Below are 57,671 nucleotides of genomic sequence, written 5' to 3' on the forward strand. Positions count from 1 at the left end.
ATGGTGCAGCCGGCGGCGAGCGCCGGCGCGACTTTCCACGATGCCATGAGAAGCGGATAGTTCCAGGGAACGATAGCCACGGTGACGCCGAGCGGCTCGCGCACGGCCTTCGAGACGAAGCGCGCATCTGCAAGCTTCAGATCCTCGACTTCGCCGTCCAGTTCCTCGGCAAGATCGGCATAGAAGTCGAAGCAGCCAGCGGCATCCGCCAGATCCCATTCCGACTCAGGCAAGGGCTTGCCGTTGTCACGGGTTTCCAGATGCGCCAGCTCAGCCAAACGGTCATGGATTCCTTTGGCCATGGCACGGAGATAGGTTGCGCGTTCCTTGCCGGAGAGGCGCGGCCAGGGCCCATTGTCGAACGCGTCACGAGCCGCCTTCACGGCCGCGTCCGCGTCCGCCGGTCCTGCTGCAGCGATGTGGTGAAAGACCTCTTCGGTTGCAGGGTCGATCACCGGAAGCACGGCTCCGTCGGCGGGGGCGACCCAACGGCCATCGATAAAGAGCTGGTTCTGCATGGTGTCCTCACATGGGATAATTTTGAGCGGTCGCCCCTCAGAAGCGGTCGACGCGGTAGGGGCGTATGTCGATGGGTGGCGGCGCGCCCGTGATCAGATCAGCCATCAGGCGCGCGGTGGTTGCCGCATAGGTGACGCCAAGATGTCCATGGCCAGTCGCGTAAAAGACGCCCGGAACCTTTGCCGAGGCGGACATGACGGGAACCGTATCGGGCAAAGCCGGGCGGTGCCCCATCCACTCGGAAAAGTTCTCGCAGCGCAGATTGGGCAAGGCCGTCTGGGCCCTTTTCACCGTAATCCTGGAGCGCCGGTAATCGGGGCTAGCGTCAAGGCCGGCCATTTCGACCGTGCCGCCGACACGGATGCCGCCGGCCGTCGGCGTGACCATGAAGGCGCGCGCCGGCCAGATGATGGAATGGCGCATGGCGATGCCGGGCGACATGATCTGCGTGTGATAACCCCGCTCGGTCTCGAGCGGTATCGGTTCGTCCAGCATTTTCGACAGCAGCCCGCTATAGGCGCCAGCACAGATGACCACCTCATCGGCGGAAACATGACCGCCCCCTGCGAGCTGGACGGCGGTGATGCGACCGGCCCTGCTGAAGCCGACCACATCGCCACGCCGGATTTCGCCGCCGAGCGCGGTGAATCGTTTTGCCAGGCTGCTCACCAGGCGGAACGGGTCGCGCAGGCTCCGGTTCTGTGGAAAGAGCACGGCGATGCCGATGCCATCAGACAGTTCCGGTTCCAGTTCCCGCACTTGGGCGCCCGTCAAGCGCTGGTGGGGGAAGTCGAAGCGCTCCAGGATCTCGATATGTTCGCGGTCGGCACGGAACTCTGCCTCGTCCTTGTAGAGCGAGAGACAGCCCTCTTCCGTCAGTTCATTTTCGAGGCCCGTCTCACGCAAGAGCGGCAGAAGGTCGTCGTAGACGCGCTTGCACAAAGCGGCCCCCTCAGCCTCGAGCTGGCGCAGCTTGCTTGGCCGCGATGCCGCGATAAATCGGGCGAACCAGGGTAGAAGCTTCGGCATATAGCCCGGCCGAACGCGCACCGGTCCCTCGGGATCGAGCATCCAGCCGGGGATCTGCTTCCAGATCGAGGGGCGGGAGGCCGGCATGAACTCCGTCACCGCAATCGACGCCATGTTGCCGTAGGACGCGCCGCGCCCGACTTCGCCCTTGTCGAGCAGGACGACCTGCCGCCCGCGCTTCTGCAGCTCGTAGGCGATGGTCGTGCCGATGATCCCTGCCCCGACAACCACGGTGGTCATGCTGGTCTTTCTCCCGTTCGCTCCGGATTTGGCTGGGCGGCGCTTCCGCCCGGCCATGGTCGGTTTACCAGTTCAGGATCGGCTGCATGGCCGAGCGGAACTCGGCCTTTTCGTCATCCGTGAGGGGGCCGAGCGGCGCACGGCATTCGCCGACCGGCAGGCCCTGCAGTTCACATCCATATTTGATCTTCTGGACGAACTTGCCGGATTCGAGGATGTTCATCGCCCGGTACAGGGTTTTCATCATCTCGCGGGCTTTCCCCAGATCCCCAGACCTGTAGGTGCGGTCGAGATCGCAGCAGGCCTTGGCCATGCAGTTCGACGGACCGCAGATCCAGCTATCGGCACCCCAGAACATGAAGTCGAGCGCGATGTCGTCCGAACCGCTGACAAGCTGGATATTGCCCTCATAGCGGCTGGCGATATCGATTGCCCGCTGGAGCACGCCGGAGCTTTCCTTGATCCCGATGACGCGCGTGTTATCGGCAAAATGATCGAGGAGATCGAAGCTGATGTCCGATCCATCCTTGGCGGGATAGCTGTAGAGGACCAGATTGACATCCACGGCGGCAAGCACGGCTTCGTAGTGTCTGATCAGTTCCGGCTGGGTGGGACGGGTATAGAAGGGCGGAGCCAGAAGAACGGTATCATAGCCGATTTCCTTGGCCATGGCGGTTTGTTCAATGACCTCGCGCGTGGCCGGCGCGTTGGTGCCGGCGATCAGGATTTCGCCGGGATTGGCAAAATCCTTGACGAACTGGAGAACCGCGCGGCGCTCCTCCGTCGACTGGCTGAAATATTCGCCCGTCGAGCCATTCGGCACCCAGCCGGTAACGCCTGCGTCGCGCAGATGGACAAGCAGCTTTTCGAATGCCTGGAAATCGACCCGGCCATTGGCATCGAAAGGGGTGACGAGGGCGGGCATGACGCCTGAGAGTTTCATTGGATATCTCCATTCGAGTGTTCGTGAAGGGGTGGCGCGTCAGACGGCCAGCCGCTTGAGGATGCGGTGTTCGATGACCGTGACGGCACGCGTCAGCGGAAAGGCGATAACGAAGTAGATGAGGGCAACGACGGTCAGCACTTCCACGGGCCGCGCCGTATTGTTCGAGATATTCTGACCGACGAACATCAGGTCGGCCATGCCGACGGCCGAAACCAGCGCGCTCTCCTTGAAGAGGCTGACGCAGTTGGACAGGAGGGTGGGCGCTGCACGCAGCACCGCCTGTGGCAGAACCACATTCATGGTGCGCGCCCATGGCGAAAGCCCGAGTGCGACGCAGGCGTCCAGTTGTTCTTGCCCGACAGATTTCAATGACGCGCGGAACGTCTCGCTGGTGATAGCGCCCATGTAGAGCGTCAGCGCGATGACGCCCGATGCCAGGTTGGAGAGTTCGACACCGAGAACCAGCGGCAGGCAGAAGAAGACCCAGAACAACTGGACGAGAACCGGCGTGCCTCTGAAGAATTCCACATAGATGCTGGAAACGCCCCGCAGGATGGCACTCTTCGACGTTCGCGCAAGCGCCAGAAAAAAGCCGAGGGCGCAACCGAGCACGATGCAGATCAGGGTGAGTTTAAGCGTCGTCAGGAGGCCCAGCAGCAGCGCGTCCTGGAACTTGAATACCACGGCGAAATTGAAGGTCATCGCTGGTTCTCCTCAACTGGCCAGGACTTCACGACGACGTTCCAGATAGCCGACGATCTGGGACACCGGAAACGAGACGGCGAAATACACGAGTGCGACGATGGTGAATGTCTCGATCGGCCGATAGGTCAGGGTGGCCAGCGTCTTGCCCTGGTACATCAGGTCCTGGACCGCAACGATCGCAACCAGGGCGCTCTGCTGAAAGGTGCCGATGCCGTTGGTCAGCAGGACAGGAACCGAATTTCGAACCGCAGTCGGGAGGATGATGTAAAGCACCCTCTGGAACGGCGTGAGCCCGAGCGCCACGCCGGCATCGAGCTGTTCGCGTGGAACGGCTTGTATCGAGGCACGATAGGCTTCCGCATTGAAGGCTGCCAGATTGAGGCCAAGCGCCATGATGCCCATTGTCACCGATCCGAGGAAGACGTTGAACAGCATCGGCACGCAATAGAAGAACCAGACGATCTGGATGATCGCCGGCGTGCAGCGAAAGAACTCGATGAACAGCGTAACCGGGAGCCTGATCGCCCTCCAGCGGCTCATAACCAGAAGCGCGAGAACAAATCCGAGGGTAAGACCAATGACATTGGCTGCAATGGTGAGCTGGATCGTGACGAGCAGGCCATCCCAAAGCGGTGCCATATTGCGAAACACCGAGGCGAAGTCGAATGTGTAGCTCATGGTCGCCGCCTCAGTGTTTGATGTGGAACACGCGTTCGATGAATTCCCGGGTACGTTCTTCCTTGGGTGAACCCAGCACTTGCTCCGGTGGACCGTCTTCAACCACGACGCCGCCTGCGCAGAAGATCACGCGGGACGCGATATTCCTGGCGAACCACATGTCATGGGTCACGATGACCATCGGCATCTGCTGGTGGGCGAGTTGCAGGATCACCTGCTCCACTTCGGCGACGAGTTCCGGATCAAGGGCAGAGGTCACTTCGTCGAACAGCATGAGTTTCGGATCGAGCATCAGCGCGCGTGCAATCGCTACGCGCTGCTTCTGCCCACCCGAAAGCTGGGCGGGATAGGCATTCGCCTTCTGTGCCAGGCCGAACCGCGTCAGCAACGCCATCGCTCTTTCCCGTGCATCGGCCTTTTTCTCCCCTCTTACCTTGGTCGGCGCAAGGATGAGGTTCCCAATGACATCGAGGTGCGGAAAGAGAGTATAATGCTGGAAGACCATTCCGATCGAACGCCGGACTTTGGCATCGATGGCCGTCTTGCCGCTCTTTGCGCTAATGTAGGGATTGCCGCCGAAGGTAATAGAACCGCGATCGATTTGCTCAAGCCCCATCAACACCCGCAAGAGCGTGGATTTGCCACCACCGGACGGACCTATGATGACGACCCGGTCGCCGGCCGTCATTTCGATGTCCAGACCCTGGAGCACCTGCACGACGCCGCCATAGCTCTTGTGAAGGCCTTCGATTTTGATCAGTGGAGCTGTATCTGACATGATCGTTGCTCTCCTTCGCGAGGCAAGGAAGCGGAGCCACGCCAAGTGGCCCCGCTATGGCTTATTGGCTGGCCTTGAGAACCTGATCGACAGCCTTGCTGATCAGCTCCTCGACATGACCTGTCGCAACGCGCTCTTCGAGGAAGATGTCGACCACCTCGACATCGGAGGCCGAAAGCTGGTGCGGCAGGCCGAAGGCAACGCCCTGCTTCGCAAGTGCCGGCGTCGGGTTAAGCGCGACAGCCCAATCCGGATTCGACTGGGTAAAGAGCTGGTTGGTATCGGAGGCATCGACGAGGATGTCTGCCCGACGCGACACGACCGCGAGACGCGTCTCGTCATTGGTTGGCAGACGCAGGATCGTCGCTTTTTTGACGGCGCCCGAGATTGCCTTGTCCTGTGCCGAGCCGGACATGACGGCGAGCGTGACATCGGCTTTATCGATATCTGCAACAGACGCGGCGCCTGCCAGGATCTTCGGGTTGTCCTTGTTGTAGGCGAGAGAGATCTGGTACTCCATGGCAGGGATCGAGAACTGAACAGCCATGGCACGTGCCGGCGTTCGGTTCAGCGCCAATGAAACGTCCCATTTGCCGGCCTGCAAGCCTGCAACGATATTGTCCCAGGTCGTATCTACGAACACGGGCTTCACCTGCAGAACTTCGGCTAATTCGCGGCATAGATCAGCGAAGAAACCGGAATATTCACCGGTTGCCGGGTCCCGCATGACGTAGGGAGGAGCGACGGCGGCTCCGCAACGCAGCGCACCATTTTTCTGGACGCCCTGCCAGTATCCTTCCGCCGTCTGCGCCATCGCAGTGGTCGCTAGACCCGCCACCAGGGCAAGCGCCGCCGTTGTCCGCAAAGCGGACGTAATCACATTAGAAATCATCTGCATTCCCCGTTTTTAAGCGCTTTGATTGCGCGGTTCCACCCGTCGGCTTTGACCGTTCTTGATGTCTTTTTTTGTCGGCTCCGTGTCGACTAAGAAAATTATGTCGTCTGCGTGTCGACAAAGTCAAGCGGAAATTTTACGATTGCTGCGGACCCGAATTTCTGGCCCAATGCCCTCGAATGACGGAAAGGGACCTGAGTGTCTGACGAAATTGAAATCAAACGAGTGCGCGGTACAGGCTGGAAGAACGTCTACGATACGCTGCGAAACGAAATTCTGGCGCTGACGCTGCCGCCAGGACAATTGCTCGATGAAATGACATTAGCGGAACGTTTCGACATGTCGCGTTCACCCGTGCGCGAAGCCCTGATCCGGCTGGCCGGCGAAGACCTCGTCGTTACGCTGTCCAACCGCAGCACGATCGTCGCCCCCATCGAAGTGGCGAGCTTTCCGAAATACGTCGAAGCGCTTGATGTAGCCCAACGGATGAACACGCGACTTGCGGCAGCACTACGGACCGATGCAGACCTGAAGATCATTGCCAAGCGGCAAAAAGAATTTGAAGCGGCTGTCAAAACCGGAATGCATTTGAAGATGTCTGAAGCGAACAAGCAGTTCCACGTGGCCGTCGCCTATGCCGGCAAGAATCCCTATCTCGCCTCCTTTTACGAACGCCTATTGAATCAGGGCCAGCGCATGCTGCACCTGCACTTCGAGTATCTTGAGCGCACAGGAGAAGGCTATCTTTTGACCGACGAGCATGATCTCATGCTGGAAGCAATCCGGGCCAAGAATGTGGAGCGGGCAGACGAGCTGGCGCACGCCCACACCCGGCAGTTCCAGAACAACTTCATCGAATTCCTGCGCGAGAACTACACGACCGACGTCTCTTTCAACCCCTTGGCCGCGGCTGAATAATCATGTCTCTTCCGCAGAAAATCGGGTTCATCGGAACCGGTGCCATCACAGATGCCATGGTGCGTGGCCTTCTTGCGGAGCCGGCAGTCGTGCCTGACGTCATGGTATCGGCGCGAAGCGCGGATGTGTCGGCAAAGCTTGCGATCGACTTCCCGAAAATCATCGTCTCGCATAGCAACCAAGCCATCATCGACGACTGCGACACGGTGATGCTGGCGATCCGTCCTCAGATCGCGAAAGAGGTCATCCGCCCGTTGCGGTTCCGCGACGGCCAGAAGGTGATCAGCGTCATCGCAGCGACGACCCGACCGAACCTTCTGGAATGGATTGGCGCAGAGGTGCGCCTTACGCAGGCTATTCCACTGCCTTTCGTCGCTCGCCGCAAGGGTGTCACTGCCGTGTATCCGCCGGATGCGGATACAGCCGCCGTCTTCAATGCACTCGGCAAAGCCGTAGAATGCGAAACGAAAGCGGAATACGATCTTCTCGCCTCGGCAAGCGCTCTGATGGCCACCTACTTCGGCATCATGCACTGCACGACCAAATGGCTCGCTGAAAACGGCCTTCCGGAAGAGAAGGGCCGTGCCTATCTTGCGCCCCTCTTTGCCGAGCTTTCGGAAACGGCGCTCCTTGCCGATCGGGAAACCAACTTCCTTGAACTCAGCCGCAAATTCGCGACCAAGGGCGGTCTAAATGAGCAAGCTTTCTTGGATTTCGACGGCAAAGGAGGTTCAGAAGCCCTGAAACAGGCTTTGGACAGAGTGCTGGAACGTGTTTCAACGTGAGCTTCTTAAGGCCCGTTATCGGATCCAAATCGACGATCGGCTCCCCATTAAAGCGAACGCCTTGAAGGGATCCTAACCGAGAGCTCACATCTCATTTTCTCAAGGCATTGAGAGAACAGGTCTTACGGCGAGAGCTAAATCCTGACTGCGCCACTAAAATTCTTGCTATTGTGCGTTCCGGAATGCTTTGCGTTGTGCAAGCTATCCGTAAAGCGAGTGGCTTAGGAGGCTACCGCGCTTCTACGTCGCACGCACCCACCGGAATTTACAGTGTTACATCTTCGACACACCTTTTGAGTTCCGAAAAACGGGGTTGGCCGCTTAGCACTCTGATAAGTCACCCAGTTTATCTCGTTCAACGCTGCCTTGCTGTTTGAACGTCACGACGCGGAGGCGCGCCAAACATACGAGAATATTCCCGGCTGAACTGTGGCACACTTTCGTATCCCACCCTGACTGCAGCGGTATTGGCATCGACCCGCTCTGTCAGCATGAGATTTCGGGCTGCATAGAGACGCAGGCTCTTTTGGTATTGAAGCGGACTGGTACCGGTAAGACGCCGAAAATTATGGTGAAAAGTCGAGCTTGCCATTGAGGCTAGCGCCGCAAGCTGTTCTATCCGCAGCGGCTTCATGTAGTGACTTTTCAACCATTCGAGAGCTCGAATGACACCCGTGGTCCTGTATCCTTCGCTCGCCATACCCGTGAGCCAGTTTCCGGCCTCGCTTTGCAGCAGGCGCACGTAGATCTCGGACTGGATTATTTCTGCGAGTAATGGAATATCGTCGGGCTTAAGGGTCAGATCGACAAGGCGAGAGAATGCATTGAGTAATTCCTCGGACGCTCGGCCTCTTGCGATGCCGACAGGCTCGACCAAAGCATCAGGCTCCGACAGCCCTGCCTTTTTTGATAGTTCGTGAAGCCTCTGCAGATCGATCCGCATGACAAGAGAAACATAGGGCTTGGCTGCTGAAGCTTCGATCACATGCGCTGAGGTCGGAACATCGATGGAGGTGACGAAGAAGTCACCAGGATGAAAAAGCATGTCATCCTGATCGAACATAATGCGCTTCGCACCGCTGAGAATGACCGCGATGCAAGGTTCGTAAAAACATCTGCTTGGTTCGTCCGGCTTTGAAAGCTTGAAAAACTTCAATCCGGAAAGTTCGCTTTGATTTAAGTTCTCACTGGTGCAAAAGCGCTGTACCACCGAAGCCAATCCAAGGAGTGCAGTCTGCGATAACGTCCAGCGTTCATCGACCGCTTGAAACTGATTCATTTTTCTACCTCTCGTTCCGCTCCGTAAAAAGTGATCCTGGAAGGCGATCCGCTGATCGGTCATCGGCAGGATTATGCAAAAAATCCATCGAATCAAGATCACGCCGGATGAAACCAGCTCCTATTCTTCTTTCCGGTGGTCCGCTTTCGCATCTCTGATCAAGACGCTGAGGCGTGGCCCGAAGTCGATCAAGAGACGGTCAATTCGTCACGGAGAAAAGATTGAGAAACATTATCCTCGCAGCGGCTTTCTCGTTGGCTGCCACAGCTCCCTTCACAGCACGCGCTCAGGAAGCCGTGGCCGTCTCGGAGAATCCGGAAGTGCTGTTTACCAGCCCTGACCCTCATCTGAACGCCAACAAGCAGGTCGTTTACAAGATTATTCTCGAGCTTCTGGAAGCTGGCCATTGGGATAAGGCCAGCCAGTACATCGCCGACAACTATATCCAGCACAACCCGAATGCTCAAAGCGGACTGAAGCCTGTCGTTCATTACTTCACCGAAGTGCTCAAGGTGCAACCCAAATCCATCCCCGCGAAAATCAGCATGAAGGTTGCCGACGTGGTTGCCGAGGGCGATCTGGTGGTCGTGACATATGCGCGGACCGACAAGGATCCGAAAAATCTTTCCAAGACCTACAGTACGACATGGTTCGACATGTGGCGCATCAAGGATGGCAAGGCGACCGAGCATTGGGACCCAGCCTTGCTCAACGAAGCGCCGGACTTGCGCTGATCACGCTAGGCCCGGGATTCGGCCGGGACCATTTGGATCGCTAACACAGACTGTGCCGCCAGCCGCGCGGCGCAACGCCTATCCCTTCAGATAATCACCAGGACACTTTCATGGAACGTCGAAAATTTCTCACCCTTGCGGCCAGTAGCGCTGTTGCCACCATCGTTGCACCTCATCTGGCAAGCGCACAGCCCCCATTATTTGAAGCGCAAACAGTACAGGGTACCGTCATGGCGACCCGCGGCCCGATTTCGGGTGCGATGCTCCCGCTGAACGGGCCGGCTGTCGATGGAATACGATACCGCCCCCGGTTCCGCTTCGGAATGGGCGGAACCCAGATCGGCAACATATTTGCTCCCATCAGCGACGCTCAGGCTCGGGCAACCCTGCAGGCAGCTTGGGACGGTGGCGTACGCTATTTCGACACATCCCCCTTCTACGGCCACGGCCTCTCGGAACATCGACTGGGCGCATTTCTGCGGGATAAGCCGCGCGATGCGTTTTTGGTTTCGACCAAAGTCGGCCGTATTTTCCACCCGAGTCGACAGCCACTCGCGCCAACTCTCTGGGCTGAGAAGCTGAACTTCTCCTATGAATATGCCTACACGGCCGAGGGCGCTCGGCGGTCTGTCGAAGATAGTCTGCAACGGCTCGGCCTCGCCAGCATCGACATCGTCTATATTCATGATCTGGGTCCGGAGAATACCGAACTGCCACAGCCATGGACCCGCGCCTATGAGATCGCCCGCACCGGCGCGATGGTCGAACTGGAGCGGATGCGCGATGAGGGTTTGATCAAGGCATGGGGGTTCGGCATCAATCGTCCAGACGCTGCAGTAAAGGCGGCAACCGATGACGCCCCAACGCCTGATATCGTCCTGCTTGCCTGCCAGTACAGCATCATTGACCATGAAGAGGCTCTGAAAAACACCCTTCCGGCACTTGCCGCGAAGGGTATTACCGTAACTGTGGGCACACCGCTGAACGACGGTTTCCTTGGCGGACGAAACCGATACCATTTCAGTGACAAACTGCCGGCCGGCGTTGTCGAAAAGAGAGCTCGTCTGGCCGCAGTCGCCGATCGTCACGGCATCGATATACGCACCGCGGCACTCCAGTTTGCGGCTGCCCCTTCGGTCGTTTCGGCGATCGTGCCCGGCGCACGCATTCCTGGACAGGTCGAGGCCAATATCCAGTCGATGAAGGTCGGCATACCGAAGGCTTTTTGGGACGAACTACGTGCAGAGCAAGTCATTTTGCCGGACGCGCCCGTCCCCGTCTGATTTCGCTTCGTACAAAATCCCCACCGCGCTTAATGTTCTGCGCGCGGTGGGAAATAAGCCTAGGTATGTCTACCTGTAGTCACTACTGTGCTGACATACGACGAAGTGGAGGGCTCACAACCAACGATTTCTGCGACTGTTTGAAAAGCCCATCCCGAAGCTAGCGGCTTAGGCTTCCGACATATGTCAGTTCTAATAGCTTCTCGCCCGCCGACAATTTTACGATGTGGCACGATAACTTTACGATGTCTTCCCGTATCAGGAGGCCGAACAGAGGATCATGACGCCATTGCATAATGGGTCCGTTCTGTTGTGCGCCCGTTTTTCGTCTTAAACCCTTGGAGTAGTTCCACGAGTCTTTCTGTCTCCTGCGTCAAGCTCTGAGCGGCGGCTGTTGTTTCTTCAACCATCGCGGCGTTTTGTTGCGTTACCTTGTCCATCTGGTCGCCAGCAGCCGACACCTCGCGCAGGCTGGTTGCCTGATCGCGCGAGGCCAAGGCGATTTCGGTGATGGTCGCATTCATGGCGCTGACCTGGCTGACGATCTCCTCCAATGAGCCCCCCGATTCCCCGACCAGTTTAACGCCGGTGTCGACTTGCGTTGCAGACGTGGAAATCAGAGCCTTGATTTCCCTCGCTGCCTGAGCAGAGCGCTGGGCGAGCTCCCGTACTTCCTGAGCGACGACGGCAAACCCCCGGCCAGCCTCACCGGCGCGTGCCGCCTCTACGCCGGCATTGAGCGCCAGCAGGTTGGTCTGAAAAGCAATTTCATCGATGACGTTGATAATGTTGCCAATCTTTGCGGACGAGCCCTGAATTTCAGTCATTGCCGCAATGGCGCGCCCGACAATCTCCCCACCCTTTTCTGCGGTTGCACGCGCTGTTGCGACCACGTTTTGAGCGCGGCCTGCGCCATCCGCAGTCCCGTTGACGCCCCGGGTGACTTCACCGAGAGCCGCAACAGTTTCTTCCAAAGAGGCAGCTTGTTGTTCGGTACGACGCGCCAGATCGTTGGAGGCCGTCGAAATCTCTGCCAGACCAGACCGGATCGTTCCGACCGCGTGGATAACCGAGTCGATGACATCCTGAAGGCTTTCGACCGAGCTGTTGAAGTGATCGCGGATCTTGATGTAGCGGTGATCGACATCACCGACCCGGATGGTAAGGTCTCCCTTCGAAAGCGCGTCAAGACCCAGCGAAATCTGATGGAATGCGTGCTCCATCACATGCGCATCGCTCAAACGCTCGGCTTCCTGGCGAAGACGCTCCTCTTCTACGGACAGACGCGCGCGTTCAGCATTGGATTCCGCAATAAGCTTGGCGCGTCCCGTTTCCTGGAAGACCTTCAAAGAGCGCGCCATAGCGCCCAGTTCATTGTTGTGATCGATGCCGGTGATTGCGAAAGCATCATCACCACGAGCCAGCCGTTCCATGGATAGCGCCATTCTGCGAACCGCGGAGGAAATGACCAGGCCAAGGAAGTAGGAAAGAACGAGACCGATGACGATCAGCAGCCCGCTGATGATGAGCATCGTGTTGGTTGCCGATACGATCGTGTCATCGACCGAGCCATCGAGCGTCTTCTGCGCTCCGACGATGCCAGCCTGCAGAACTCTGAACTCAGCCAATATCTTTGGAGCGAGAACGCTCAGTTGCGTCTCGCGAATGGTACCACTCGCTTGCAGAACGTTCTTCATATCGCCGAGACGCGCCGTGTAGTTCTGCATGAGTTGCTCGGCGCCCATCAGACGCTTTTTCTGTAGCTCGATCTTTGCCGTTTTTGCGGCAGCGCCATTTAAAGTCAGGGCTTCGGCGAGGGCTGCCTGGGCTGTTGCGTAGGCAGCAAAATCTTCGGAATGCACGAAGCGCTCCGAGAAGTAGAGACTGCGATTGACGGCGTCCAACGTCGCTGCGGTCGATTGAACGAGGGGGAGATCTCCTTGTCGCCCGGCACTCTGCATGACGTCGTTCAAGGCGATGCTGGTCCACGGCCCAAATTCCGTAACTTTCGAGATCAAAGCATCACGTTTGGCGTGGAGCGATACGATCTGTTCGAAAGCCTTGCTGTAGGCAGCAACGTCTTCCCGGATCTTTGTCAGGCCGGACTGCAGCTCAGTGTTGCCGGCAAAGCGCGGGTCGTCACCGTCGAAGGCTTTTACGCCTGCACGAAAACGGTCGACGACGGCCTGCGTCGGGGTTGAGCGGAAAGCTTCCGCCGACATCTGGATCTCATTCAACTGTTCGCTGTAATCCGATATCGCCAGGCTTTGTCCTGCTGTTGCGCGATAGGACGTGAAGATGGACGCAAGTCCATCCATCCCGGAAATGGCACTGACCGTCAGCAAGCTCATCAACAGGATCAGTGGTACGAAGCCAGCAGTGATCTGCGCGCGAATGCCCAGTTTATTCCACAAAGAAAACATCATAGACCTCTTATGTTCACTGGCTCTTCGGCAGATACTTTGCCATCGTCTGCGGCGTGACGAGTTCGAAGGGAATGTTATTTTCCCTTGGTACGGTCTGCTTTTGAATGAGCTTCACGGCTGCATCCACGGCGCCGCCACCTTGTCCGATGGCGCTTTGCAGAACGGTTACATCGAGATCGCCAGCCGCCATCGCAGCCAAGGCATCGTCGGTCGCATCGATGCCGGCGACGACGACGTCTTTCATGGGCACGTTGTTCTTCTTCAAGGCCCGGAGCGCACCGAGTGCCATTTCATCGTTGTTGGCAATCACGGCATCGAATTTGACGCCGGCTGTCAGCCATTCCTGCATCTGTTGGTCCGCATAGTCACGAGACCAATAGGCCGCTTGACGTTCGACGATCTGCAGACCCTTACATTCCGCGGTACCCAAAACGTTGACAACGTCTTGAGTACGGGTGCGGGCTGCGGGGCTGACCAATTCGCCCATCAACACGACGACACGGCCTTTGCCATTCAGGAGAGAGCAGACCTGCTTTGTCTGCATCGTTCCGGACTCTTTCTCGTCAGAGGCGACCACCACCTGATTGGGAGGCAAATCATCGAAATTGGACGGCACGTTATTGAGGTAGATCAGGGGAATGCCAGCATCCGCTGCGATTTTCGTCATCGCGGGCCCAAGGTCACCGTCTGCAACCACCACGATGATTGCGTCCACCTTGTCGGCAACGAGCTTCTGAACTTGCTTCTTCTGAAGCTCATTGTCGCCCTTTGCATTTTCGGTGACGAGTTTGAGACCAGATATGGTTTTCGCATGCGACGTGACCCCATCCAGAAGCGCAGTCCTGAATTTATCCAGATCAGATAGTGAGACGCCGATTGTTTGCGCTTGAGCAGACGCGAGAGAAATTGCTAGAGCGACGGATGCGATCGCAATTGTTTTCATGGTGGCCCCAACTGAGCTGAAAGAAGCAATCAATTTTACATAATAATCTTAATTAGTACTTACAGAGAACCTTCGCGACCAGTGCCCTTGATGAGACTTGAAGGAACTGTGACGCTTGCGCAGGTGGCCGCCGGCAGTGCAGATTTGCTGATGCGCTAGCACAGCCGGAAACCACCCGCTCGCGAAGGCTTGCCAGATCGCTGGTAAGATCGAACATCCGTTGCGCCACCAGATGCACGCCGCCTCCTTCCTGTTGGATCTTGCCGTTGATCGCCATCCTTGCGGATCCGAGCACGACGCGGCGCCGCTTTTTCAAAGCAGGCTCGGCCAGACGACGATATAGGCGACCCCCGTTTCATCCTCGATGGTCATGAACACGCCGCCCTTGGCACTTCCCGGTTTATGACGGACAAGAACGAAAGTTCGATGCACCCCTCCTGTCAGTCCAACCCGTAGATCTCGCGCGCCACTTTGTCGGAAATCCGCCCTTCTTGGAGATCGCGACGTACTAACTCACGGTCGCGCTCTTTCGGATTGCCGAAACCACCGCCGCCAGACGTGACGGCCGCCGCCATCTGTCCAGCGGCCAGAATGCCATTTCGGCCGGAGAGAGGACGCACGCCTTCGCCGAGCTCGATACGGGCAAGCCCGCCGGGAAGGCCGCCGTCGAGACCCCAGGCTGGTACCCGGTTGAGGGGGCCGCCGAGATTGACCGTCGCCTCGTGACCGACTGGCGAGAGGCGCCGGCGAATGGCCATGCCGCCGCGGAATTTTCCGGCACCACCGGAATCCTGGATAAGTTCGTAGGCGTCGACGGTCAGCGGGTGCTCGCTCTCCAGCGCCTCCACCGGGATATTGGCGGAATTGGTGCCGTGGACGTGGATGCCGTCGACGCCGTCGAGCGTCAGGCGAGCGCCCATGCCGCCGCCCATGCTTTCGTTATAGACGTTGAAACGGCCGGTGCCCGGGTGAACGCCGCTCATGGTCATGACCGTCACGCCGGTCGAACCTGCCGGAACGCGATCCGGAATGGCCTGCGAAAAGGCCGCCAGCATCATGTCGATCAGCCGCTGGCCGACATCGTGACGGCTGTAGACGGCGGCCGGCGCGACGGAATTGACGATCGAGCCCAGCGGCGCGCTGATATGAATCGGCCGATGGAAGCCGGCATTGGCGGGCGTATCGGCATCGATCAGCGTCTTGACTACATAGTAGACGCAGGCCTGCAGCATGGTGAAAACCATGTTGAGGCCGGAGCGGGTCTGCGGCGGGCAGCCCTCGAAATCGAACCACAGCTCGTCGTCCCTGACCTCGACGGCGACCGCCAGAGACAGGATATCCGGCCAGAGGCTGGTGTCGAAATCGTGCTGGAAACTGTAGCGCCCATCGGGGATCCGGCGGATGCCGGCGCGTGCCTTGCGCTCGGAATAGTCCATCAGCATGTCGCTCGCCGTGGCGATCGTGTCGATGCCATATCGGACGCAGAGGGCCTGGTAACGCTGCACGCCGAGACGGTTGGCAGCCATCTGGGCACGGAAATCGTTGATGCGCTCATGCGGGACCTGGCAGTTGAGCAGAACCAGATCCATCACGTCCTGCTGCAGCTCACCGCTGCGATAAAGACGCACCGGAGGGATGCGCAGGCCTTCCTGGAAGATATGCGCATGGCCACGGTCGACGAAATCCGAATGGTGGGCGATATTCGCCACCCAGGCGACGATCCGGCCGCCCTGGAAGACCGGCTCCAGGAAAACGATGTCGTTGAGATGGGTGCTGCCGCCGTTATAGGCGTCGTTGCCGATGAAAACGTCGCCTTCGCGAAGCGTCGAGATATCTACGCGACGCAGCGTTTCTTTGGTGATGTCGAGCAGCGAACCGAGGTGGAACGGGATCTGCTGCGCCTGCGCGATTATATAACCTTCGGTATCGAAGATCGCCGCGGAGCAGTCCCGCCGTTCCTTGATATTGGCGGAATAGGCGGCCCTTATCAGGGCCTTGCCCATCTGGTCGACGATCGTCGAAAGCGCGCTGCCGATCACTTCGACGGTGATGGAATCGATGCCGGCATTGCCGGGCCAGAGCATGGTGCTGTCGGACATCAGTCGTTCTCCTCGAGGAGCAGGTTCAAAACGGCATCGACCGTGGCGCTCTGCCCCGGCAGGACGAGCGTGGTGCTGTCCATCTGCTCGACGATCGCCGGACCGGGCACAACATGGCCTGGCGCCAGCTTGGCGCGGTCATAGAGCGGGCATGCGACGAAACTGCCGGCTTCCGGCAGCCAGACATATCGAGAGCCGATGACCGCGTCCGAAACCGGCCCGGTGGCGGGTGGATGTATCTTCAGCCTGGCCTTCGGCACCCTGCCCGTCGCGACCAGACGCAGCGCGATGATGCTGATCGCCTCGTCGGATGAAATATAGCCATAGACCTGGCGATGAGCCGCTTCGAACCGGCTTCGCAATTCGTCGAGGAACCGCTCGTCCACCTCCCCTTCGGGGCAGTCCACGGACAGCTCGAACGCCTGTCCGTGGTAGCGAAGATCGGCGGTGCGGGTCACGGACCGGTCTGCGGCGACAATTCCTTCGCGATCGAACCAGTCGTCCGCCTGCCGCTGCAGCCCGGAGAAGTCGTTCTGCACGGAAGCGGCGCTTTCCGGCCGGAGAGGCGTCATGCGTCCCGCCGAGAAATAGGCCTTCAGGTCGGTCAGCAGCAGGCCCATCGAGCACAGAATGCCCGGATTGCGGGGGACAAGGACGCGGCGGATTTCCAATTCGCGCGCCAGACGCGCGGCATGCACCGGGCCGGCGCCTCCGAAGGCCATCAGCACATAGTCGCGCGGATCGTAACCGCGCTCGACGGAAATCACCCGGATCGCCTTTGCCATGTTGGCGGTGACAACGGAGATGATGCCCTGGGCCGTTTCCATCACGCCGAGGCCGAGCCGGTCGGCCAGGCGGGCGATTGCGGCCTTGGCCTTCTGCTGGTCGATCTCCATACGTCCGCCAAGCAAATGGGTCGGGTTGAGAACCTGCAGCACCACGTTGGCATCGGTGACTGTCGGCTGTTCGTTGCCCTTGCCGTAACAGACGGGTCCCGGCACCGCACCGGCGCTGTCGGGACCGACCTTGAGATGGCCGCCGCCGTCCACATTGGCGATGGAGCCTCCGCCGGCGCCCACCGCGTGGATATCCAGCATCGGCACCTTGATCGGGTGGCCATGCACCTCGGCATCGGTAGCGAGCTGCGGGCGGCCCTTGTCGATCAGCGCGACGTCGCTCGATGTGCCGCCCATGTCGAAGGTGATAATGTCCTCGATGCCCGCCGCGCGCCCGATTTCCAGCGCGCCGGCAACGCCTGCCGCCGGTCCCGAAAGGACGGTGCGTACCGGGAAGTTGGCCGCTTCCTGTGCGGAGATGACGCCGCCATTGCTCTGCGTCAGGTGCGGGCGCGGAGAAATGCCGTGCGCCTCGAGACGCGGCTTCAGCCGGTCCAGATATCCTTGCATGACTGGGCCGAGTGCGGCATTGACGACGGTCGTCGAGAACCGTTCGAACTCGCGATATTCCGGCGCGACTTCGGCCGAGGTGCAGACGAAGACCTCCGGCATTTCCTCGGCCACCAGCCGCTTCACCAGCGCCTCGTGTTCGGGCATCAGATAGGCAAACAGGAACCCGATCGCGATCGCCTCGACCTTCTGGTCCTTCAGTCGGGCAATGACCTCGCGGACCTCTTCCTCGCTGATCGGCACCCGGATGCTTCCGTCAAAATTGACGCGTTCGCGCACTTCATGACGGCGGTCGCGCCTTGCCAGCACTTCCGGCTTTTCCATCTGCAGGTCGTAGAGCTCCGGTCGCATCTGCCGACGAATTTCGATCACGTCGCGGAAACCCGCCGTGGTGATCATGCCGGTCCGGGCGATCCGCCCCTGGATCAGCGCATTGGTTGCGACCGTCGTGCCGTGTCCGAAATAGACGACATCGCCGGCATCGTGCCCATAAGCATCGAGACCGTCTTTTACGCCGTCGGCGATCGCCTCCGACGGGTCGGCGGTCGTACTGCTGACCTTCCAGACGTGAAGTTCTTCCGTCGCCGGATCGTAGAGGGAAATATCGGTAAAGGTTCCCCCGGTATCCACGCCTATGCGCAGCGATTTTCCGCGATCGAGATGGTCACTCACGCAAGTCAGCCTTTCATTTCTTCAAATTCGGGTAGTTCGGGTATCGCGGCAGGAAGATTGCTCACGCCGCAATACCGGTTCTCGAATGAGTTACCGCCGGCCCGGAACTCAAGCGGTCCTTGCCAGAAACTCGCGGATGGCCGCGACGACCACATCATTCTTTTCGGCATGCACCGCATGATTGGCACCCGGCACTTCGAGCAGTTCTCCGAGCGGAACCTGCTCGGCGATCAGCCGCGAGTGGTTCGGCGGGCAGATCCAGTCCTCGGCGCCGCAGATGACCAGCGTCGGAACCGGAATGTCCTTCAGCTTATCGCGCAGGTCGTAGAGGCGTTCCTTGAAGAGTTCGTTGTGGGTCTCCGCATGCAGATGCATGGTCCGGGTCCGTTCCAGCGCCGCATCCGGATCGAACTTCTCGTAATAGAGCGGCTGCAGCGCGAGCCAGATCAGCCGAAGCTCGGTATCGTCCTTCATCTTGTCGGAGAACATCTTCTCCAGCATCAGCACCGAGGCGCTCGGCGCCTTGTGCAGGCGTTCCTTGAACACGACCATCGCGTCGTCTTCATGGTGATAGCTCGCCGCCGTGCCGCGCAGGATGAGCCGCGAAAGGTTCTGACCATATTTGACCGCATAGGTGAGCGCGATCATCCCACCGAAGGAACCGCCCTCGAGAATGATCTTGCGGCCGCCGCAGAGGTTGACGCGGAAGGCTTCCACATCGTCGGCAAGCTGCTCGAACGTAAAGGGCGGCGTCAGGCTGGTTTCGCCGCAGCCGCGCTGGTCGTAGGCGATCAGGCGATACTTGTCGGAAAGCGGCTTGTAGGCTTTGAATTCGCCGAGGCGATCACCGATGCCGCGGCCGCCATGCAGCGCGATGATGGCTTCGGCATTCGGATCGCCGATATCGTCATAGACGAAGGTGGCGTTGTTCAGGGTCACTGTCGGCATGGGACTATCCTCGGATCTGGCGGAAATCACCTCGCACCCGAAGGGGCGCGGGATGATCGATCGTCACTTTGCAAGCCTTACTTGGCTGGCTTCATGTCGTAGGCGCGCACCCAGTCGTCGCCGCGCGGCGTCCAGGTGATGCGCTTGGAGAGGCCGAAAGTGGCGGGCTGGGTGTAGAGGAAGAGCGCCGGCGCATCGTCGCACATCACCTCGGTTGCCTTCTTATAGGCTGCAAGCCGCTTCGCCTTGTCCATGGTCGACCGGCCTTCGTCGAGCGCCTTGCCGAAGTCGGCATTGTTCCAGTAGGCGTAGATATTGCCAGGCGCGAAGAGCGTCAGCAGGCCGTCGGCGTCGATCGTCGGCCAGGCCTGGCTGAGCAGGCTGAGACGGGCAAGTTCCTTGGTCTTCAGATACTTGTCCATATAGGCGCTGAACTGCATCTCGTTGATCTTGGTCTTGAAGCCGATCTCTTCCAGCTGGCTCGCCACTGCCTGCACGACTTCCCCGCCGTTGAGATAGGTGGCGCTCGGAACGTCGAATTCGATCGGCTCCTTCGGCACCCCGCCGGCCTGCTTCAGCAGCTGGGCCGTCTTGTCCGGGTCGTAGGGATAGGGCTTCAGGTCGGGATTGAAGCCGAAATAGTCCTTCGACATGACGCCGCAGCGGGCGATCTCCGCCTGGTCGTTGAAGATCGCCTTGATGATGCTTTCCTTGTCGACGGCATAGTTCAGCGCCTGGCGGATCAGCTTGTTGTCGAGCGGCGGCTTCTGGGTGTTGAACTTGATGAAGACGGTGCGGGTGCTCGGAACCGCACCGGCCTGGGCGCTGCCATTGTCCTTGATGCGCTTGATCTCGCTGGTCGGAATCGAGCTGACGAAATCGACTTCACCGGCGAGAAGTGCTGCGACACGGCTTGCCGGCTCGGGGATGACGCGGATCACGACATGGTCGAAATCGGGCTTGGCACCCCAGTATTTCGGATTGGCGTCTAGCGTGAAGCTCTCGCCGGGTTTGACGGAGGCCAGGACGTAGGGGCCGCCGGAGGCCGTTTCGGTTGCCGGCTTGTGTTCTGCCGCCCACTTCGGCGGCAGAAGGAAGAGCATCGACAGTTGCTCGACCAGGGCCGGATAGGGCGAGATCGTCTTGATCTCGAGCTCGGTCGGGCTGATGACCTTGACGCTGGAGATCAGCGTGAACCACGCCTTGATGCGGGCATTGACGGCCGGATCGAGGACGCGGTCGAAATTCCACTTCACGGCATCCGCATCAATCTTTTCGCCGTCGTTGAACGAGGCATCCGACCGCAGCGTGATCCGCCAGGTATTGTCGTCGACGCTCTTCCATTCTGTGGCGAGCGACGGCGCCAGCTTCATGTCCGGCCCGCGCAGCACGAGCGACGGATAGATGTGGCTGAGCAGGCTGAGGTCCGTACCGACCGAGGCGGTCATGTGCGGATCGAACGTGTTGACCGTGTTGGTGATGCCGATCGTCAGCGTCTTGCTCTGGGCAAGCGCCGTGGTCGACATCAATGCGCTGAGCGAAAGTGCGGCGAGTGCCGTCCATACATAATTCCGTTTCATGCTCCGTCTCCTTTGTCTTGAACCTTGCTGAATGCTCTCAATGCCATGCTCCGAGCCGCCCCCGGTCTCATTTCGCCTCGATGGGCACAGAATGGCCGAGCACATGCATCAGCCGGTTGGCCCAGCCGAAAATGGCCGCGGAATGGATGAGGTCGATGATCTCGGACTTGGAGAATCCGTGCCCGCGCAGCGCCTCGACCTGTTCCTTCGTCACCCGCGAAGGGGTCTCGGACAGCGTCCGGCAGAAATCGACGATCGCCTGGATCTTCGGCTCGAAGGAGCCGCCGAGGCCGTGCATGTAGATTTCCTCGACCACGTCGGAACGGTCGGAAAGTTCGATATAGCGCCTCGCATGCACCGAGGCGCAGTAGACACAGCGGTTCACGGCTGAAGCCGTCAGCGCGCCGAGCTCGCGGTCGGCACGGTCCAGGCCGCCATTGGCATACATGATTGCGTTGAACAGTTTCGTGCGCGCCACGTAGGATTCCGGATCATGCGCCAGGGTGCGCACATAAGGCGAAACCTTGGTATTAGACGGCGTCACCTGCATGGCGGCAAGCTGTTCCCCAGTCGCATTGGCAACCTCGACTGGCTCGATATAAGGTGCCCATTCCAGCGCCTTGACCTTGAAACCCGCACTCATGCCACGAGCTCCAGAATGCTCAGGCCGACGATGACGCGGGCCTCGAAATTGACGAAGGCGATCAATTCGGACAGTGCGATGATCTGCGGGCTGCTGAGGCCGGCGGCTTGCAGGCGCTCGATGTCAGCCCGGCTGCTGTCGCGCGGGGTTTTGGTCACAAGGTCCGCCTGCCGGACGAGAGCAACAGTGAAGGCATCAAGGTCTTCCGGCAGATCTCCGGCCGCAGCGATCGTCGTGAGGAGCTCGTTAATGCCCGCCTCGTCGAGCATCAGGTCGTAGGTCCGCGCTAGGTCTTCGCGGCCGATAAAACGGGCCATGCGGGCGGCGAGAGCGGCGCGCATGGCGTGGCTGATCTCGAAACCGTTCTGCGGCGTCAGCACCGTCTTGCGGCAAAGCTCGGCGCCCGAGACGAATTCCGGCCGCTCGCGCCGCGCCCGGTAGGTTTCGGAGGCCGGTTCGAGGCCGGAAAGGATGTCGATCTGATCCATGCGTTCAGCTTCTTTTCTCTTGATGGTTCCGGCCGAATTCGTACCGGCCGGTTTGCGAAATTCCGAAACGGAGATGCATCGCCCTCAGCCTTCCAGAACGAAGTGCCGGTCGCCGACGGGCCGCAAGACGGCCTCTTCGGAGGGCAGGTTGGCATTGACGTCGAACGATAGCGGCCGGCGGCTTCGTTCTATGTCCGGATCCGGAACCGGGATCGCCGAGAGAAGCGCCCTGGTATAGGCGTGCTGCGGATTGTCGAAGATCGCCTCGCAGGGACCGATCTCGACGATCCTGCCGCGCAGCATCACCGCGACGCGGTGGCAGAGATAGCGGATCATCGACAGGTCATGGGCGATGAACAGGTAGGTGAGACCCAGTTCGTCCTGCAGGTCCTGGAACAGGTTGACGATCTGCGCCTGGATCGACACGTCGAGCGCGGTGATCGGTTCGTCCGCAACGATGAAAGCGGGATTGAGCGCGATCGCACGGGCGATGTTGACCCGCTGCCGCTGGCCGCCGGAAAACTCATGCGGATAGCGCTTCATGAAGGATGGATCGAGCCCGACCTTACGGAAAAGCGACGCAACGCGATCCTGACGTTCCGACCGCGAGCCGGAGAGCCCATGCACATCGAACGGCTCGCCCACGAATTCGCCGACTTGCATACGCGGGCTGAGCGAGGCGTAGGGATCCTGGAAGATGATCTGCATGTCGCGCCGGTAGGGTTTCAGCGCATGTTTGGAGAGGCCGGTAATGTCCTGGCCGCGGAATGCGATATTTCCGGCCGTCGGCGTCTCCAGCTGCAGCAGGATACGGCCAGTCGTGCTCTTGCCCGATCCGGACTCGCCCACCAGCCCCAGCGTCTCGCCCGGCGCGATCTCGAAGCTGACGTCGTTGACGGCCTTCAGCAAAGGCGCCGAACCGCCCAGCAACCGCCGTTCGCCGCCATAATGCTTGCTGAGCCCGCGGACAGAAACCAGCGGCGAGCCCGCTTGTGGCGCGGTCGTCGAGAGTGTGTCGCTCATGGGCGGCCCTCCATGCGCTGGATCTCCGCGCGGAGATCGTACCAGGCGGCGACCTTGTGGCCTGGTACGCTGTCGGGGGCATTGACCAATGGCGGGGTCTCGACCCGGCAGCGATCTGTCGCGAACGGATTGCGCGGCGCGAAGGGGTCGCCGACCGGCTCCTGGGTGAGGTCGGGCGGATTGCCGGGTATCTGATAGAGCCGGTTGGTGCCCCGTCTTTCGCCATGCGGCAGGGATTTCAGGAGGCCCCAGGTATAGGCGCCGCGCGGATCGTAAAAGACCGAGCGCACAGGGCCACTCTCCATGATGCGGCCGCCATACATGACCTGCACCGTGTCGGCGAGGCCTGCGACGACGCCCATGTCGTGGGTGATCCAAATCACCGTCGTACCGATCTTGCGCTTCAGTTCCCGGACGAGATCGAGGATCTGCGCCTGCACGGTGACATCGAGCGCGGTCGTCGCCTCGTCGGCGATCAGCAGTTTCGGATTGCAGGAAATGCCGATCGCGATCATCACCCGCTGGCGCATACCGCCGGAAAACTCATGCGGATATTGCCGCGCCCGCTGTTCGGCATCCGGAATGCCGACAAGCTCCAGAAGTTCGATCACCCGTATCCGGGCCTGCGATGCGGACATGCCGAAATGCCGCCGCAGCGGCTCGGCGATCTGCCGTTCGATTGTCAGCACCGGATTGAGCGAGGTCATCGGATCCTGGAAAACGAAGCCGATCTCCCTGCCGCGAAGGTCGAACAGCTCGCGCTGCGACAGGGCGAGAAGATTGCGGCCGTTGAAGATCACCTCGCCGCGAACGATGCGGCCGGGCGGCGTCGCGATCAGCCCCACCATGGAAAGTGCATGGACGCTCTTGCCGGAACCCGACTCACCGACGATGCCGAGCGTTTCGCCTTCCTCGATACTATAGGAGACGTCGTTGACGGCATGCACCGTGCCGGACGGCGTGTCGAAAGCGACGGTGAGATTACGGATTTCGAGCAGCGGAGCCTTTGTCATCGCGAGGTCCTCAGCTTCGGATCGAAATAATCGCGCATCCAGTCTCCGAGCAGGTTGACGCTCAGGACGGTGATGAGAATGGCGATCCCCGGGAAGGTGACGATCCACCAGGCCGTCGAGATATAAACGCGCCCGTCGGCCAGCATGCGACCCCAGCTCGGATTGGGCGGCTGGACCCCAAGCCCGAGGAAGGAAAGCGCTGCATCCATAATGATGATGCGGGCAAGCTCCAGCGTTGCGATGACCAGTGCCGGCGTCATAACGTTGGGCAGGAGATGTTTGATCATGATGCGCCAGGTGCTGGCACCGATCGCATGGGCGGACAGGATGAACTCCCGCTCTCGCAGCGCCAGGACCTGGCCGCGGATGATGCGAGCGTAACGCAGCCAGCTGGTGAGCGCGAGGACGACGATGAGATTGCTCGTCGAGGGTCCAAGTGCGGCGATCACCAGAAGGGCGAGCAGCATCAGCGGCAGCGCCAGCTGGATATCGACGATGCGCATCAGTACGCGGTCGACCATGCCGCGATAATAACCGGCGACGATGCCGAGCAGCGTTCCGACGATGCCACCGAGCACAACCGCGGTCGCGGCGATCGTCAGCGTCAGCCGGCTTCCGTAGATGATGCGCGAGAGGATATCCCGACCGAGTTCGTCGGTGCCTAGCGGATGGGCGCCCGGCGAAAACAGGCCCGTCCAGGTGGGAGCTGTCATGCGCGCGACGAGGCTGGAGCGCGTCGGCACCGGCAGGCCGAGATAGGGCGCAAGCAGGGCAGCCAGTATGAAGACCAGCACGAGGACGAAACCGAACAGTCCGGAACGGCTCTTGAGAAGGGCGAGCAGGAAGGATTTCATGGTCGCTCCTATCGCCGACGGATGCGCGGATCGAGCACGCCGTACAGCAGATCGACCAGCAGGTTGATGAGGATGAAGATGGCGGCGACCAGCGCGACGCCGGCCTGGATGACCGGGAAATCCTGGGCCTGGATCGCCTGCACGACGATACGGCCGACACCCGGCCACGCAAACACGGTTTCGATCACCACCGAACCGCCGAGCAGCTCGCCTGCGATGATGCCGATCATCGTGACGACCGGGATCAAGGCGTTGCGGGCAATGTGCCAGAAGAAAACGGTGTGCGGCAGCAGCCCCTTAGCGCGGGCGGTGCGCACGTAATCCTCCCGCATGATATCGAGCAGCGAGGAGCGCAGCAGGCGGGCGATCGAAGCCGAGACGAAGACCGATAGCGTCAGCCCCGGCAGGACAAGATGTGCGATCGTGCCCGAACCGCCGGTCGGCAGCCAGCCGAGATCGACGGAGAAGACCAGGATCAGCATGATGCCGAGCCAGAAGACCGGCGTCGCTTGACCGAGCAGTGCTGCGATCATCACGATGAACTCCGCGAGCGTACCCCGCTTCAGCGCTGCAATGGCTCCGGCAACCGAGCCGATCAGCGTGCCGAAGATAAGCGCGGTGCCTGCCAGCTCGAACGTCGCCGGCATCCGCTCCAGCACCACATCCATCGCCGGCCGGTTATGCTGGAAGGAAATGCCGAAATTCCCGCGCAGCATGTCCAGCATGGCGACCGCATATTGCTGGATGAGCGGCTTGTCGAGGCCGAGGCCCGCACGCAGTGTATCGAGATCCTGCTGGCTGGCGCCGACCGGCAGAAGCAGGATTGCCGGATCGCCCAGCACGCGGCTGACGAAGAATACGATCGTTACCACACCCCAAATGGCGACGAGGGCCTCCAGCAGCTTGACGAGGAGATAACGGCTCAAGACCACCCTCCCCTGAATGTGACCGTGGCATACCTCATTCGGCAGCCCCCTCGATCGTCCTGCCCAGCATGGCTGCGGAATCCGTCCACTCGTCACCGAGCAGTTCCGGCGTCTCGTAGGCGGCCAGATTGGCAAAATGCGTCTCGCGATCCGCAACGAACAGGCTGCGGGCAATGCCCTGCGCCAGGCGCCGACCGCCGTCGCTGACCGCGGGAACGTCGCCGGAGAGCTTGCCGTGGCTGAGCGAGGCCGGGTAGTTGAAGCAGTGGACAAGCCGCAAGGCAGGGCAACTTCCCGGCACTTTTTCGAGAAATTCGAAATCCCGTCCGAGATAGGGTGATGTTGCCAGTTCGCCGTTTTGCGCCCCGGCCTCGGGCTTGAACGTGTCCTGCCAGAAGCGGATGAACGGTGCAAAATTCACGAGTTCGGGGCGCCGGTCGAGATTGACGCGGAAGCCGGTTGCGAAGATGACGAAATCATAAGCGAGTTCGCCGCGGTTTGTATCGACCACGACTGCACCGTCCTCCTGCCTCATGCTCCGCATTGCCGTATCGAGGAAAAACCGGCCGTTTGGGTGGCGGGAAACACGCAAGGTGGAATCCCGCGGCGGTGGCGTCTGAGCATTCAGGACATAGTCCATGAACTTCCATTTCCACGTGTCGCTCAGGCCCGTAAAACCCTGCACGACCCCCTGGCTGGAAATTCCAGTGAACTTGTTGACCCGCGGCATCTCGCGGCGGCGGATGATCATATCGACGGCGGCAGCCCCCGCCTCCAGTGCCGTTGCGGCATTGTCCATGGCGGACGCGCCGGCACCGATCACCGCGACCCGCTTTCCGGCAAGCGCCGTAAAATCGATGTCATCGGCCGAATGAGCCCAGAACCTGTGATCGATCCGCTCGGCAAATTCCGGCACGTAACTGCCGCCCAGACCGTCGCGTCCGGTGGCGAGCACGACATGCCGCGCATACATGCGTTCATTCGATCCGCTCTCGCCGTCGGTTGCGTCGATGGCGATCAGATCTTCGGTGACCGGAGCCATGCCTGTGACGGTGACCTCGTTGCGGACAGGCAGGCCGAGTACCTTGCGGTACCAGACCAAGTATTCCATCCACTGATCCTTGGGGATCTTGCCGAGCAAATCCCAGGCCGACTGGCCGAATTGGGCGACATACCAGGCGCGGAAGGTCAAAGACGGAAGGCCGAGCGCCGGGCCCGTCAGCTGTTTCGGCGACCGCAGCGTCTCCATGCGGGCATAGGTGATCCACGGCCCTTCCAGCCCTTCGGGAGCGCGGTCGAGGCAGATGACGTTGAAAATGCCGAGCATCTTCAGGGATGCGGCGGCCACCATCCCGCACATGCCTGCTCCGATGATGACCACGTCATGGACCCAGGTACCCTCATGTTCGCTGTGCGGCACCCATTCCTTAGGCGGCAGCTCCAGCAGCGAAAGATCCTCCGCGAGCCGCCGCTCGAGATTTTCAAGTCCGATCTGCCGCTGGTTCAGGTCGCTCACGGTCAGTGCTCCTGTCCGGGCTGGTCGGCGCCGAACGTGACATCCGCCACGCGCTCGATATGGCCTGGATCATGGGCCACGAAGCCGGGCATGCGGGCCGCCGAAATGCGGATGATCAGCTGGATGAGCTCCTCGACGCCAGCGGCCAGCGGCCGGGAAGCCGCTGAGAAAATCCCGAACAGGAAGGGAATATCGAGGTCGAGCGGCCGGATTTCGGCGTTCTTCATCTCGACGCCGTAAGCGGTCGCCGGTTCGACGATCGCGATGCCAAAACCCGCCGAGGCCAGCCGCACCGCATTCAGCGAGGCATTGGTATCGACGATACGAGAAGGTTTTACGCCGACCGCTTCGAGCGCCTGGTTAACGCGCCGCCGCAGCCGGAAGGGGTTGGCCATGGTGATCAGGCAACGGTCAGCCAGGTCGCTCATGGAGATCGTCGCCTTTGCGGCCAGCGGATCATCGGACGCGACAGCCGCCACGCAGGGCGACTGGAAAAGCCCGTGCACTTCGAGACCGGAATGCTCGATCGGCAGGGACGCGACGCAGAAATCCGCCGTGCGCGACAGGACAGACTGCACGGCCGCTTCCGCCGATATGCTCCGAAGATGCACGTTCCGCGGCAGGAGGCTTTCCGGCATCTCGGCAATTGCCAACGGCACGATACCACCGGCGAAGGCGGGAATGGCTGCGACCTCGAAGGGGGCCATCTCCTCCTTGTAAATTGTCTCTGCCCGTTCCTTGAGCCGACCTATCCCGGTTAGAAAACGCTCAGCATCAGTGTGAAATAGAATAGCTTTGGCAGTCGGAGTGATGCGCGGCCCGTTTCTTTCAAAAAGTGGAAAGCCAATGGATGCCTCGAGTTCCTGGATGAGACGGGTAACTTGTGGCTGAGAACGATCGAGGAGTCGCGCCGCGGCGGTGATGCTGCCTGCCGACATAACTGCCAAAAAGACTTCCAGCTGTTTGATTTCCATAAACGACTATAATGCGCATTTCGTATGACTGATCAATCTCAATTCATTTTTCACATTCTTTGGCTGCGCCAGCAACGTAAATTCTACCGATATGGTCGCCTTCTTGAGTAGAGCATTCTCATTTTTATAAATAATTGGGCGTGTATTTCGCTTTACGTCATTGATCGATCCGCTGCGGAGCCACCTTTGAACGAATTACTCAGCGGCGGCGCACGTGGTGCCACTTTGCCGCGCCAGAATTCTTTTCGATCGGCGGCTCTGGCGGTTGTAGAGACGCAATTGCGATCGCGCTCAATGCCCCACCGCGGCAGCCCTAAAGACCGAACGGGGATCGCTGTCAGCAGGCTATGGTTCGCGATGCAGCGGAGACAAAACTCCTGCTGTGCCGATCAAGACTGGAAGCATGTGCAAGCTGCTTCCAGTCTTGTGTCTGCGCGAGAGCCGCTTGGGAGGGGAATGCTCAGAAGGCCGCAGACGGGATCCAGCTTGCCGTGACGGCTGAACTTGTCGAGAAGCTAGGAATTTTCTTGGCCAGATCCTCGATGGTTTTTACGTTCGCATCGCGCAATTGCTTTTGTGTCACCAAAACCGGATCGACAATAATCTGATGAGGCACCGTCTCGCCAGCAATCTGCAAGGCCGCAGCCCGGATGGAGACAGCACCGACAACCGCCGGATTGGTGGCGGAGGTTGCCACCCAAGGGCTGCCGTCCTCGACGATCTCCTGAATGTCCGCGGTTGAAATATCTGCCGAATAAATCTTCAGTTTAGCGCTGATGCCTAGATCGGCGGCGGCCAGCTTTACGCCTCGGGCAAACTCGTCATAGGGCGCAAACACCACCGAAATATCCGGATTGGCGCGGAAAACAGCCTTGGCCTGATCAGCGGTCGAGGTAGCCGTCGTATCGCTGACCGTACCAAACCGCGCCGTTTCGACAATGCCGCTGTTGGCAGCTTTAACCTTGTCCCAGATCTCGTTGCGACGATCCAATGGCGCAAAGCCCGCCACATAGGCGTATCCGGCTTTGAAGCTGTTGCCGTTGTCTTTGATGGCTTGATCGAGTGCCAGTTCGGCCAGCTTATGATCTGATTGCTCGACCTGCGGAATCTTCGGGTTGTTCAGGTTCACATCAAAGGCCACGACCTTAATGCCCTTGTCGAGAGCCTGTTGCACCACATCACTGAGCGATTCCGGCAAGCCATGGTCGATGACGATAGCCTGAGCACCGAGATTGACGGCCTGCAATATCTGTTCGCGCTGCTCGGCGGCATTTTGACGACCTGGAAAGATGCGCAGATCAACACCCAGCGCTTTGGCCTGGGCTTGTGCTCCCGCCTGATAGGCCTGAAAGAAGTCGCCAGCTGAAATGTAGCTGATCAGGGCAATTTTGACACCACCTTTGTCAAAAGGGGCCGGTGCGCCCGCAAGGCCCGCAGCGGCGACGGACTGGCTCAAAACCAGGGGCGAAGAAAAAACCGTGAAAGCCATAACGCGCAAGATCGATGTCATTAGGTTCTCCATTTGGAAATGGCGGGTGAAGTGCGACATCTTGCTATTGTCGATTAACTCGACAATTTTTATAGATTGATTATCTTTATGATCTTTCTGAACGAAGGATTTTTTACCAAATTTAAAACATTCTTCAGTGGATTTGTCCTGGGTGTACCGTGCGTGCCATCAGGCCGGCAGACTTTAATTAAAGCCAATGTTCTCTGGCTTTATGGTAGTATAGGCCAGACGACACCATTCCAACTTTGGCCTTGGTCGCGCGCCCTGCAAATTTATTCCAGATATTGAATGAAGTTTGAAACCCGCATTCTTGCCCCTTGTGGGCAAGGGCCTATCACCGGATGAGCGCCACTGGTGAACCCGAAATGCCCCTTCTTGACGTCCAAGACATCTCCCGCTCCTTCGGCTCGACCCGGGCTTTGATTGGTGCGTCTCTGCTGATTGAGCCCGGTGAAATTGTCGCCTTAATGGGAGCCAATGGGGCGGGCAAATCCACATTGGTCAAAATTCTTTCCGGCGTCCAAGCCCCCGATTCCGGTACCATCCTGCTCAAAGGCCAGCCTTTTGCGCCTCAAAGCCCGGCAGAGGCCGTCAAGCTTGGGATCGTGACCGTGCACCAATCCACCGATGTGGTTGGCATTCCCGGATTGACCGTGGCCGACGCGCTGCTGCTTCATCACTATGTTGATGGACGCCAGCGATTTTTTCTCTCCGCCAAAAGCGTGCGGCGCGAGGCCGCCCACATCCTGCAGGAGGCGGGGTTCCATCTGCCGCTCGATCGGGATTTTGCCGATCTGGGAGCAGCAGATCGACAAATAGTGGCCATCGCCCGCGCGCTTGCCGACAAGGCCGAATTGTTGATTCTGGATGAGCCGACAGCCAGTCTTTCCACGCAGGAAGCAGAGCGGCTTTATGGCATCCTGCTCGGCTTGAAAGCCCGTGGCATCGCTATTCTCTATATCTCACACCGCACCGCCGATCTCGCCGCCCTTGCCGACCGCGTGGTGATCCTCAGGGGCGGGCGCAATGTTGGTAGCTTCAACCGTCCGATTGATTTCAGTGCAGCCCTCGAAACAATGATTGGCCGACCCCTCAACACTGCTAGGCCTGACCGACGCGCACAATTTGGTGCAACCGTTGTTAATTTGCAGGGAGTTCGCCTGCTGGCCAAGAGCAAACCTTTTGATCTCACAGTGCGTGAAGGCGAAGTGGTTGCCATTACCGGTGTGCTAGGGGCTGGCAAAAGCAGGCTTTTGTCGACGCTGTTTGGTGTCGGACAATTTGCCGGTGGTAAAGCAGTGCTGGAGGGCAAGCCTTATGCGCCCAAAAGTCCGGCAGAGGCCATAGCCGCCGGTGTTGCGCTTGTTGCGGAAGATCGTCATCGCTCGGCCTTGATGCCTGCGGATTGGCCGGGTGAAAGCGTGGCCGCCACCATTAGCCTGCCGCATCTCAAGCGCTGGTATCCCTCTGGTTTTCTCTTTTCGGACGCGGAGAAGACCCGGGCAATAGCGGCGATCTCGCGGCTGGGCATTAAAGCTGCTGGTGCCGATGCCTCCGTCTGGTCGCTCTCTGGCGGCAATCAGCAAAAAGCCGTGATTGCCCGCTGGGAGGTGGAGAAAAGCCGCCTTCTGCTGCTGGATGAGCCGTTTCAGGGCGTGGACGTCGGTGCCCGGCAAGACATTGTCACCACCATTCGCAGCCATGCAAACCGCGCGACCCTGATTGCCACCTCCGATTACGAGGAGGCGCAGGAAGTGGCCGATCGTATTCTGCTGATTGATCAACACACCCTGATTGAGCTGACGCCGACGGCTGTTTCTGCCGATCACCAAGAGGAATTCGCCTGATGACGACGGTCAACGACATCTCCAAGGACACGCTCCATCAGGGGGCGGACAGCCGGAATACCGCAAGTTTTGTGCGCGAGACCGTTCGGCGCGGCGCGGTGTTCATTCTGCTCGCAGGACTTATCATCATCTTCAGTCTCGCGCAGCCCGCCTTTATCAACATCAACAACCTGATGAGCATTTTGCAGGCCGTGGCCGTGGTCGCGATCATCGGGGCCGGGGTGACGGTGACACTCGCCATCGGTGGCTTTGATCTCTCGGCAGGCGCGGTGGCGGCCTCCAGCGTGATGGCCTCAAGCTATGCCATGATTGTTCTGGGTTTGAACGCCTATCAGACCGTGCCCCTTGTGCTCGCCTTTGGCGCGCTGGTCGGCCTGGCTAACGCCTTTCTGATCGTCAAGCTCAAAGTGCCGGATCTTTTGGCCACACTGTCGATGATGTTTTTGCTGTCGGGTCTGCAATTGATTCCAACAGCCGGGCGATCGATTTCTGTAGGGCTTATTCTGCCCAACGGCTCCACGGCGACGGGCAGATACGATCCGCTGTTTCTCACCATTGGTCGTTCCAGTTTGTTTGGTTTCATTCCCTTTCCGGTTATTCTGCTGATGATTGTCGGTGTGATCCTGTTTGTCCTCACCGAGCGCACCCGCCTTGGCCGATTGCTGTTTGCCGTCGGCGGCAATGAAGTGGCAACACGGCTGGCCGGTGCCAATACCGCAAAGATCAAGACCTTCGCCTATGTTCTATCTGGCACGCTGGCCGCTTTCGGTGGCATAATTGTTGCAGCGCGGGTTGGGCGTGGCGATGTGTCCTCCGGGGCATCGCTGCTGATGGATTCGGTGGCCGCCTCGTTGATCGGCTTTGCCGTTCTGGGTCTGCGCCGCCCCAACGTGCTTGGCACAATCACTGGCGCTGTCTTCGTGGGCATATTGCTCAATGGCCTGACCATGCTGAACGCACCCTATTACACCCAGGATTTCGTCAAAGGCTTTGTGCTCGTCGGAGCCCTCGCCTTGACCTATGGCGTCAGCCGCGCCCGCACCTGAACACCCCCACCTCTCACATGAATGGAACCAACATGATGAACACTCTTCGCACCCTTGGTGCTGTCCTTCTGACCGGATCGATGTTTGTAACCTCCGCCTCTGCGGCTGGACTCGCTGGCGCGCCACCCCCGTTCGATCAGAAGAAGGTCAACATTGCCGTTGTCAGTTTTCTGGGTGGTGGCGACTGGCTGCAAGCGTTTGAGGCTGGTGTGAAGCGGCAGGCCGATGCGCTTGGGGTCAACCTCACCGTCTCCCAGGCCCGCAATGACAATGATGCGGAACGCGCCCTGATTGAGCAGGCCATAAACCTGAAGGTCGACGGCATCGTCATCAATAACGGGCGCCCGGAAGTGTTGCAGGATGTGGCGCAAAAGGCGCTTGATGCGGGCATCAAGGTTGTTGCCTATGATGTGAACCTCGACAACCCGAACATCCCGCAGATTGAGCAGAGCGACGCCGACATGGCAAAGCTGGTGCTGGATCAGGCCATCAAGGACAAGGGTGATGGCTTTGTCGGCGGCGCGATCTATGTGGCCGGTTTCGCCCCGTTGGATCGCCGTTATGCCGTGTGGAAAGACTATGTTGCCAAGCATAACTTAAAAGAAAAAGCCGTCTGGGGCGTGGTCAATGACACGGTTCCGGCCTCTGTGGCCGATCAGACCAAGGCCGTGCTGCGTGCCAATCCCGATATTTCGGCGGTCTTCACCCCTTGGGATGAGTTCGCCAAGGGTGCAAAACTGGCCATCGACGAACTTGGCCTGTCCAGCAAAGTGAAGATCTACGGCGTCGATATTTCCACTGCGGATATCCAGTTAATCACCGAGCCGGACAGCGCCTGGGTTGCCACCGCTGCCACCAATGCCGCTGTGGTTGGCGAAGTGTCGGTACGGGCGGTTTCCCTTGCCATTGCCGGACAAAATCCAGGTAAATCGGTGCTGCTCAAGCCAACGCTGATCACGCGTGATGATCTGATCAACAACAATATCGGCTCGATTGAGGAATTGCAGCAAAAATTTCCGGCCTTTCTGAAGAGCGATGCCGCCACGGCCACGTGGATCCCAGCCGTCGCCAAGTAAATGCTGCCAGCCAATTGAATGAGACAAGCCCATGACCACCACAGACCTGCCAAAGCCAGACTTCGCCCGCAATATGAAACTGATCGGCCATAGTGACATTGGCGGACGGGGTGACGGGTTGCAGTTGATGGTCCACCACGGACATGCCTATGTGGCCCATCCGTGGTCGCAGGGCTTCTCCATCATTAACGTGCGCGATCCCAGAAACCCGAAAACCGTCAATTATGTGCAGGCTCCCTCCAACACATGGAACATCCATCTGCAAACGCATGGTGATCTGCTGCTGGTGATCAATGCGCTCGATCTGTTTTCCGATGTCGAGAGCTTCACCGATGAGAAGGCCTATTACACCCAGTCGGTCGGGGAAAAGGTCGCCGCCAGCCACCGCGAGCGTGCGTGGACGGCGGGCATGACGGTCTATGATATTTCCACACCGGATAAGCCCCGCAAGATCGGCCAACTGGATGTCGAGGGCGTGGGTCTTCATCGTCTCTGGTATGTCGGCGGGCGCTATGCCTATGCGTCTGCTTTGCTCGACGGTTTTTCCGATTATATTTTTGTAACAATCGATATGGCCGATCCGACCAGGCCAGAGCTGGTTGGTCGTTGGTGGTTGCCGGGCATGAACACGGCGAAAGGTGAAAGCCGCACATGGGGCGAGGGAAAACGCTACGCCTTGCACCACGCGCTGGTGCAGGGTGACACCGCCTATACCTGCTGGCGTGATGGCGGCCTGACACTTCTCGATATCAAGGACCATGCGGCACCCAAATTGATCAAGCATCACAATTGGTCCCCGCCCTATGGCGGCGGCACCCATTCGCCTTTGCCGCTGCCCGGTCGGGATCTGCTGGTGGTGGCCGATGAAGCGGTGCTCGACAATGAAGAAGATGGCCGCAAGCACACATGGGTTTTTGATATCCGCGTGCCGGAGAACCCGATCAGTATTTCCACCTTCCCTATCCCGAGTGAGATCGACTACAGCAAGAAAGGCGGCCATTTTGGGCCCCATAACCTGCATGAAAACCGGCCCGACTCGTTTGTGTCAGAGACGCTGATCTTCGCCACCTGGTAAAATGCCGGCATCCGCGCCTTTGACATTTCCGATCCCTACCACCCGATTGAGGCTGGCGCGTTAGTACCTGCCGCACCCGCCGCGATGACCGACCGCAGACCCGGTCGTCCGAAAGTTATCCAGTCCGCAGATGTGTTTGTGGATACCAATGGTTTGATTTACGCCACAGATTACAATGCGGGGCTTGAAATCATTGAATATGGCGGCTGATTATGGCTCCTGCCTTAAAAAAGAAACCCGGCCTGAACAGAAACGTTCAGGCCGGTTTTTGTTTGTCACCACCACTTGATCGTGCGACGGCTTTTCCCAAAGATTGATGCCGCCTTCAACAGCGTAACGGTCTATCTCCGCCAGTTCTTCCGTTGTGAACCTGAGGTGTTCAACGCATCAACATTTTCCTCGATCTAGCGGAGACATGGTCATCGCCTGAAAGCGAGCCGGTTGGATGGAATAGCATTCCCAATCCGCTGCCAACTTCGCTAACCTCTGCTTTGTCTATCAAATATCTAGGGAATATCGTATTCGAGGCTCCCAAGTGAGCTGCCCGGTTGCCGGGCCTGTTTGTCATGTGAAGGACGGGCCTGCAGATGTCGCACATCACGAGGCCCACCTTCCGATCGAGGAAGACGCCATGAGCCCGCTTCATGCCCCGCGCCCGCCTGCTACCACAATCGTTGGCGCCGATGCCGACGCCTTGGAAGGTGATCGCAAGCTACTTTTTGCCCGTGCCACAGCCATTGCCGCGGACCTCAGAGCCCGAGGCGCGGCACTCGACCGCGATGGCCGGCCGCCCTTCAGCGAGATTACAGAACTAAAGGCTGCCGGTCTGCTCAACGCCCTGCACCCCCCCGAAATCGGCGGCGGGGGTCTCGACTGGGTGGACGGGCTGCGTCTGGTCCGCATCCTTGCGCGCGGCGAAAGCTCGATCGGCCAGTTGCTTGGCTACCACTTCGTCAACAGCCAGTACATTTCCTGGGCGGCGGACGACAGCGACCTCGCCTGGCGGCTCTCTTCTGAAACCGTAACGAAAAGCCTCTATTGGGGCGCCGCCGTCAACCCGCGTGACCCAGGCCTCGTGCTGACGCAACGAGACGATCACTATGTCCTTAATGGTCGCAAGACCTTCTCGACCGGCGCCCGGATTTCCGACCGCATCAATGCGAGTGCCGCTTTCGGCGACCAGATTGCCAACATCGTCCTACCGACGGACAGGCCGGGCTACATCACCAATGACGACTGGGACAATATCGGGCAGCGCCTGTCGGACAGCGGCAGCGTCGAATTCCGGGACTTTCCTGTCTATGAGACCGACTTCCTGTTGCCGCTCGCAGCTCCGGACGCGATACCGAAGGTGCAGGCCACATTCAACACGCCGCTGATCCAGTTGGTCTTTGCCAATTTCTACATCGGCACCGCAGAAGGTGCGCTTGCCGAAGCGCTCGACTACGTGCGTGACACGACCCGCCCCTGGATCACCTCCGGCGTCGAACGCGCGGCCGACGATCCGTATATACTGGAGCGCGTCGGCGAATTCCGCGCAGCCCTTAAAGCGGCCGCGGCCCTTGCCGACAACGCTGGCCAAGCAGTGCAAGCAGCACTTTCCCGTGGTCCTGGCGTCACCGAGCGGGAACGCGGAGAGGCCGCCATCGAAGCCTACGAGTCCAAAGTCAACGCGACCCATGTATCGCTGGATATAACCGCCCACGTCTTCGAAATCATGGGCGCCCGCGCCACCGCTGGCCACTACCGCTTCGACCGCTATTGGCGCAACGTCCGCACCCACACGCTCCACGATCCGGTGTTCTACAAGGCCCGCGAGGTTGGCGATTTCGCGCTGAACGACCGGCTGCCGACGCCAAGCCTCTACAGCTGAAGCCACACAGCGACAAACGAAGGCGCCGTCATCGCGTCTATGCTAGATGACGGCGCCTTTCAGATGGGAGGTCAAGCGGACGCCGTGTCTTGGGACGCCCGCCTTCCTGTTATAGCCCTTAGTTCTGCCCGGAGGCGAGCTTCTCCTCCACGTTGCCGAGGTTTCGATAGGCAGCACCGGGATGCGGCGCGACAAGGCGCGGGCCTTCTCCGAAAAGCTTTTCGCGCAGCGTCCCCTGCCGGTATGCTGTCTTGTAGACACCGCGTCTCTGAAGTTCCGGCACCAGCAGGTCGACCGCATCTTCGAACGTCTCCGGCGTCACGGCGTAAGCGAGGTTGAAGCCGTCGACATCGGTCTCCTCGACCCATTCCTGCATAAGGTCGGCCACCGTCTGCGGCGAGCCGACGAACACGGGACCGAAGCCGCCAATGCCGACCCAGTCGGCCATTTCCCGCACCGTCCACTCCTTGGTCGGGTCAATCGTGGTGAAGGTTTCCACGGCCGATTGCACGGCGTTGGTATAGCGGTGACGCAGGACCTCGTCGGGCGAGAACTGTCCGAAATCGATACCGGTCCAGCCTGAAATCAGCGTCAGCGCGCCTTCGTAGGAGACGTAGCGGCGATATTCGTCGAACTTGCGCTTGGCGTCGGCATCGGTCTCGCCGACGATGACGGTCTGCAGGTTGAAGGCGAGAATGCCACGCGGGTCGCGCCCTACCTCAGCCGCAGCATTCCTGACATTAGCAACGTAGCGCTTCAAGACTGCTTTCGACGGTGCGGCGACGAAGATGCATTCAGCATGTTGACCAGCGAAATCCTTGCCGCGGCTCGATGCGCCGGCCTGGTAGAGCACCGGCGTGCGCTGGGGTGAAGGCTCCGACAGATGAATGCCCGGCACGCTGAAATACGGGCCCTGATGTCCGATCGCATGAACCTTGGACGGATGCGTGAAGATGCCGGTCTCGCGATCGCGTACGACAGCGTCATCCTCCCAACTACCTTCCCAGAGCTTGTAGCAGACCTCCAGATATTCCTCCGCCACGTCATAGCGGTTGTCGTGCTGCATCTGTCCGGCCTGCCCAACATTCAACGCGCCGCTGTTGAGATAGGAGGTGACGATGTTCCAGCCGACGCGACCCTTGGTCAGGTGATCGAGCGTCGAGATGCGTCGGGCGAAGGTATAGGGATGCTCGAACGACAGGGACGCCGTCAGACCGAAGCCGAGATGTTCGGTGAGATAGGCCATGGTTGGAATGAGCTGCAGCGGGTCGTTCACCGGCACCTGAGCCGAATGCTTCAGCGCAGCATTCACATTGCCGTTCAGCACATCATAAACGCCGAGCACGTCAGCGATAAAAAGCCCATCGAACTTGCCGCGCTCCAGCGTTTTGGCGAGGTTCACCCAGTAGTCGAGGTTCTTGTAGGAGGCGGACTGGTCGCGCGGATGTCGCCAAAGGCCGGGAGATTGGTGGCCGACGCAGTTCATATCGAAGGCGTTCAGCCGGATTTCGCGTGTCATGGTCGGCTCCTTGGCCTCAGAGTGCACCGCTTCTGGGTGGCGCGACGTCGTTGAGATGATAATTGCCCGCCACGTGATATTTCCACCGGACGGGGTCGTGAAGCGTGTGGGTACGGGCATTGCGCCAGTGGCGGTCGAGGTTCAGCCCTTCGCGGGCCGATGCCGTGCCGGCCAGTTCGAAAAGCGTGTTGGTGGCCTCGATGGCGATTTCCGTCGTCAAGACCTTGGCGCTTGCCACGGCGAGCGAGGCGGCGATGGCCGTCTCCTCGGTCAGATCGACCTGGGCGTGATCGACTTTGCGGCCGGCATAATCCACCATGGCGGTCGCCGCCTCGATGCGGATGGCGACCTGCCCGACTCGAGCGATCGTCAGCGGATCCTCCGACGCCCGCTCGACACCACTGTTCGTCCACGGCCGCGAGGTCGTGCGGACGAAGCGGACCATGTCGGCAAAGGCCGCCCGCGCAATGCCAAGATCGATGCCTGCATGGATGATCTGCCCAACGGAGCCGATCGTGCCCGGGCGCTCGAAGCCCTTGTGGTGGCGCACTACCGCACTTGAGGGCACACGGACGCCATCCAGAATGGTCGTGCCGCTGCCGGTCGTGCGCTGGCCGATGCCGTCCCAGTCGTCGACGATCTCGACGCCTTCTGTGTCCCGCGGCACGAAGGACATGGTGATCTTCTCGTCCTCGTCGAGCGCGAAGATGGCAATCCAGTCCGCAAACAGCACGCCGGTGGAATAGAACTTGCGTCCGTCGATGCGAAAGCCAGCACCATCCCGCGTCAGCCGCGTGTTGTAGTGCCCGACCGTCTTGGTGCCTGTCTCCGACAGGGCATTGCCGAACCGGTCGCCGGCCAGCGCGCGGCCGTAGTAGAACCGCTTCTGGTCGTCGGTGCCGTCGTGGCGCAGGGCTTCAAGGATGTAGAAATGGTTCTGCGGGATCTGCCCGATCGAGCCATCGGCCTCCGACAGGATGGCGGTGACCTCCGCCAGCACGGCGTTGGAAACGTCGATGCCGCCATATTCGGCCGGCACCGTAATGGCGAGAAGACCAGAGGCCGCAAGGCGGTCCATCTCCGCATGCGGCAGGATCCGGTCGCGGTCCCGCTCGCTCGCGGTCAGGGCGAATTCGGCGGCCAGCGTCCGGGCGACGATAAGCGCTTCCTCCTCGCTCGCGATCCTGTCTGCCGTGCGGTCGGTGTCATGGGTGCTGAGGCGTATCAGTTTGGTCATGGCTCTTCTCCTTAGAGCGCCGCGCGTCAAGCGCGGGCCACGGCCTTGCGGTTGGCAAAGCTGATAGCGAGGACGACAAAGATCAGGAGGCCGGTGCCCACCTGCTGCCAATAGAAATTAAGACCGGTCAGAAGCAGTCCATTGGAGACGATGCTGAGTAGCAGGACGCCGAGCACCGTGCCGGCGATATTCGGCCGCCCATGCGGGCTGAGCGTCGTGCCGATGAACGTCGCGCCGATGGCGTTGAGCAGGAAGGCATTGCCCGACGACGGAATGTAGACCGTGACGGTCGAGGTCAGCACCAGCCCGGCAATCGCCGCGATCACCGAGACGAGAAGATAGGTGACCGCGACATGCGCCTTCAGCGCGATGCCGGAATAGCGCACCACGTTCGCCTCAATGCCCGTCGCCGTCACCACGCGGCCGAAGCGGCTTTTCGTCAGCACGATGGCGGCAACCGCGATGACGAGACCGGCGGCAATCAGCGGCACGGGCACGCCGGCAACGACGCCGCGGCCGAGGAACCGGAAGCTTTCGGGAATGCCGGCAGGCGGCAGATAGACCGGATTGCCGCCATTGGTGAGGATCTGCTGGGCGCTACGGCCGATGAACAGCGTGCCGAGCGTTGCCAGAAACGGCGAGATGCCGATGCCGGAGATCAGCACAGCATTGAAGCCCCCCACCAGGGCACCGCCACCGATACCGGCAAGGGCCGCAAGCGGCACTGGCTGCCCGGCCAGCACCAGCGAAACGAAGGTGAAGCTCGAGAAATCGATGGCCGTGCCGACGGACAGGTCGATGCCGCCGGCAGCGACAGCGAAAGTCATGGCGACGGAAACGATGGCAAGCAGCGTGAAATTGTTGACGAGGATGCTCTGCAGGTTGGCGACGGTGAGGAAGCTCGGCGCTGCCGCGGAGAAGGCGGCAAAGACTGCGACCAGCGCGACGACCAGCGCATACCGGGCAAAACGGCGCAGCAAGCCGTGGTGCGACTGTGAGTGCGAGACGTTGGACACGAGCGTCATGCCGACGTCTCCTGTTTGCGCAGCAGCGTGGTGGCAGAAACGACGAAGAGGATCAGGAGACCCTGGACGCCGCTGACCAGCGTGCTGGAGAGGTTGAGAAGCTGGAAGCCGTTGACGAGGAAGCTCACGAAGAGCGCCGAGAGCAGCGTCCCGATGACGGTCGGCACGAGGCGGCGCGAGAAGACGGTGCCGAGCAGGGCAGTCACCACCACCGGCAGCAGGAGGTCGCCCGCCCCCGTGGTGCTGCCGCTGAGATACGACACCGAGAGGATACCGGCGATACCCCCGCAGAAGCCGCTGAACAGGAACGCACCCGCTATGAACGGCTTGACGGAAAGGCCGGACGCTCGCGCGGCTTCGGGAAACTCGCCGACGGCGTAAAGCCGAAGCCCAAGCGGAGTCGCCTGGACCACGAGAGCCGCAACCAGCGTAAAACCGATGAGGACATAGGCGAGAACGGGGATGTCGAACGGGCCGCTGCCCGAGAGCAGCGTCAGCAGGTCGCCCGTTGCGGGAATGACGGTGTTCTGCGTGAGCACAAGCTCGAGCCCGGCGACGACGTTCATCACCGCCAGTGTCGCAAGCAGCGGTACAATGCCCGCAAGCGTGATGGCGAGCGCGTTGACGATGCCGATAGCGAGCCCCATCGCCAGCGCGCCGGCGACCGCCACAGCATCACCGAAGCCCGCCTGTGACAAGGCCGCATAGACCGCGGCGCTGAGGCCCATGTTGGCGGCGAGCGACAGATCGATGCCGCCTGTAACCACATTGCCGCCGCCGGCGATCATTACGACCGTCAGCCCGATGGCAAGGACTCCGGCAATAGCCGACTGGCCGAGCACGTTGCCGATATTGCCGACCGATAGGAAATATGGCGCTGTGACGGAGAAGACGATCAGCACGGCGACGAAGACGGCAAGCGACCCACCCCGCAGGAGCAGTGTCGCAATCCGCCGCCCCGCCGTGCCGGAGGACGCACCGAAGCCGCGGGTCTGTGCAGGTTCGCTGCCGCCCTGCTGCGAACCACCGAAAGGCACCGCCTCAACCGACATGACGCAGAGCCTCCGACGAACCCGTGACGTCGGCAAGGACGGCATCGACGCTGGTTTCACTCGTGTCGAGCGCCGCCGCGATCCGCCCGCGGAAGAGCACAAGGATGCGGTCGGTGATCCCCAGCAGCTCCGGCAGGTCGGACGACAGCACGATGACGCCGGCGCCGCGCGCGGCAAGATCGGCGATCAACTGATAGATCTCGACCTTTGCTCCGACGTCCACGCCGACGGTCGGCTCGTCGAGCAGGTAGATTTCGGAATGGCGGCTCAGCCACTTGGCAATCGCCACCTTCTGCTGGTTGCCGCCGGATAGCGTGCGCACCAGCGCATCGGAACCATCCGTCTTGATCTGCAGACGGTCGATCAACTGGTTCGCCTCGGCCGTTTCGGCACCCCCATTGAGAAGCCCGAAGCGGGTGAACCGATCAAGGCTCGCCAGCGTGACATTCTCGGCCACGCTGAGATCGAGCGCAACCCCATGGCGGCGACGATCCTCGGGCACCAGAGCGAGCCGCCGACGCGCAGCCTGGGCCGGTGTTTTCGTCCAGACCGTCTTGCCATCCACCTCGACACGTCCCGAGGCCGGCTGCTCCAGCCCGAACAGCGTGCGCACCAGATCCTTCACCCCCGAGCCGAGAAGCCCCGTCAGCCCGAGCACCTCGCCACGGCGCAGCGCAAAGCTCACATCCTCGTAGCGGCCGGGCGTGCTCAATCCCTCCACGCGCAGAAGCGTCGCGCCGAGCGCGGCGGTGCGTTTCGGATAGAGCTCGCCGATCTCGCGATTGACCATCAGGCCGGCAATCTCGGTCGCCGAGGTCTCCGCCACCGGCTTCGTCGCGACGTCCCGGCCGTTGCGCAGCACGGTGACAGTGTCGCAGAGGTCCTCGATTTCGCCGAGGTAATGGGAAATGTAGATGACGGTGATGCGATCGTCGCGCAGGCGGCGGATGAGCCGGAAGAGCATGTCGGCCTCGCGGCGGACGAGAGCAGCCGTCGGCTCGTCGAATACGAGAACTTTCGGCGCATGCAGGAGCGCGCGCGTGATCTGCACGATCTGCTTCTCGGCAGTGGAAAGTTCAGCGATGAGCGTCGATGTCGGCAGGCGGAGCCCGAAATAGCGGTCGAGAACCTCGGCTGCCCGACGCTGCATCTTGCGTCGGTCAAGGAACGGCGTTCCCGCGATGCGCGGTTCGCGGCCGAGGAAAAGAGATTCGCCGACCGTGAACGTCGGCACCAGAAGGCGATCCTGATGGATGAAATGAATGCCGAGCGCATCGACAGCATGCGGCGTCAGGTGATCGTGCACGACACCGTCGATCTCGATCTGGCCGGCATCCGCCCGGAGCAGCCCGGCGAGCAGTTTGATCAGCGTCGATTTCCCGGCACCGTTCTGCCCGACAAGGCCGTGTACCGATCCCCGCTCGACCGTCAGCGACACCCCCGAGAGAGCCTTCGTTCCGCCGAAACTCTTTTCGATCCCGGTCAACCGGATCATCGGGCCGATGTTCCCATCCTCTTGGGGCGACGCCATCTCGTACTCCTGCCTGAAACCATGAATGACATATCGGGACCACGGCCCCGACGGCCGCAGTCCCCAAGGATGGCTGGGGAGGATCAGCCGATACCGAGTTTTTTAGTGACGTCGTTGACGTTCGCCTTGTTGGCAAGTAGCGCGGGAACATAGGTCTCACGGGGCAATGTCTCCCCGGCCAGCAGGCGGGCGACGTTGCCGATGGCGGTGCGGCCAAGTTCGCCCGGCTGCTGGGCGACATCTGCGGCCGCGGGCGATGCAGGATCGGCCACGAGCTGCAGCACTTCGGGGCTGCCGTCCACGCCATAGGTACGGATTTCGGTACGGCCCGCAGCGGCCAGCGCCTGCGTCGCGCCCAGCTGCGGAATGTCCCAGGCCGACCAGATGGCCTTGATGGAGCCCTTCTCGGGATACTTGTTGAGAATGGCCGTGATCTGCGTGAAAGCGTCCTGAACCGTATTCGGAATGACGTCGCGCAGCTCCGGCTGAAGGATCTTCACCTTGGGGAAGTACTTCACCACGTTGACCAGCTGGTCGTAGCGGATGGCGCACGGCGTTACGCCGTAGAAGCCGTTGAACACGACGATATTACCCTCGCCACCTATATCCGACACGAGCTGCAGCGCCAGGTCCTTGCCGATGCCCCAGTTGTCGGAGGTCGAGTTGTTCAGTGAATGCGTCGAGCCGACATCAATCGTCAGCACGGGAATTCCCGCGTCGCGAGCCTTCTTCAGCCAGGGATCGATAACGGTCAGCGTGCCGAGCAGCTGGACGATCGCATCCGGCTTCTGCGCGATCAGCGTCTGCAACTGCGACACAAGCTTGCCGTCATTGCGGCCCGCATCCACAGCGATCGGCTCGCCGCCGAGCCGTTTCACCTCCTCGATCTGGGCATTATAGGCCTGCAAATCAAAGAAGTGATCCGTTCCCGCCGTGCTGATGCCGATGCGCTTGCCCTTGAGCGAGCCTTCAGCGGCCGATGCAAAAGCTGATGTGCCGCTGAGGATTGTCGTACCCGCGACGGCGACCCCGGCGACCGCCGACCATTTTAGGATTTCCCGCCGGGCAAACAACCCGCGTTCCTCGTTTTTGCTCATTTCCCCATCTCCAAATCCATAACCTCAACAATTCTATAGTCTCAGTAGACTGACCAGCTTGCGAGGAAGCGCATTTCATTTAGAGGGCTTCAAAGAGAAACGATCACTTTTTTGGCGCCGACATTGGAAAACCACGAATGCCGATCCGTCTCGACTGAAACGCCCATGACCTGAGATTTCGCAATATGCCCGCAGTCAGGCAACATTGACGACCGGGCGTGCCCCGTTGCGAACTGCACAAACGACAGGCCTATTTCCTGGTGATGTCATTAACCTGAGTTTGAATTGGCGGGCATGATCAAGCCCGCCAGCTATAAACGCCCAACGCTATCGCTTTCCACCCCAAGCTCATTGCCATGCCGAGGCGCAAGGTCTGATCTATGCGACCGATCAATGACGGTATGAAGATCACGAATACGGTGGATGAACGATGACTTGCAGATCGATACCTTGCGCCTTGGCCTCCGGCACGAGCGCTTCGACGGAACGCTATACACGCCCGGCACCACGCCGATCTTCACGGTCTCGGCAAGTGCAGGTGCAGGTGCAGGTGCAGGTGCAGTAAGCAGAGCCGCTGTCAGAATAGATAGAATTTTCATGTCACCCTCTCGAAGTTGCCTGCCCAAAAGCTGGTCGCTTCTGTGGACTTGAGAGAGACGCCTTTGCTATTCGGAATGAAGACGAAGAAAATCTTGCTGCAGCTGTCGTTCTACCGGGAAGGTCCAACCTGAGGACCATCCCGTGGTCGCAATCGTCAAGACCCGGACACGATACGAACATTGCCGCCATGTCCGCCGCCGCCAAAGACCTGGCGTTTTCCGAAGGATGAACGGATCTGATTGCGCGGTCCGGCGAGCCCTATTTCTGGAAACAGAAGTTCTGAAACACGATAGGCTTCCTCCAGGTGAGGATAGCCGGACGCAATGACAGTATCGATGCCCAGCGCCTGATATTCCCGCAGCCGTGCGGCAACCGTCTTCGGCGAGCCGACGAGCGCCGTCCCGGCGCCGGACCGTACCAAGCCCACTCCGGCCCAAAGGTTGGGCGACACCTCAAGCTTGTCGCGGCGGCCGTTATGCAAGGCAACCATACGCGCCTGGCCGACGGAATCGGAATTCTTGGCGAAGACGTCCTGGGCAGCCGCGATGGTCTCGTCGGACAGTTTCGAGATCAGTCGGTCGGCATCCTCCCAGGCTTCCTCATCCGTCTCGCGGACGATGAAATGCAGACGGATACCGAAAGTCACCTGACGACCCCGCGCCTCCGCCGCCTTCCGCACCTTGGCAATTTTTTCTTCCACCTGTGCCGGTGGCTCGCCCCAGGTCAGGTATTTGTCGATGATGCCGGCCGAGAAATCGATGGCGGCATCCGACGAACCGCCGAAGTAGATCGGTGGTCGTGGTTCCTGAACCGGCGGCAGGCCAAGCTCGGCATGATGCGCCTGGATGTATTTACCGTCGAGATGGGCGCTGCCAGTCTCGATCAGCTTGTTGAACACGTCGAAGAATTCGCCGGCATGCAGGTAGCGCTCATCGTGCGGTAGAAAAATACCGTCTCCTGCCAGTTCCTGGGCGCTGCCTCCGACGACGATATTGAGGAGCAGGCGTCCGTTAGAAACACGATCGAGAGTCGAGGTCAGCCGTGCATAGTAGGACGGGGATGCGACACCGGGACGGATCGCCACCAGAAACTTCAATTTCTCCGTCCGCGCCGCCAGGTCCGCGGCAAGAATGAAGGACTCCTCGCAGGCCGCTCCGGTCGGGATAAGCACACCGGAATAGCCGAGACGATCTACGGCCTGGGCGATCTCGCGAAAATAACCCGGATCGGAAGGGCGGTTGAGATCGTCGGATCCCAGATAGGCACCATCTCCGGAGGAGGGAATGAACCAGAGAAAATCGAGTGCCTGCTCGCCGTTTGCCATAGCAACGTCCTTCATGAAATGCCTTGCACCGCGCAAAGGCGCAGCTCGGGAAAAAGAATGATAGCGAGGACTTGGGGCGCCAGACAGATTTTTTGGTTCAAGGTCCATCTTACCATCGGTAAATCCTTCCAACACGCCGCCGCCTAAGCAGAACACTATTTCAGCAGATGGGAAGTTGGAGCCAGAAAAAGCTTTCGCAGCGCTGCGCATCTTCAGCCCGGTCGGGGTGCCGTTCGCTTCGGATTTGCTCCTGACACTCCCGGGTCTGGTCATCCGCCGAGGACTTTCGCTTGCGCGTTAAGCCAAACAGGTCGAAGCCGAAAAGAGACATGCTGGCAGCAATCATGAAAATACCCTCCGGTTGGAAATTGCCTCGTTCAAATTCAGTTCCGGTTGATCTGTAGACGCCAATGACCGACGAAGAGCCGCGCGGATCCTCTTCTTGTAAGGTTCCAGATCCAGCTCGTGACGCGGGAGCGGAAGATCCATGTCTATTTCTTCCAATATCCGGCCGGGCGACGGCTGCATCACCACGACCCGGTGCGCCAGAGCAGCGGCCTCCTCTATGTCATGGGTGACGATCACGATCGTCGGTCCGGCATCGCGCCAGATCTCCAGCAGATGATCCTGCAAACTTGCCCGGGTCATTGCATCAAGTGCCGAAAACGGTTCGTCCAGCAGCAGGACTTCCGGCTGCGTGATGAGAGCGCGTGCGATCGCCACTCGCTGCGCCTGACCGCCCGAAAGCTCCTTTGGCAGGCGTTTCTCATAGCTTTGAAGCTGCACCTGCTGCAGAACCGCCCGCAGCCGGCGGCCCTGTTCCAGTCGGTCGAGATGGCGGATGCCGAAGCAGATATTCTGCTCCACGGTGAGCCAGGGCAGGAGCCGCGGCTCCTGGAAGATGAGGTTGATCAGCGGGTGCGGCGCCATCACCTGCTCGCCGTGGATTTTCACCTGGCCACGCGTGGCGGACTCAAGACCGCTGATCAACCGCAGCAATGTGCTCTTGCCGCATCCGGAACCGCCGATGACCGCGACGATTTCGCCGGCCAGGATGTCCAGGTTGAGAGCGCCTAGGGCCTCGACGCCATTGGGATAGGTTTTCGCAAGCGATCGGAGTGACAACATCATTCCTGCTCCCTCCTGAAATTGTCCTGCCACGCGGTCAGGGGTGCGGTCAGAAGCACGAGAAGACCGTCCGAAAATTTGCCGAGAATCGCGAAGACAAGGATCGCGGCGACGATCTGGTCGGGCTTGCCGAGCTGCTGGCCGTCAACCAGGAGGTAACCAAGACCCTCGGATGCGCCCATGAACTCGGCTGCGACCACGAACATCCAGCCAAGGCCGAGGCCGGTGCGCAATGAGACGACCAAGGCCGGCAGGATGGCAGGAAAGAGGATCCGACGTACGAGATCGAAGCCGGACAGGCGGAAGATGCGCCCGACCTCGACGATCTTCCGATCGACGGAGGATAGGCTCGCCGACACGCCGAGATAAACGGGAAAGAACACGCCGACGGCGATCAACGCCACTTTCGAGGTCTCGAAGATGCCGAACCAGAGAATGAACAGCGGCACCCAGGCAATCGACGGGATGGCCCGCAGCGCCTGCAGGGTAGGATCGAGCAGGCGGCGGGCCAGCCGGAAGTAACCTGTGACGCCGCCGAGCAATATCCCCGCCACGGCACCTGCCAAGAAGCCAAACAGAACGCGCCCCACAGTGGCAAGGAGATGATGGTAAAGCTCGCCGGTCTTCTGCAACTGCCACAAGGCGTAGAGAATGCGGGACGGCGGCGGCACGAGCCGACCAGAGGCGAGACCGGACGAGACCAGGATCTGCCAGACGAGGAACCCGAGGACGGGCAGCAGAACTGCGGCAAGCGGCGCGCCGACAGCCGGTCGCCAGGATCGAGGCGCCCGGCTGGACCTGAGTTCGCGTTCCTTTGCCGCCAGAAGATCGGTCGTGGTCAATCCCGCGCTCCTATTGGACGAGCGCGTCGCTGAAGCTTGGATCGATCAGGGCGCCGGTGACCTTCGCCAGATCGGCATCCGCCGGCAGAACGCCAGCCTGCTGCAGGGCGAGCCCTGCCTTCAGGATCGTATCGCGCTGGGCGTCCCCGATGCGCGACGTGCTGAGATCCGTCCGTTCCAGCTGCTTGGAGATCACGGCATCCGGCAGTTTGGTCACTTCAATCAGGGTCGCCTTGAGCACCTGGGGGTCGGCGATAGCCTGCTTGCGTGCGGTCTCGTAGACCGAAAGGACGCGCCGGACGAGATCCGGATGGTCCTTGGCAAAGCTTTCGGTGGTGTTGAGCACACCCCAGCTGTTGTTCTCCGGCTTACGGTAGAAAAGCTTGGCGCCATCTTCAACTTCCGCTGCCGCCATGATGGGATCAAGCCCTGCCCACGCATCGACGTCGCCGCGGGTCAAGGCAAGGCGACCATCGGCATGCTGCAGCAGCACGAACTTGACGTCGCCGTCTTTCAGTCCGGCATCGGCGAGTGCCCGGACCAGGAAAATATGCGGGTCGGTGCCACGCGTCACGGCCACCGATTTACCCTTGAGGTCGGTAACGGAGTTGATCTTGGAGTCCTTGCCGGTCACCAGCGCCGTCCATTCCGGACGCGAATAGACATAGATGGATTTGATCGGGTTGCCGTTGACCTTGGCGATCAGGGCTGCGGCGCCTGCGGTAGAGCCGAAATCGATGGACCCCGCATTGAGGAATTCCAGCGCCTTGTTCGAGCCGGCCGACTGAACCCAGCGAACCGCGATGCCGTCCTTGGCGAACTCCCTTTCGAGCAGTCCTTCCTTCTTGAGAAGGAGGCTGACGGGATTATAAGTCGCCCAGTCGATGCGGATCTCGGACACTTCGGTCGCTAAGGCCTGGCCGGCAAGAAGGCCCATCATCATCGTGACCACAGCAAGCTTTGATATCAGCGCCTTCATTACCCACTCCGTCCTCGTGATCTCGAAAGGTCAGACTAGGCTGGCGTATAGGCGGCGGTAAGCAAAGGAATTTCATTGTATGGCGCTGCGATAGAAATAATATCTTTGCCCAAGAGCTGCCCATCAACCAACTTCGCCCGTGGCGAGAACGACTTTATGACGTGGACGGAATGAATATTGCTGCAAAGAACAATACTGCACCGGCCCTGACGGTCGCCATTATCGGCGGCGGATTCACCGGTGCCGCGGTGGCTTATCATCTGGCCCGGCACCGTGGCGCAGAGCGATCCGACATTCTGGTTTTCGAACCCCGCAGCGCCATCGGCAAAGGCCTCGCCTACGATAGCTCGGATCCAACTCACCGGATCAATGTGCCTGCGGGGCGGATGAGCCTTTTTCCGGACCAGCCCGAACATTTTGCGCTGTGGCTTGCCAGCAATGACGTCCTTGCCGACGACCCTGGAGCCTATCGTGCAGATGGAAGCGTCTTTCCCCGGCGCAGCGTCTTTGGAGACTATGTTCTCTCCCAGGTGAAGCCATTGCTTGAAGCGGGCCTGATCCGGCACATCCGGGCGCAGGTAATGCATATTGCCAAAACGGACACCCGTTGGCAGGTGGAAGACAGCGAAGGCAACCGCGTCTCGGCCGACATTCTGGTGATCGCCGCAACCCATCCCGCACCGCAGCCGCCTGCGCGGCTTGCATCTGCCTTGGAGGGCCACCCGCGGTATGTTGCCGATGCCACCAGACCCGACGCGCTGGAGCCGATCCGCACCAGCGACCGCGTATTGGTCGTCGGCAACGGCCTGACGGCGGCAGACGTGATAGCGTCGTTGCGCGCACGGGGTCACAAAGGCCGTATCCTGTCGATCTCCCGTCGCGGCCTTCGCTCGCGGGGCCACCCCGCCGTGCCGCAGGAACCCTATGGCGACTTCCTCTCGCCGCCACCGCGGACAGCCCTGGAATTGCTGATGCGTGCACGAACCGCCGTTCGCGCCGCCGAGGCGGCGGGCTTCTCCTGGCACGCGGCGCTTGATCAGGTCCGCGCGCAGGCTCGCCCGATCTGGCAAAACCTGCCGATCGTCGAAAGGCGCAGGCTCGTGGGGCACCTGAGGGTTTTCTGGGACGTCCATCGCTTCCGCATCGCGCCACAGGTCGAGCAGGCACTGGATCAGGCGGTTGTGGAAGGCGATCTGGAGATTGCCGCCGGCTCGATCCTCTCTGCCAGCCGCACCGGTGAAACCATGGATGTAGTGATCCGCCGCCGGGGCGGCGCACCTGAAACCAGCCAGTTCGATGCCGTCGTGATTACAACCGGGCCGGCCCACGGCGGCATCCTCGCCAGCCAGCCATGGTTATCGGACCTCGCGAAGGCTGGCAGCCTGACGATGGATCCGACCGGGCTTGGACTAGGCTGCAACGAAAAAGGCGAGGCACTTGACTTGGATGGAAAGCCGCAACCGGATCTGCTGATTGCCGGCCCGCTGGCACGCGGTGTATTTGGTGAATTGATGGGTCTGCCACAGGTGAGCGAATATGCGGCTTTCATCGCTGATCGGGTGGCCAGGTCCATTGCGGCGCTGCGATGACTGGACTTACTCGTTCAAGGAACTCGCCTTGAATCGCCGAGGTCGATGACCTTTACATCATGAAGGAAAGCGACGAGCTCGGTATCCTTGAAGCAGAGGCAGTGCAGGAGACCGCTGCCGCCATGGCCGAAGCCATCTGCTAAGCTGCTTGTCACCGCTCGTCAAAAGCAGAGGCGCTTCCAAGGCTAACTAGGCTGGGGGAAGCCCTGCTGCGCGATAGCTCCTGATCATCGGGGCGAAGATGGATATATCTGAGCGGCTACGTGCAAGGAGCTGGCCCAGGCTTTTGCGGCGAAGATCGCGCGCTACTCTCCCCTCTTCCATCGGCGCCTCGCCCGATCACCTCGTAACAGGCCCGGCTCAGGCTGATGATGCTTGCCAATGCGCGCAGCCGCCTGCGATGAAAACTGCCGTACTAAGTGCTGCCGACAATGGCATCGTCGCAAAAAATGGCCGAGATGCAGATCTCGCCAAGAGTTTGGCCATAAGGCAAGCGGTTTCTTGCATGGCGCCCACAACCCCACTTCGTTATTTGGTGCCGACAGAAGCAAATCCGGTTGTTGCGCGTCTCGAAAGCTCAAATCCAAAACCTGCGATTGTCCTCAGACGATAAACGCCGTGCTTGCGGGTTAGCCGGGGAGCGCACGCAGAATTCCTGATCTTGCAGCCGGAAGGCAATGGTCTCAAGCGTATTGCCTGTATTGATCGTTGAACTGACGTTCATCAGAACTCTTCCCAGCTTTCCTTGACCGCGGCGTTTCCGGAAAATGCCTGGGCGACCTTCCCAGCAAGACGACGAACTGGCGATTGTATGGGCCGGTGACCGGCGTTATCAGCCATCACAACGGCGGTCTGCCGAAGCGCGCTGCCGAGTTGGAATTGCGAGATCAATTCCCGCAATCTGCCGCTTTCGTTGGCAAGGCTCGCGCCTGCGGCGCTGGTTTCTTCGACCATAGCGGCGTTTTGCTGCGTCACCTGATCCATCTGGTTGACCGCCGTATTGACTTCCCCTAGACCCACGGACTGTTCCTTAGCAGACGTCGCAATCGAGTCCATATGCTGGTTGACCGTGACGATATAACCCTCGATGGTCTTTAGCGCAGAACCTGTGTCGCTGACGAGCTTGACGCCGCTTTGCACTTCGGCGGAGGAGTTGCGGATCAGATCCTTGATTTCCTTGGCCGCCTTTGCCGAACGCTGGGCGAGCTCGCGCACTTCCTGGGCCACGACTGCAAAGCCCTTGCCAGCCTCTCCGGCACGTGCAGCTTCAACGCCGGCGTTGAGTGCCAGAAGATTTGTCTGGAAAGCGATCTCGTCGATAACACCGATGATATTCGAAATTTCGCTCGAAGACTGCTCGATCTTCTGCATGGCATCAACCGCATTGGCGACCACCTTACCGGACTGGGCAGCGCTTTCGTTAGCAAGAACCGCCACCTTGCGGGCTTCGTCGGCACGCTTGGACGAGTTGGCGACATTGACGGTGATCTGGTCGAGAGCAGCGGCGGTTTCTTCCAGCGAGGCGGCCTGCTGTTCGGTGCGCTTGGACAGATCGTCGGCGCTGGCACTCACTTCGCGGCTGCCAGTATCAATCGCACTCGTTGCCTCGGCGACAGCCTGCAGAGTTTGGGAAAGCTGACCAACGGCGGCATTAAAATCAGACCGCAGAATTTCAAAATCGGCAGCAAAGGGTTCCGCAAGCTGGAATGTGAGATCGCCAGCGGCCAGATGCTTCAGACCTTCGCCGAGCCCGGCTGTTGCTTGCGCCATTTGATCAGCACGAACTCGATCCGCTTCCGCCGTCCGCAAGCGCGTCGCCTCCGCATCACTTCTCATGCTGTCGGAATCAGCGGCAAGCTGTTCGGCTTTCAGGCCGTTGTCCTTGAAGACCTGCACGGCCTTGGCCATGCCACCAATCTCGTCCCTACGCTCCGTTCCACCAACATCGACCTTGAAATCGGCATTGGCAAGACGACCCATGACACCAGCCAAAGACTTGATCGGCGCAACCATCCATGCACGGATGGCAAAGAAGCCGCAGAGCATGACGATGATCAGACCGACAACCGAGCCTACTGCTGCCGTCATGACGGTCCCATTGGAAATCGTTGTCAAGTTGTCGTTAACATCATCTGCCGTTTTAACAAGCTCGTCGGTCAGCAACACCAGGTCTTGTGTCAATTGGGAAAACAACGGCTGACAGTCGGCCAGAAATAAATCCTGGCTCAGTTTGATGGCCGCGTCTGAGGTAGCGGCACTTGCTGCATCAATCGTAGGTTTGCAATTTTCGGTGAGGACCTTCAGCATTCCAGTTTTCAGGGAGCCGAATCTCGTCTCACCGGGCAGCGCGGCTATCGCCATACCGAGGTTCTTTATCATCGCGTCCCGGTTAACTGCCAAATCATCCACTGCGTGTCTGTTCTGAGCCTCTGTACGTGAGATCGTCATTTCAGCAATATTGGCACGAGCAGTTTGGAACGAACGGTTGGCTCGAACCAACTTTTGGGCGGCCCTGGCCTCTCCCGACATCAATTCACTGTAGAGGCGATCGACCTTCAAAATTTGTGTGGACGAGTACGTGACCACTCCAAGCGTGAACAATCCGAAGACGGCCATGATGGTGAGGAATTTTCCGATGATAGAAACGTTCTGCATGACAGCCTCCAGCACCCTCGTCCGGAGGGCGAACACGACAACTAATTATCCCTGGAAGCAAAATCATCATGCTAAGGGCGAGAAGCCGGGCGTCATGCCTGTCGTGATTGTGCTGGATGAGTTTTTGATCGCCTCAACGCACATGCAAAATCTCACATAGAAGTGTTGATTAATATTAAACGATTACGAGCGGCGCAGCCGCTGCTTCGCCTAGGTAAAGAACCTGTTTTCTGGCCGCGGAAGTCCCAAATGTTCGCGCAATGTCGATCCCTCGTAATCTCGCCTAAAAATACCGCGTCGTTGCAGTTCCGGCACAAGTCTTTGCGTCACGTCGTCGAGGCCCTGCGGCAGATAGGGGAAGACAATCGTGAAGCCATCCGACGCAGCGTTGCCGAGCCATGTCTCCATCTCGTCTGCAATAGTTTGCGGCGTTCCCACGAAGGCCAGCCCCGCATAACCGCCATATCGCTGCGCCAGCTGACGGACCGTCAGATTTTCCTCGCGTGCTAGACGGATAGCCTGCGCCTGCCCGGTCTTACTGGCATTGGTCTCCGGTATTTCCGGCAGCGGTGCATCAGGATTAAAGCCCGATGCGTCATGCCCAAGCGCAATCGACAGCGAAGCAATCGCGCTGTCATAATGCACCAGACTGTCGAGCTTGGCGCGTTTGGCCTTCGCTTCCTCGACCGTGTCGCCAATCACGACCATGGCGGCCGGAAGGATTTTCAGATGCTCCGGCTGCCGGCCAAACGCCAACATCCGTCCTTTGATATCTGCATAAAGCGCAGTCGCCGCAGCGGTGTCACGAGGCGAACAGAACACGAGTTCGGCAGTCTCGGCCGCCAGTTGGCGACCCGGCTCCGATTGCCCTGCCTGCACGATAACCGGCCAACCCTGAACAGGGCGGGCGATGTTGAGCGGACCGCGCACGCTCAACTCATCACCCTTGTGGTCGAGGACATGCATCTTCGCAGCGTCGAAGAAGATGCCGCTTTCCTGATCGCGGATAAAAGCGTCATCGGCAAAGCTGTCCCAAAGGCCAGTCACGACGTCGTAGAATTCGCGGGCGCGTGCGTATCGCTCGCCATGGGCAACGTGTTCGTCCAGCCCGAAATTTCTCGCTGAATCAGGATTGGAGGTGGTAACAATGTTCCAGGCCGCACGACCGTTGCTGATGTGATCCAGCGAGGCAAAGCGGCGGGCCACATGGTAAGGTTCGTCGAATGTCGTCGAGGCGGTGGCCGCAAGCCCGATCTTCTTCGTCACCGAAGCGAGAGCGGAAAGAAGCGTGAAAGGTTCGAATGACGAGACGGTATGACTGCGCACGAGAGCATCGACCGGCATATTCAGTACGGCCAGATGATCCGCCATAAAGAAGGCATCGAATTTCGCCGCCTCAAGTTTTTGTATGAATGATTTTATATGGCCAAAATTGAAATTGGCGTCGGGATAAGCACCGGGATAACGCCAAGCCCCTGTGTGTAGGCTAACGGGTCGCATGAAAGCGGTTAGGTGCAGGGACTTTACCATAAGGTGCGCTCCTGAGTTTCAACGAGACCTTGGATGTGGGTAGAAATAGCCCGAAAATGTAGGGAACGCATTTGCGTTGATTACCGAGGGCTTGAAAAAGTATGCTTGTTTCTTGCGACGAGCCGAAAAATTACGGATGGCTGCCCTTGGTTGCTCTCCAAATTATCTCGCGACGCCTGGCCTCTGTGAAAGACGCGAAGGATATTTCGTTTAGCTTGATGGACCCTCGCCTGCTGGTTCGAGCGAAAACACCTCGTCATGGGTGGCAACGAAGAACTTTCTTGAGCGCCGATCCGCCGGCACTCAGAACCGCGCCCAGCCGGCCTTCAGGGCCTCCCCGAGATCGGTACTTGCGGCTGCCCATTCCACGTCGCTGAGGTTGAGCTTGGCCATGACCCCGCAGCCGCCGTGAGTTGCCGGTGCTGTCTTCGTCATCGGATTCCTTCATGGTCATTGAAGGCCGGGCACCAGGCCCGGCCGGTACTCTTCGAGGTAGGACCGCTTACTTGGCAGGACGGATATTCATGGCGAGCGTGTCCTCGTCCGAACGCGGCACGATGGTCACCGACTTTTTCATGCCCCAGGCGGAAACGATCGAAGCGATCGACAGGTTGGGACGGTCGCTGGCGACCAGCGCGTTGGCGTCCTTCAGATACTGTTCCCGCTTCTTGGCATCCATCTCGACGCCGGCATTCTCGATCAGCTTGTCCATCGTCGGGTTGGAGTAATTGCGGATGTTGAAGGCGCCGAGCTTCTTGGCCGGATCGTTGCTGTGGACCAGCGACGACAGCGTGTAATTGGATTCACCCGTCAGCGTACCCCAGCCGGACATGGTCAGCGAATAATCGCCGCGCGTATTAGCCGGGAAATAAACGGCGCCGGGCTGGGCATTGGCTTCCACCTGAATGCCGATCGCCGTCAGCATCTGGGCGATCGTCGTGCCGGCATCCTTGTCGCCAGGCAGGCGGTCGTTGGTGAAGGAGAAGGTGACCTTGAAGCCGTTGGGATAACCCGCCTCAGTCAGTAGAGCCTTTGCCTTGGTTACGTCAGACTTCGTGGACTTCACATCCGGGTTGTAACCGAAGATGTTCGGCGTCACGAGCTGTGACTGGACCGTGCCCATGCCTTCCATGGCGATCTCCGTGATGGTTTCCCTGTCGATGGCGAGATCGAAGGCTTCACGCACTTTCGGATCGGTGAAGGGGTTCTTGGCAAGCGGCGAACCGTCCTTGGCGCTCACCTGCGGCGACTTTTCGCGGAAGTCGAAGGCGATATTGAACAGGTAGACACTGTTCTGACGCACCACGGTCAGCTTGGAATCCTTCTCCAGCGTCGGCACGTCGGATGCCGGAATGCGCGAGATCAGATCGACCTGGCCGGCCTTCAGCTGCGCGACACGCGCGGCATCGTTGGGTATCTCCTTGCGGGTCACCTTGTTCCAAGGCTCCTTGCCGCCCCAGTAGCCATCGAAGCTCTGCAGGACGAGCTGTTCCTTGGGCGTCCAGGAGATGAACTTGTAGGGGCCGGTGCCGATCGCGGCCTTGCCGGAATTGAAGCCTTCGGACGCCTTTTCAGGGCTGTCCGAATAATCCTTGGCGGCGATATGCGAAACAATGAAGAGACGGATGAAATCGTTTGGCAGGGTCGGCGCCGGGCCGTCGGTCTTGATGCGGATCGTTAGCGGATCGACGATCTCGATGCCCTTGACGCGGCGCACATAAATGGTCGTTGGGTTGGGGCCTGCGACATGCGGAATGCGCTCGATCGAGAATTTGACGTCCTCGGCCGTGAAGTCGGAGCCGTCATGGAACTTCACGCCCGGGCGCAGTTTGAATTCCCAGGTCGTATCATCGACCGCCGTCCAGCTGGTGGCAAGGCCAGGCTCGAGTTCGAGATTGTTGCCGGATTTCACCAGCGAGTCGAAGATGTGCTTCACCGCCTCTGCATGAGTGCCGGCTGCGGTGAAATCGGGATCGATCGACAGCGGGCCGGCGCGCACGCCGATCGTCAGGTCTGCGGCAAGGGCTGCGCCCGACAAGCTGCCGAGCAGCGCGGCGGCGAGCAATGTGGTCCGGAATGTCCTGTGAATCGTCATTCTTCGTTCTCCTCTATATGGGTCATTGAAGGCCATTTGGATGATTCCACGACGACCTTGGCGAGCAATTCTGACAGCATCAGCTTTTCGGCCGGGGTCAGCGACGAGACCATGATATTCTCGCGCTCCACCATCGGCTGCATGGCCTGATCGACGATGCGTTTGCCTTCGTCGGTAATGTAAAGGACGAAGCTTCGAAGATCCGCCTGATCGACCTCGCGGCGGATGATGTTCTTGTCGACCAGTTTCTGGATCGCACGGCTGATCGTGTTTTTTGGAAAACCCGACGAACTGCAGATGGCGCTTGCCGTCAGCCCGTCGGACAGGCCTAGCGAATAGAGAACGACGAATTCGGGCCGCGCCAGCCCGTGTTCCTTCTCGATATGCCGATAGATCGGTTCGTTGAACTGCAAGGCCAGGAAATTGATGCGGAAGGAAAGCCAGCAGGGGTTCTGCCAGAGTTTGACCGAGACCAGATCCTCGACGCCATGGCTGCCGGCGGCAGCCTTGCCGCCTTCCCGCAACAGCGTATCCAGAGTTGGAGCGCGCGTCTCTCGCAAAATATTCGCCTCTTGCCAGCCTTGGGTTTAGTCCCGCATGGAACTTGACGTGGCGTGAAATGGCTGTCAATTTCTTTTTTTTAGTCCCGTATGGAACTTTGTATTTGCCCCATGCAGGCCTGGTCAAAGCACAATTATTATGCGTTCCGGCTGCAAACCGAACATTATTTGCGCAATCCGG

Annotated in this window: 48 protein-coding genes and 2 pseudogenes (1 of these 50 running past the window's edge); 10 read left to right on the forward strand and 40 right to left on the reverse strand. The window is 59.9% G+C overall.

Features of this window, described 5'->3' with window-relative positions; all coding sequences use genetic code 11:
- From EPK99_RS02580 to EPK99_RS02610, 7 genes are all read right to left on the reverse strand, one after another.
- A protein-coding gene (locus EPK99_RS02580) for an aldehyde dehydrogenase family protein (protein ID WP_128441054.1) crosses the window boundary here: on the reverse strand, window positions 1-518 show its beginning. 952 nt of this gene lie to the left of the window's left edge; only the first 518 of its 1,470 coding nucleotides appear in the window; it begins with the start codon at window positions 516-518; the stop codon falls past the left edge of the window.
- Window positions 519-555: 37 nt separating this feature from the next.
- A complete protein-coding gene (locus EPK99_RS02585; protein WP_128441055.1) occupies window positions 556-1,788 on the reverse strand; it encodes an NAD(P)/FAD-dependent oxidoreductase in 1,233 nt (410 codons plus the stop codon).
- A 64-nt stretch (window positions 1,789-1,852) separates the two neighbouring features.
- Window positions 1,853-2,731: a dihydrodipicolinate synthase family protein gene (locus EPK99_RS02590; RefSeq protein WP_128441056.1), complete on the reverse strand. Its 879-nt coding sequence runs from the start codon at window positions 2,729-2,731 to the stop codon at window positions 1,853-1,855.
- 39 nt (window positions 2,732-2,770) lie between these two features.
- Window positions 2,771-3,436 (reverse strand): amino acid ABC transporter permease, encoded by a 666-nt coding sequence (locus tag EPK99_RS02595; RefSeq protein ID WP_128441057.1) that lies wholly within the window; start codon window positions 3,434-3,436, stop codon window positions 2,771-2,773.
- A 12-nt stretch (window positions 3,437-3,448) separates the two neighbouring features.
- Entirely contained in the window at window positions 3,449-4,117 is a 669-nt protein-coding gene (locus EPK99_RS02600) for an amino acid ABC transporter permease (protein ID WP_128441058.1), read from the reverse strand.
- 10 nt (window positions 4,118-4,127) lie between these two features.
- On the reverse strand, window positions 4,128-4,895 hold the full coding sequence (locus EPK99_RS02605) for an amino acid ABC transporter ATP-binding protein (protein ID WP_128441059.1): 768 nt from the start codon (window positions 4,893-4,895) through the stop codon (window positions 4,128-4,130).
- 61 nt (window positions 4,896-4,956) lie between these two features.
- On the reverse strand, window positions 4,957-5,787 hold the full coding sequence (locus tag EPK99_RS02610; protein WP_128441060.1) for a substrate-binding periplasmic protein: 831 nt from the start codon (window positions 5,785-5,787) through the stop codon (window positions 4,957-4,959).
- Between the two features lie 201 nt (window positions 5,788-5,988).
- On the opposite strand from EPK99_RS02610, the gene EPK99_RS02615 reads away from it, so the two are divergent.
- Window positions 5,989-6,708 carry a GntR family transcriptional regulator gene (locus EPK99_RS02615; RefSeq protein WP_128441061.1) on the forward strand — a complete coding sequence of 240 codons (720 nt, stop codon included), beginning with the start codon at window positions 5,989-5,991 and terminating at the stop codon, window positions 6,706-6,708.
- Between the two features lie 2 nt (window positions 6,709-6,710).
- Window positions 6,711-7,493: a pyrroline-5-carboxylate reductase gene (locus tag EPK99_RS02620; protein WP_128441062.1), complete on the forward strand. Its 783-nt coding sequence runs from the start codon at window positions 6,711-6,713 to the stop codon at window positions 7,491-7,493.
- A gap of 355 nt (window positions 7,494-7,848) precedes the next feature.
- On the opposite strand, the gene EPK99_RS02625 is transcribed toward EPK99_RS02620, so the two are convergent.
- Entirely contained in the window at window positions 7,849-8,772 is a 924-nt protein-coding gene (locus EPK99_RS02625; protein WP_128441063.1) for an AraC family transcriptional regulator, read from the reverse strand.
- A gap of 221 nt (window positions 8,773-8,993) precedes the next feature.
- Between EPK99_RS02625 and EPK99_RS02630 the strand changes: the two genes are divergently transcribed.
- Window positions 8,994-9,506: a nuclear transport factor 2 family protein gene (locus EPK99_RS02630; RefSeq protein ID WP_128441064.1), complete on the forward strand. Its 513-nt coding sequence runs from the start codon at window positions 8,994-8,996 to the stop codon at window positions 9,504-9,506.
- A 230-nt stretch (window positions 9,507-9,736) separates the two neighbouring features.
- The gene (locus EPK99_RS02635; protein ID WP_205909037.1) at window positions 9,737-10,789 is read left to right on the forward strand and encodes an aldo/keto reductase; all 1,053 of its coding nucleotides are present in this window, start codon (window positions 9,737-9,739) and stop codon (window positions 10,787-10,789) included.
- 278 nt (window positions 10,790-11,067) lie between these two features.
- On the opposite strand, the gene EPK99_RS02640 is transcribed toward EPK99_RS02635, so the two are convergent.
- From EPK99_RS02640 to EPK99_RS02715, 16 genes and pseudogenes are all read right to left on the reverse strand, one after another.
- Window positions 11,068-13,212, reverse strand: coding sequence for a methyl-accepting chemotaxis protein (locus tag EPK99_RS02640; RefSeq protein ID WP_128441066.1), 2,145 nt, complete (start codon window positions 13,210-13,212; stop codon window positions 11,068-11,070).
- 16 nt (window positions 13,213-13,228) lie between these two features.
- A complete protein-coding gene (locus EPK99_RS02645) occupies window positions 13,229-14,158 on the reverse strand; it encodes a substrate-binding domain-containing protein (RefSeq protein WP_128441067.1) in 930 nt (309 codons plus the stop codon).
- A 175-nt stretch (window positions 14,159-14,333) separates the two neighbouring features.
- Window positions 14,334-14,623, reverse strand: a pseudogene (locus tag EPK99_RS25440) (OB-fold nucleic acid binding domain-containing protein); the annotation flags it as partial.
- Complete coding sequence (locus EPK99_RS02655) at window positions 14,599-16,257, reverse strand: hydantoinase B/oxoprolinase family protein (RefSeq protein WP_205909038.1); 1,659 nt, start codon at window positions 16,255-16,257, stop codon at window positions 14,599-14,601. The pseudogene EPK99_RS25440 and the gene EPK99_RS02655, both read right to left, overlap by 25 nt.
- A complete protein-coding gene (locus tag EPK99_RS02660) occupies window positions 16,257-18,335 on the reverse strand; it encodes a hydantoinase/oxoprolinase family protein (RefSeq protein WP_128441068.1) in 2,079 nt (692 codons plus the stop codon). The genes EPK99_RS02655 and EPK99_RS02660 overlap by 1 nt, the downstream gene beginning before the upstream one ends.
- A gap of 108 nt (window positions 18,336-18,443) precedes the next feature.
- Window positions 18,444-19,283, reverse strand: a complete 840-nt coding sequence (locus EPK99_RS02665; RefSeq protein ID WP_128441069.1) for an alpha/beta fold hydrolase — start codon at window positions 19,281-19,283, stop codon at window positions 18,444-18,446.
- 77 nt (window positions 19,284-19,360) lie between these two features.
- Window positions 19,361-20,863, reverse strand: coding sequence for an ABC transporter substrate-binding protein (locus tag EPK99_RS02670; RefSeq protein ID WP_128441070.1), 1,503 nt, complete (start codon window positions 20,861-20,863; stop codon window positions 19,361-19,363).
- A 67-nt stretch (window positions 20,864-20,930) separates the two neighbouring features.
- Entirely contained in the window at window positions 20,931-21,506 is a 576-nt protein-coding gene (locus tag EPK99_RS02675) for a peroxidase-related enzyme (protein ID WP_128441071.1), read from the reverse strand.
- The gene (locus tag EPK99_RS02680) at window positions 21,503-21,994 is read right to left on the reverse strand and encodes a CMD domain-containing protein (RefSeq protein ID WP_128441072.1); all 492 of its coding nucleotides are present in this window, start codon (window positions 21,992-21,994) and stop codon (window positions 21,503-21,505) included. Before EPK99_RS02680 ends, EPK99_RS02675 begins: the two co-directional genes overlap by 4 nt.
- 84 nt (window positions 21,995-22,078) lie before the next feature.
- Window positions 22,079-23,017, reverse strand: coding sequence for an ABC transporter ATP-binding protein (locus EPK99_RS02685; RefSeq protein WP_128441073.1), 939 nt, complete (start codon window positions 23,015-23,017; stop codon window positions 22,079-22,081).
- Window positions 23,014-24,030, reverse strand: a complete 1,017-nt coding sequence (locus EPK99_RS02690) for an ABC transporter ATP-binding protein (protein ID WP_128441074.1) — start codon at window positions 24,028-24,030, stop codon at window positions 23,014-23,016. The genes EPK99_RS02685 and EPK99_RS02690 overlap by 4 nt, the downstream gene beginning before the upstream one ends.
- Window positions 24,027-24,884: an ABC transporter permease gene (locus EPK99_RS02695; RefSeq protein ID WP_128441075.1), complete on the reverse strand. Its 858-nt coding sequence runs from the start codon at window positions 24,882-24,884 to the stop codon at window positions 24,027-24,029. The genes EPK99_RS02690 and EPK99_RS02695 overlap by 4 nt, the downstream gene beginning before the upstream one ends.
- Before the next feature lie 8 nt (window positions 24,885-24,892).
- Entirely contained in the window at window positions 24,893-25,810 is a 918-nt protein-coding gene (locus tag EPK99_RS02700; RefSeq protein ID WP_128441076.1) for an ABC transporter permease, read from the reverse strand.
- Between the two features lie 34 nt (window positions 25,811-25,844).
- Window positions 25,845-27,326 carry an NAD(P)-binding domain-containing protein gene (locus EPK99_RS02705; protein WP_205909039.1) on the reverse strand — a complete coding sequence of 494 codons (1,482 nt, stop codon included), beginning with the start codon at window positions 27,324-27,326 and terminating at the stop codon, window positions 25,845-25,847.
- A 2-nt stretch (window positions 27,327-27,328) separates the two neighbouring features.
- The gene (locus EPK99_RS02710) at window positions 27,329-28,300 is read right to left on the reverse strand and encodes a LysR family transcriptional regulator (RefSeq protein WP_128441077.1); all 972 of its coding nucleotides are present in this window, start codon (window positions 28,298-28,300) and stop codon (window positions 27,329-27,331) included.
- A 460-nt stretch (window positions 28,301-28,760) separates the two neighbouring features.
- A complete protein-coding gene (locus EPK99_RS02715; RefSeq protein ID WP_425374175.1) occupies window positions 28,761-29,789 on the reverse strand; it encodes a substrate-binding domain-containing protein in 1,029 nt (342 codons plus the stop codon).
- Between the two features lie 386 nt (window positions 29,790-30,175).
- On the opposite strand from EPK99_RS02715, the gene EPK99_RS02720 reads away from it, so the two are divergent.
- From EPK99_RS02720 to EPK99_RS02745, 5 genes and pseudogenes are all read left to right on the forward strand, one after another.
- On the forward strand, window positions 30,176-31,657 hold the full coding sequence (locus EPK99_RS02720; protein ID WP_128441079.1) for a sugar ABC transporter ATP-binding protein: 1,482 nt from the start codon (window positions 30,176-30,178) through the stop codon (window positions 31,655-31,657).
- Window positions 31,657-32,703, forward strand: a complete 1,047-nt coding sequence (locus EPK99_RS02725) for an ABC transporter permease (RefSeq protein ID WP_128441080.1) — start codon at window positions 31,657-31,659, stop codon at window positions 32,701-32,703. The genes EPK99_RS02720 and EPK99_RS02725 overlap by 1 nt, the downstream gene beginning before the upstream one ends.
- Window positions 32,704-32,735: 32 nt before the next feature.
- Window positions 32,736-33,779, forward strand: a complete 1,044-nt coding sequence (locus EPK99_RS02730; protein ID WP_128441081.1) for a substrate-binding domain-containing protein — start codon at window positions 32,736-32,738, stop codon at window positions 33,777-33,779.
- A gap of 31 nt (window positions 33,780-33,810) precedes the next feature.
- Window positions 33,811-35,064 (forward strand): annotated as a pseudogene (locus EPK99_RS02735) (LVIVD repeat-containing protein).
- A 421-nt stretch (window positions 35,065-35,485) separates the two neighbouring features.
- A complete protein-coding gene (locus EPK99_RS02745) occupies window positions 35,486-36,727 on the forward strand; it encodes an acyl-CoA dehydrogenase family protein (protein WP_128441082.1) in 1,242 nt (413 codons plus the stop codon).
- Window positions 36,728-36,845: 118 nt separating this feature from the next.
- Here EPK99_RS02745 and EPK99_RS02750 read toward each other — a convergent pair whose 3' ends face one another.
- From EPK99_RS02750 to EPK99_RS02800, 11 genes are all read right to left on the reverse strand, one after another.
- On the reverse strand, window positions 36,846-38,246 hold the full coding sequence (locus EPK99_RS02750) for an LLM class flavin-dependent oxidoreductase (RefSeq protein ID WP_128441083.1): 1,401 nt from the start codon (window positions 38,244-38,246) through the stop codon (window positions 36,846-36,848).
- A 16-nt stretch (window positions 38,247-38,262) separates the two neighbouring features.
- Window positions 38,263-39,483, reverse strand: a complete 1,221-nt coding sequence (locus EPK99_RS02755) for an SfnB family sulfur acquisition oxidoreductase (protein ID WP_128441084.1) — start codon at window positions 39,481-39,483, stop codon at window positions 38,263-38,265.
- Between the two features lie 26 nt (window positions 39,484-39,509).
- On the reverse strand, window positions 39,510-40,508 hold the full coding sequence (locus EPK99_RS02760; protein ID WP_128441085.1) for an ABC transporter permease: 999 nt from the start codon (window positions 40,506-40,508) through the stop codon (window positions 39,510-39,512).
- The gene (locus EPK99_RS02765; RefSeq protein WP_128441086.1) at window positions 40,505-41,560 is read right to left on the reverse strand and encodes an ABC transporter permease; all 1,056 of its coding nucleotides are present in this window, start codon (window positions 41,558-41,560) and stop codon (window positions 40,505-40,507) included. The genes EPK99_RS02760 and EPK99_RS02765 overlap by 4 nt, the downstream gene beginning before the upstream one ends.
- Window positions 41,550-43,091 (reverse strand): sugar ABC transporter ATP-binding protein, encoded by a 1,542-nt coding sequence (locus tag EPK99_RS02770; RefSeq protein ID WP_128441087.1) that lies wholly within the window; start codon window positions 43,089-43,091, stop codon window positions 41,550-41,552. Before EPK99_RS02770 ends, EPK99_RS02765 begins: the two co-directional genes overlap by 11 nt.
- Before the next feature lie 83 nt (window positions 43,092-43,174).
- Window positions 43,175-44,188, reverse strand: coding sequence for a sugar ABC transporter substrate-binding protein (locus EPK99_RS02775; RefSeq protein ID WP_128441088.1), 1,014 nt, complete (start codon window positions 44,186-44,188; stop codon window positions 43,175-43,177).
- Window positions 44,189-44,942: 754 nt separating this feature from the next.
- Entirely contained in the window at window positions 44,943-46,127 is a 1,185-nt protein-coding gene (ssuD, locus tag EPK99_RS02780) for an FMNH2-dependent alkanesulfonate monooxygenase (RefSeq protein ID WP_425374163.1), read from the reverse strand.
- Between the two features lie 145 nt (window positions 46,128-46,272).
- On the reverse strand, window positions 46,273-46,458 hold the full coding sequence (locus tag EPK99_RS02785) for a hypothetical protein (protein ID WP_128441089.1): 186 nt from the start codon (window positions 46,456-46,458) through the stop codon (window positions 46,273-46,275).
- Entirely contained in the window at window positions 46,455-47,240 is a 786-nt protein-coding gene (locus tag EPK99_RS02790) for an ABC transporter ATP-binding protein (RefSeq protein WP_128442136.1), read from the reverse strand. Before EPK99_RS02790 ends, EPK99_RS02785 begins: the two co-directional genes overlap by 4 nt.
- Window positions 47,240-48,082, reverse strand: a complete 843-nt coding sequence (locus tag EPK99_RS02795) for an ABC transporter permease (RefSeq protein ID WP_128441090.1) — start codon at window positions 48,080-48,082, stop codon at window positions 47,240-47,242. Before EPK99_RS02795 ends, EPK99_RS02790 begins: the two co-directional genes overlap by 1 nt.
- Before the next feature lie 10 nt (window positions 48,083-48,092).
- Complete coding sequence (locus EPK99_RS02800) at window positions 48,093-49,022, reverse strand: aliphatic sulfonate ABC transporter substrate-binding protein (RefSeq protein WP_128442137.1); 930 nt, start codon at window positions 49,020-49,022, stop codon at window positions 48,093-48,095.
- A 209-nt stretch (window positions 49,023-49,231) separates the two neighbouring features.
- Here EPK99_RS02800 and EPK99_RS02805 point away from each other — a divergent pair, with 209 nt between their 5' ends.
- The gene (locus EPK99_RS02805; RefSeq protein WP_128441091.1) at window positions 49,232-50,650 is read left to right on the forward strand and encodes an FAD/NAD(P)-binding protein; all 1,419 of its coding nucleotides are present in this window, start codon (window positions 49,232-49,234) and stop codon (window positions 50,648-50,650) included.
- A gap of 723 nt (window positions 50,651-51,373) precedes the next feature.
- Here EPK99_RS02805 and EPK99_RS02815 read toward each other — a convergent pair.
- From EPK99_RS02815 to EPK99_RS02835, 5 genes are all read right to left on the reverse strand, one after another.
- Window positions 51,374-53,305, reverse strand: a complete 1,932-nt coding sequence (locus EPK99_RS02815) for a methyl-accepting chemotaxis protein (protein ID WP_128441092.1) — start codon at window positions 53,303-53,305, stop codon at window positions 51,374-51,376.
- A gap of 210 nt (window positions 53,306-53,515) precedes the next feature.
- Complete coding sequence (locus EPK99_RS02820) at window positions 53,516-54,835, reverse strand: LLM class flavin-dependent oxidoreductase (protein ID WP_128441093.1); 1,320 nt, start codon at window positions 54,833-54,835, stop codon at window positions 53,516-53,518.
- Window positions 54,836-55,138: 303 nt separating this feature from the next.
- Window positions 55,139-55,270: a hypothetical protein gene (locus EPK99_RS25875; protein ID WP_281033436.1), complete on the reverse strand. Its 132-nt coding sequence runs from the start codon at window positions 55,268-55,270 to the stop codon at window positions 55,139-55,141.
- 67 nt (window positions 55,271-55,337) lie between these two features.
- The gene (locus EPK99_RS02830; RefSeq protein ID WP_128441094.1) at window positions 55,338-56,930 is read right to left on the reverse strand and encodes an ABC transporter substrate-binding protein; all 1,593 of its coding nucleotides are present in this window, start codon (window positions 56,928-56,930) and stop codon (window positions 55,338-55,340) included.
- Window positions 56,927-57,490, reverse strand: a complete 564-nt coding sequence (locus tag EPK99_RS02835; RefSeq protein ID WP_245455604.1) for a MarR family winged helix-turn-helix transcriptional regulator — start codon at window positions 57,488-57,490, stop codon at window positions 56,927-56,929. The genes EPK99_RS02830 and EPK99_RS02835 overlap by 4 nt, the downstream gene beginning before the upstream one ends.
- Window positions 57,491-57,671 lie beyond the last annotated feature (181 nt).

The organism is Neorhizobium lilium, from assembly GCF_004053875.1.
In the GTDB taxonomy this organism is placed as follows: domain Bacteria; phylum Pseudomonadota; class Alphaproteobacteria; order Rhizobiales; family Rhizobiaceae; genus Neorhizobium; species Neorhizobium lilii.

Excerpts from the sequence above, each read along its gene's own strand:
- EPK99_RS02620 (WP_128441062.1), top strand. The coding sequence starts at position 6,711 with ATGTCTCTTCCGCAGAAAATCGGGTTCATCGGAACCGGTGCCATCACA.
- EPK99_RS02820 (WP_128441093.1), bottom strand. The coding sequence starts at position 54,835 with ATGGTAAAGTCCCTGCACCTAACCGCTTTCATGCGACCCGTTAGCCTA.
- EPK99_RS02720 (WP_128441079.1), top strand. The coding sequence starts at position 30,176 with ATGCCCCTTCTTGACGTCCAAGACATCTCCCGCTCCTTCGGCTCGACC.
- EPK99_RS02670 (WP_128441070.1), bottom strand. The coding sequence starts at position 20,863 with ATGAAACGGAATTATGTATGGACGGCACTCGCCGCACTTTCGCTCAGC.
- EPK99_RS02610 (WP_128441060.1), bottom strand. The coding sequence starts at position 5,787 with ATGATTTCTAATGTGATTACGTCCGCTTTGCGGACAACGGCGGCGCTT.
- EPK99_RS02800 (WP_128442137.1), bottom strand. The coding sequence starts at position 49,022 with ATGATGGGCCTTCTTGCCGGCCAGGCCTTAGCGACCGAAGTGTCCGAG.
- EPK99_RS02640 (WP_128441066.1), bottom strand. The coding sequence starts at position 13,212 with ATGTTTTCTTTGTGGAATAAACTGGGCATTCGCGCGCAGATCACTGCT.
- EPK99_RS02765 (WP_128441086.1), bottom strand. The coding sequence starts at position 41,560 with ATGTCGGTTGAGGCGGTGCCTTTCGGTGGTTCGCAGCAGGGCGGCAGC.
- EPK99_RS02665 (WP_128441069.1), bottom strand. The coding sequence starts at position 19,283 with ATGCCGACAGTGACCCTGAACAACGCCACCTTCGTCTATGACGATATC.
- EPK99_RS02715 (WP_425374175.1), bottom strand. The coding sequence starts at position 29,789 with ATGGCTTTCACGGTTTTTTCTTCGCCCCTGGTTTTGAGCCAGTCCGTC.
- EPK99_RS02655 (WP_205909038.1), bottom strand. The coding sequence starts at position 16,257 with ATGTCCGACAGCACCATGCTCTGGCCCGGCAATGCCGGCATCGATTCC.
- EPK99_RS02625 (WP_128441063.1), bottom strand. The coding sequence starts at position 8,772 with ATGAATCAGTTTCAAGCGGTCGATGAACGCTGGACGTTATCGCAGACT.
- EPK99_RS02605 (WP_128441059.1), bottom strand. The coding sequence starts at position 4,895 with ATGTCAGATACAGCTCCACTGATCAAAATCGAAGGCCTTCACAAGAGC.
- EPK99_RS02755 (WP_128441084.1), bottom strand. The coding sequence starts at position 39,483 with ATGACCAAACTGATACGCCTCAGCACCCATGACACCGACCGCACGGCA.
- EPK99_RS02675 (WP_128441071.1), bottom strand. The coding sequence starts at position 21,506 with ATGAGTGCGGGTTTCAAGGTCAAGGCGCTGGAATGGGCACCTTATATC.
- EPK99_RS02690 (WP_128441074.1), bottom strand. The coding sequence starts at position 24,030 with ATGACAAAGGCTCCGCTGCTCGAAATCCGTAATCTCACCGTCGCTTTC.
- EPK99_RS02685 (WP_128441073.1), bottom strand. The coding sequence starts at position 23,017 with ATGAGCGACACACTCTCGACGACCGCGCCACAAGCGGGCTCGCCGCTG.
- ssuD (WP_425374163.1), bottom strand. The coding sequence starts at position 46,127 with ATGAAGGACGTTGCTATGGCAAACGGCGAGCAGGCACTCGATTTTCTC.
- EPK99_RS02695 (WP_128441075.1), bottom strand. The coding sequence starts at position 24,884 with ATGAAATCCTTCCTGCTCGCCCTTCTCAAGAGCCGTTCCGGACTGTTC.
- EPK99_RS25875 (WP_281033436.1), bottom strand. The coding sequence starts at position 55,270 with ATGACGAAGACAGCACCGGCAACTCACGGCGGCTGCGGGGTCATGGCC.
- EPK99_RS02730 (WP_128441081.1), top strand. The coding sequence starts at position 32,736 with ATGATGAACACTCTTCGCACCCTTGGTGCTGTCCTTCTGACCGGATCG.
- EPK99_RS02750 (WP_128441083.1), bottom strand. The coding sequence starts at position 38,246 with ATGACACGCGAAATCCGGCTGAACGCCTTCGATATGAACTGCGTCGGC.
- EPK99_RS02725 (WP_128441080.1), top strand. The coding sequence starts at position 31,657 with ATGACGACGGTCAACGACATCTCCAAGGACACGCTCCATCAGGGGGCG.
- EPK99_RS02600 (WP_128441058.1), bottom strand. The coding sequence starts at position 4,117 with ATGAGCTACACATTCGACTTCGCCTCGGTGTTTCGCAATATGGCACCG.
- EPK99_RS02680 (WP_128441072.1), bottom strand. The coding sequence starts at position 21,994 with ATGGATCAGATCGACATCCTTTCCGGCCTCGAACCGGCCTCCGAAACC.
- EPK99_RS02790 (WP_128442136.1), bottom strand. The coding sequence starts at position 47,240 with ATGTTGTCACTCCGATCGCTTGCGAAAACCTATCCCAATGGCGTCGAG.
- EPK99_RS02815 (WP_128441092.1), bottom strand. The coding sequence starts at position 53,305 with ATGCAGAACGTTTCTATCATCGGAAAATTCCTCACCATCATGGCCGTC.
- EPK99_RS02710 (WP_128441077.1), bottom strand. The coding sequence starts at position 28,300 with ATGGAAATCAAACAGCTGGAAGTCTTTTTGGCAGTTATGTCGGCAGGC.
- EPK99_RS02590 (WP_128441056.1), bottom strand. The coding sequence starts at position 2,731 with ATGAAACTCTCAGGCGTCATGCCCGCCCTCGTCACCCCTTTCGATGCC.
- EPK99_RS02635 (WP_205909037.1), top strand. The coding sequence starts at position 9,737 with ATGGCGACCCGCGGCCCGATTTCGGGTGCGATGCTCCCGCTGAACGGG.
- EPK99_RS02595 (WP_128441057.1), bottom strand. The coding sequence starts at position 3,436 with ATGACCTTCAATTTCGCCGTGGTATTCAAGTTCCAGGACGCGCTGCTG.
- EPK99_RS02785 (WP_128441089.1), bottom strand. The coding sequence starts at position 46,458 with ATGATTGCTGCCAGCATGTCTCTTTTCGGCTTCGACCTGTTTGGCTTA.
- EPK99_RS02805 (WP_128441091.1), top strand. The coding sequence starts at position 49,232 with ATGAATATTGCTGCAAAGAACAATACTGCACCGGCCCTGACGGTCGCC.
- EPK99_RS02645 (WP_128441067.1), bottom strand. The coding sequence starts at position 14,158 with ATGAAAACAATTGCGATCGCATCCGTCGCTCTAGCAATTTCTCTCGCG.
- EPK99_RS02745 (WP_128441082.1), top strand. The coding sequence starts at position 35,486 with ATGAGCCCGCTTCATGCCCCGCGCCCGCCTGCTACCACAATCGTTGGC.
- EPK99_RS02775 (WP_128441088.1), bottom strand. The coding sequence starts at position 44,188 with ATGAGCAAAAACGAGGAACGCGGGTTGTTTGCCCGGCGGGAAATCCTA.
- EPK99_RS02830 (WP_128441094.1), bottom strand. The coding sequence starts at position 56,930 with ATGACGATTCACAGGACATTCCGGACCACATTGCTCGCCGCCGCGCTG.
- EPK99_RS02770 (WP_128441087.1), bottom strand. The coding sequence starts at position 43,091 with ATGGCGTCGCCCCAAGAGGATGGGAACATCGGCCCGATGATCCGGTTG.
- EPK99_RS02585 (WP_128441055.1), bottom strand. The coding sequence starts at position 1,788 with ATGACCACCGTGGTTGTCGGGGCAGGGATCATCGGCACGACCATCGCC.
- EPK99_RS02760 (WP_128441085.1), bottom strand. The coding sequence starts at position 40,508 with ATGACGCTCGTGTCCAACGTCTCGCACTCACAGTCGCACCACGGCTTG.